Source organism: Vreelandella venusta (assembly GCF_015689495.1).
In the GTDB taxonomy this organism is placed as follows: Bacteria; Pseudomonadota; Gammaproteobacteria; order Pseudomonadales; family Halomonadaceae; genus Vreelandella; species Vreelandella venusta.
In genome coordinates this window covers 2,466,721-2,524,391 of the sequence record NZ_CP065135.1, presented here as the reverse complement: position 1 = coordinate 2,524,391, position 57,671 = coordinate 2,466,721, and the positions used below count along the sequence as shown (strand labels likewise).

Genomic DNA, 57,671 nt, shown 5'->3' with positions numbered 1-57,671 from the left:
ACCTTTACCGATGATATCTTAAACCTAGCGAGTCAATGGACGCTCAATCCTGCCCATGTAGAGATTGAAGTTACCGTTGAGAATCAGGCCGATATCGATCAACGCGTTTATTTAGTATCTGATGACGACAAGCAGCGACTGTTGGTGAACCTGCTGACACAGGAGAGTTTCGAGCGCGTGATGGTGTTTGGTAATCGCCGTGATCTCGTGCGCAAGCTAGATGATTTGCTGAAAAAAGCGGGTGTCAGTGTCGCTATGCTATCAGGAGACGTGCCACAAAATCAGCGCATCAAAACCTTGGAAAGCTTCCGTGAGGGAGATATTCAAGTGCTGGTGGCAACTGATGTCGCAGGACGTGGTATTCATATTGAAGATGTCAGCCATGTGATCAACTACACGCTGCCGGAAGATCCGGAAGATTACGTTCACCGTATTGGACGTACCGGACGTGCGGGGGCCAAAGGCGTCTCGATTAGTTTTGTTGGCGAAGAAGATGCATTCTCGCTACCAGAGATTGAGCGCTACATTAACGGTAAGTTGCCCTGCGAACATCCGCCGGAAGGCATGCTGTAACGCGCATGCTCGATAATGCGCTAAAAAGCGATATTCAAGACGCCTATCGTCGCGTGGTGGAAAAGCTTGAGCTGACACCACGCTATGGCCAGCGTCTGATGATCGCAGAAATCGCCCGTACGCTAGGTGGTATTGAGCAGGATAGCGAAGGCAAGCGCACAAACGATAATCATGTGTGTGTGCTGGAAGCGGGTACCGGAACCGGTAAAACGCTTGCCTACCTGATTGCCGCATTGCCGATTGCTAAGGCGCAGGGAAAGCGACTGATTGTTTCCACCGCAACGGTGGCGCTGCAGGAGCAAGTGCTTAATCAGGACTTGCCTTCACTTGCCAGTCATAGCGGTATTGCCTTTCGTTACGCCTTGGCAAAAGGGCGCGGCAGGTACGTATGTGTTGCGCGCCTTGATCAGGCGTTGGAAGGCTCTGAGCCAAACCCGACGCTGTCGCTGTTTGAGCAGTCACTTCAATCCCACAGCAGTGACTTTTCTCTATTGGCTACGGATCTGGCCGAAGCTTACGGCAAAGGTGAATGGGCTGGTGATCGTGATACATGGTCGTCGTCGATCGACGACGGTCATTGGCGACAGCTCACGGTAGACCATCGCCAGTGTACTGGGCGTCGCTGTGGTCATTTCGGTGCCTGCGCCTTTTTCCGTTCCCGGCGTGAGCTGGAAGATGCCGATATAATCGTGGCTAACCATGACTTAGTTCTTGCTGACCTGGCGCTGGGTGGTGGGGCGATTCTCCCTGATCCGGCTGACTGCATTTTTGTCTTTGATGAAGGCCACCATCTGCCCGATAAGGCGCTTTCCCACTTTGCCCATCGCTTTGCGGTACATGGCTGCCTGCGTTGGTTAAAAACACTGAAAAGCAGTCTAACCGATCTGCATCAAGGGTTAGCAGTTCAGCCGACGATTGCGCGTTTGCTCGCCGGGCTACCTGAGCTGCTGCATAACTTAGAGCCTGCTTTGGGCGATGTGTTTAGCATGGGGCACCAGCTGGCGGGGCGGGAAAACGGCTTGTCGGATGAAGAAGCGAACCATCAGCTGCGTTTTGAAAAAGGCCAGGTGCCAGAAGTGCTTCGCGAACAAGCACAGCAACTGCTAGTTATGTTTGCCACGCTGTCACGCAGCCTGGAGAGCATTAGCGATATTCTGCGCGAAAGTCTCGATCCTGATAAGCAAACAGGCTTGGATCGGGATCAGGCCGACACCTGGTTACCGCTGATTGCACTACTTCATGGGCGTTCGCTTGATGCCCATTCACTATGGCAAGCGTTCAGTGAGCAAGATGCTGCCAATGCGCCGCCTAGTGCGCGTTGGATTACGCTTAGTCGTGTGGCGGGAGAGCCGGAAATTGAGTTTTCGGCAAGCCCCGTATCCGCGGCGCATACCCTTGCGAAACATTTGTGGGGGCGTTGCCATGGCGCGCTAGTAACGTCAGCAACACTTACCGCGCTGGGGCGTTTTGAGCGAATCCAAGAGCGCGCTGGGCTAGCAAACCGCTATCGTTATCAGGCGTTGCCGAGCCCCTTTGATTACGCCAATGCCGTTTTGCGCGTGCCTAAGGAAGCGACCGATCCCAGTGATCGCGATGCCCATGAAAGCGCCATCGTCAATTTCGTGGCCCAATTGGGAGACGACGAAGCTGCGCTGGTGCTGTTTTCTTCCCGGGCGCAATTGCGAGCGGTGGAAAAAGCCTTGCCTGCGAAGGCTAAGGGGCGCGTGTTAGCGCAGGATGCGCTGCCTAAACATGAATTGCTTGAACGTCATCGCGCGGCTGTCGATGATGGCAATGGGAGCATCATTTTTGGTTTGGCCAGCTTTGCTGAAGGTATCGACTTACCTGGCGACTATCTTACCCATGTGGTGATTACCCGGCTGCCATTTGCAGTGCCCGATGATCCGGTGGGAGCCACCCTTGCTGAGTGGATTGAGAGCCAAGGCGGTAATCCGTTTATGCGAATTAGTGTTCCAGATGCGTCAATCAAGCTAGTGCAGGCCTGCGGGCGGTTGATCCGTAAGGAGAGCGACCGTGGCGTTATCACGCTGCTGGACCGCCGGGTGATTACGCGTCGATATGGCCAAGCATTGCTAGATGCTCTGCCGCCATTCAAACGAGAAATCATCGCGTAATAAAAGATAGCCATAAAAACGCCCCGCTAAGGCGAATTACCTTGCGGGGCGCTTAGGGGCTGGCTTTTTACTGTGCGATGCGCTGAGCGAGCACTGGCGCAAGCTTTTCGTTCATGCGGGTAAAGGTTTCAACCGTTGTGTCCCAATCGATGCAAGCATCAGTGATGGAGACACCATAGGTTAGCTGGCTAAGATCGGCAGGGACTTTCTGGTTACCCCAGCCGATGTTCGATTCAACCATCAAGCCGATAATGGACCTGTTGCCTTCGAGGATTTGGTTGGTGACGTTTTCGAGCACCAGCGGCTGTAGGCCAGCATCTTTATTAGAGTTGGCGTGAGAGCAATCGATCATAATGTTGGCTGAAAGATTGGCTTTTTTAAGCTCTTTTTCAGCCAGCGCAACGCTGACGCTATCGTAATTTGGCTTGCCATTACCACCGCGCAGCACGACGTGGCCGTAAGCGTTGCCCCGCGTGCGAATAATGGCAACTTGGCCTGCGTTGTTGATACCCAGGAAGTTATGCGGGCTGGCAACAGACTGCAGAGCATTAATAGCGACGTCGAGGCTGCCGTCGGTGCCGTTTTTGAAGCCGACTGGGCAGGAGAGCCCGGATGCCATTTCACGATGGGTTTGCGATTCTGTGGTGCGTGCGCCGATCGCAGACCAGCTAATGCAGTCTTGCATATACTGGGGGGAAATCGGGTCTAACGCCTCCGTTGCCAGTGGCAGGCCAAGTTCAGCCAGGTCGACAAGTAGCTTGCGCGCGATATGCAGGCCTTCATCAATTTCGAAAGAGTCGTTAAGATGAGGGTCGTTGATCAGCCCTTTCCAACCGACTGTGGTACGGGGCTTTTCGAAGTAGACGCGCATGACAATGTACAGGCTATCGCTCACTTGGTCTGCCAATTGACGCAGGCGGCGGGCATAGTCTAGTGCTGCATCGACATCATGGATGGAGCATGGGCCTACAACGACGAGAAGCCGGTGATCTTTACCATCGAGGATGTTTTGAATGGTATGGCGACCCTCAATAACAGAGCGTTCCGCAGCTTCTGTGAGCGGAATAGCCTCTTTAAGGGCTTCGGGGGTGGTGAGAACATCCTGTGCAAGGACGTTAAGATTACTAACCTGCAGATCTGACATCGTGCTACCTGTGCGTGCGCTATGGACTAAAAAGTGGCTCTACTATGGCGTGTCAGGCAGGTAAAAATCAATTGTTACGGAACTTGATCTAGACGAAAAGTGTCGCGGTCAAGATTTTGTGGGGCTGCGGGTCACGTTGAGAGGAACGAGCGGGGGAGTATGTGTAAGCGCTTGATGCTCCGTTAAGAACGCGTAACACTAAGTGCCACAGAAATACTTTTTTACACTGAATGTGGTAGGCGAATCATTCATTATTATCTGTCATCATTAAGATTAACCAATGCCCAAGGGACACTATGCTGCTTGCTGTGAAGGCCCATATGAAAGGGCAAAGAGAAATAGCGCTCGGCGTGCGTCGCACGAGCGGAAGGGGGGTGTGAATGGGCACTCGTGAAACAGACCAGCAGTTGGTTGAACGTGCCCAAAAAGGTGACACACGCGCTTTCGATCTACTGGTCAAAAAATATCAGCACAAAATTATTGGATTGATCGGACGTTATGTTCACGATCACTCCGAAGTACAGGACGTGGCGCAAGAAGCCTTTATCAAAGCGTATCGAGCGCTAGGGAAATTTCGCTCGGAAAGTGCGTTTTACACATGGATGTATCGTATTGCGATTAACACTGCCAAAAATCATTTAGTGTCTCGTGGGCGCAGACCGCCCGGCAGTGATCTAGATATTGTCGATGCTGAAATAGTGGACCAGAGTGGACGATTGGCTGACGCTGAGTCACCAGAGGCATCGATTGCTCGCGATCAATTAGAGGCAGCCGTTTACGAAGCTATTGAAAATCTGCCAGATGATTTACGCACGGCGATCACGCTGCGTGAACTGGACGGTCTTGCGTATGAGGACATTGCTCAAGTGATGCAATGCCCCGTAGGCACCGTGCGTTCACGTATTTTTCGCGCCCGTGAGGCGGTTGATGAGCATATACGCCCACTAGTAACAACCGCGCGGAACAGTCGTGATGAGTAAGGAGCGGATGGCGGTAGAGTTAGGGCGCTAAATTCACATTTGATTACGTTTTTAGATTTTTTGTGAACTGTCTGGAAAGTGAAGCGTCATAGAACCTGACGATCTTAGTTGGGTCGAGTAAGCGCCAAGTAGACGCTCAATGTTCAGTAGTTAAATAGTTTAATCTGCTGATAATTAAGCGTTTAGAAGTTGGCGATTTGAAACGAGGTCTTGGCCTGTGGAGTTGCTGCGGTGGTAAACACTTGGTAGCAGTGTCATCGCAGCGCTTCTAATAACACAGTGTGAGGGTGTGAAGTATGAGTCATAACACACGGGAGTCGCTTTCAGCATTGATGGATAGCGAGAGTGACGAGCTTGAATTGCGCCGAGTGTTGAAGTCATTGCCTGACGATTCTGATGCGGCGGAGACATGGCGGCGCTACCATTTAGCACGCAGCATGATGCAGCGTGAGAGAAATGTTGATGTGAGCGTTGATCTTTCTGCTGGCATTATGGATCGATTGCGCGATGAACCTGCTCCAGCCCTTGAAAACGACGCGGTAGCTACTCCCGTTCGTTCAGGTGGGCTTTCCTTTGCCCGTGGCGCCGGGGTGGCGGCTGCCGTTTCACTGATGGTTATTACCGGGGTGCAGTTCTTTAACAATAGCAGCACAACCTCTGGTGGCACGCAGAGTGCCGGCGGTAGCATTGCTGCCCAGTCTGGCGGTAGTGTGCAGGTTCAGCCTGTTACCCTCGCGGCTTCTCAGCCCGCTTCTATGACGCCAGCAGAAATGCCGATGTTTGAGCAGACGCCATTTCGTGTGAATGGTCAGTTTGGACAGGGTGGCCTTATGAATGTCAGCGAGGCTGGGTTCTCAACACTCCAGGCGCCCCAAGGAGATATGGCCCAGCAAACACTCGCTATTGATGCAGATCAGATCCGCCTGCTTAAGACCTACCTTGAGCAGCATGCGCAAGGTGCTGCCGGTGGAAGTGGCGATAGCTGGATGCCATTAATGCGCTCTTCTTCAGTAACCGAGCCTCTAGGGCAACGTTAATCTTAGGTGCGTTGGCCGGCTTTTTTAACCAAGTGAGGGCCCGCGTGGCTGGAAATGTGATAGGTAAATATCTTTACGGGAGAGGTAAGTTGGCAGTTGGTCTGTGCCTATTGAGCACTAGTTTGCTGCCTCTCCAGCTGAAAGCTGATAGCTACCCATCGCTTTCTTGCGCAGATGCACCCAGTCAAGCTTCTTTCACTACTGCTCATGAGTGGTTAGTGTCTAGCGTTTATGCTGGACACTGCTTTGAGTTTCAAGCGCGTGCTGTTTCCATTGATGCGATAGGGGTGAGAACGTTGGCGCTTTCCCATCGCGTTCGAAATGGCGTTCGGCAACAAGTTGTGCAACACCTAGATGGTCCGTCCGTTAGCGTTGAACGCCGCTCCATCGCTGGGCATTTAGCTTGGTTTCCACCTGACGAGTCCGACTCAGCGTCCGCAGCAGATGCATGGGCGGAGCATGTTGCCGAGTACTATGACATTACGCTTCAGGATAAAACACGCGTAGCCGAACGTGATGCCGTAGAGCTTCAATTTTCACCTATTGATAGCCAGCGATATCACCACACCTGGTGGATCGATCAAGCGACAGGACTATTGCTTAAGCATGTACTTAGCGATGCTCAAGGCCGTGTTCTTGAAACCTTCCAGATTACCCAGCTTCGCTCTCCTGCCGCCTATAGGGGGGAAGTGCCTGGTCCTACTGACGAGAGAATGCTTGATCAACCTTGGCAAGTAACTTGGCTTCCCGACGGTTTTGTTGAGCAACCGTTGGAGCCGGGGCAGCAGAGTGGTCAGCGCGTGTATAGCGATGGGTTAGCGACTGTAAGCGTGTTTGTGTCGCCCATTCGCCAGTCAGCGTTGAAGGAAGGCCTTCAACGAATCGGTGTATCGAACGCTGCTGTGTCGCTGATTGATGTTGAAGATCAGAGCTGGCAATTAGTCGGCATCGGCGAACTGCCTGCTGAATTGGTGCAGCGGATTGTTCAGTCAGTGGAATTTGAATAACTAGGCACATCGTTGTGAACACTACAGATTGCAATGCTATCGTACGTTCAGGCACTGTCATTGCTCACTCTGGAGCAGGGTTAGTGGTCGATGCGTCAAGCAGTGTCGCCTGCCAGCAGTGTGCTGAAGGACGTGGGTGTGGCGTAGGGTTGTTAGCTCGCCGTCGGCCACGCACTGTCATTGATCCGGGCGTTTTACCCTCGCAATATTCAAACCTTTATCCAATAGGTAGCTTGGTTTCGTTCACCGTCCCTAAAAGTGATGTCAATACTCTGGCGCTGCTCGTTTATGCACTGCCTCTTGTATTGGCCCTCATCATTACGGGTGCGGCGTCAGGAGTGGGTGCGCGTGATTGGGTTTGTGCAGTGTTGTTTTTTAGTACGTTAATTAGCTCTGTCATTATCCTGAAATATCTACTGCGCGGACGAATGGAACGCTTCCGTCCGCGACTGGTCAGTTAATACTCCTGTAACTCGCTGAGAGTTGCACTCCCTTGTGTTTAGTACGTGGTTAGTACTTTTGCTTGATTAGGAGCTGTTGCATGAAGCGCTTGGTTTTTCCTTCCGCATTTTGGCTGTGCTTTATAGTGCTTTTGGTCGTTGGGCAAAATGCCCACGCCCAGAACTTGCCAGACTTTACCAAGTTGGTAGAAGACGCTGCCCCTGGTGTAGTTAATATCTCTACTAGCAGGACGATTCAGCGTAGCTCTGGTCCCTCTATTCAAGGGTTTGGTGGCCAGGATATTCCCGAAATATTCCGTCACTTTTTTGGCGATAGTTTTCCTACGCCTCCCCCTAGCCGAGGGCCAAACCGCAGTGAAGAGCGTCAGTCGCTAGGTTCTGGCTTCGTCATTAGTGCGGATGGTTACGTGCTGACGAACGCCCACGTGGTTCAAGATGCTGATGAAATTCTGGTGCGATTAAACGATCGTCGAGAACTAACCGCAGAGCTAGTGGGTAGCGATACGCAAACAGATGTTGCGCTACTGAAGGTTGATGCTAACAACTTGCCAGTGCTTGATCTGGGCGACTCTGACGAATTAAAAGTCGGTGAGTGGGTGGCTGCCATAGGCTCACCCTTTGGTTTTGACCACTCTGTATCTGCTGGCATTGTGAGTGCTATTAACCGCACGTTGCCCCGTGATGTTTATGTACCCTTTATCCAAACCGATGTTGCCATTAATCCAGGTAATTCCGGTGGCCCGTTATTTAATCTTGAGGGTGAAGTTGTTGGTATTAACTCACAAATACTGACGCGTAGCGGTGGCTTCATGGGCCTCTCGTTTGCTATTCCCATTAATGTCGCCATGGATGTGGCTGACCAGCTACGTGAAGACGGGCATGTGAACCGTGGTTGGCTGGGCGTAATGATTCAGCCTGTGTCTCGTGATCTAGCTGAGTCGTTTGGCATGGAAGAAGCTATTGGTGCGCTAATTGCTGACCTCGACCCGGAGGGGCCCGCGGCGCAAGGTGGCCTTCAAGCGGGGGACGTTATTATTGCAGTGAACGGCGAAGAGGTGGATCGTTCTAGCACTTTGCCGCGTTTGATTGGTCGTGTTGCGCCTGGCAGCGATGTGGATTTAACACTGATGCGCGATGGCGAAGAGGTAACCGAAACGCTTGAGCTGGGCAGCTGGCCCGATTCAGACATTGCTCATAGCGATTCGGGCAGCAATAATCAGGTTCGTCTAGGGGTAGCCGTGGTCGAAATTGACGAGGCAACTCGTGATCGCCTGAATATTGGTGGTGGCGTAGAAGTGCGTCAGGTCGAACCCGACAGTGTTGCCTCTCAGGCGGGGCTGCGTGTGGGTGATGTATTAGTCAGCATTGATCATCGCAGCGTTTCTTCGGCGGATGAGCTGTTGAGAATTGTTGAAGAGTTGCCAAATGATCGTGCAATTCCACTTCGCTTGTATCGAGATGGACGCTCGCTATTTGTGGCGTTACGTCTAGAGTAACCCACTGATTGTCTCTCCAGTCCGGCGGTTCTCGCCGGACTGCTGTTCCTATCCCGCGCATATCGCTACAATAGCGCTTATCTTTTTGACGAACATTGGCAAAGTAGTCGTGCGGCAACCTTTATTGCCAGCGAACATGGGCTCTATAAAGCCAGCTACACCTTGCATACCTATAAGGCAGAACACACTCGATGTCTCAAGATGTTTCCAGCGGAAAGCTCAAGCACATACGCAACTTCTCCATCATCGCGCATATCGATCATGGTAAATCGACGCTATCAGATCGTTTAATTCAGACCTGCGGTGGTTTGACCGAGCGAGAGCTTAAGGAGCAAGTGCTCGACTCCATGGATATTGAGCGCGAGCGTGGTATTACCATCAAGGCGCAGTCCGTTACGCTTGACTATACCGCCGCAGACGGTGAAGTCTATCAGCTCAACTTCATTGACACGCCTGGGCACGTGGACTTCTCTTACGAGGTGTCGCGTTCTCTTTATGCCTGTGAAGGGGCGCTGTTGGTGGTAGACGCCGCACAAGGCGTGGAGGCTCAATCGGTAGCCAACTGCTACACCGCGATTGAACAAGGCTTGGAAGTGCTCCCAGTACTTAACAAGATTGATTTGCCCCAGGCTGACCCCGATCGTGTTGCACAGGAAGTTGAAGAAATTATCGGTTTGGATGCCACCGATGCCTGCCAAGTGTCGGCTAAAAGCGGTATCGGCATCGATGCTTTGTTAGAGCGACTAGTGCGGGATATTCCGCCTCCTAAGGGTGACCCAGAAGCCCCCTTACAAGCACTTATTATCGACTCTTGGTTCGATAACTATCTTGGAGTTGTCTCGCTAGTGCGCTTGTTCGATGGAACTCTGCGTAAAGGCGACAAAATCCGCATCAAGTCCACCGGGCGTGATTGGGGAGCCTCCGAGGTAGGAATCTTTACACCGCTGCGTAAAGAAACCAATATTCTGCGTGCTGGCGAAGTAGGCTTTATTGTCGCTGGCATTAAGGAGATTCATGGAGCGCCGGTGGGCGATACAATCACCCACACCAAGACCCCTGATGTTCCCCGCTTGCCTGGTTTCCAAAAAGTGAAACCGCAGGTATATGCAGGTATGTTCCCGGTTAGTGCCGATGACTATGAAGACTTTCGAGACGCGCTTGAGAAGCTTGCCCTCAATGATGCTTCGCTTGAATATGAACCGGAGAACTCGGATGCATTGGGCTTTGGTTTCCGCGTCGGCTTCCTGGGTACGCTGCACATGGAGATCATTCAAGAACGCTTAGAGCGTGAATATGATCTTGATCTACTGACCACTGCGCCGACAGTGGTATATGAACTCGCCATGAAAAACGGCGATATTCAATACGTATCGAACCCCTCGAAATTGCCGGATATGGCAGACGTTGATGAGATGCGTGAACCCATCGTGCGTGCCAGCATTCTGGTCCCTCAGGAGTATGTTGGTAACGTGATCGCCGAGTGCGAGCAGCGCCGCGGCACACAATTAGATATGCAGTTCCTGGGTAATCAGATCCAGTTAACCTACGAGCTGCCGATGTCAGAAGTGGTCATGGACTTCTTTGATCGTCTGAAGTCTATTTCTCGTGGTTATGCATCACTAGAGTACAACTTCGAACGTTTTGAAGCGGCTAAATTGGTTCGCCTGGACGTACTGATCAACGGCGATAAAGTTGACGCGCTAGCCGTCATTATCCACCGAGACCATGCCCATAACCGGGGTCGCCTGCTAGTGGAAAAAATGAAAGAGCTGATTCCACGGCAAATGTTTGATGTGGCTATTCAAGCAGCGATTGGTGGCCAGGTTGTCGCGCGCTCAACAGTCAAAGCGCTGCGTAAAAACGTGACGGCCAAATGTTACGGCGGCGATGTAAGCCGTAAGAAAAAGCTCTTGGAAAAACAGAAGGCCGGTAAGAAACGGATGAAACAGGTGGGGCGTGTTGAAATTCCCCAGGATGCCTTCCTTGCTGTGCTCAAGGTAAACGACTAGGGATACTTACCCCACATGGATTTTTCATTATTACTGGTGATCGCCGTTGCACTTTCTGGAGCCGTATATTTGCTGGATGTGCTGTGGCTAAGACCTAAGCGACGTGAGCGATTAGCCACTGCTGAAGCAGCTACCACGCAAGGCCTGGATGAAACTACCCGCGAGACATTGCTAAAAGAGCCATGGCCGGTTGACTACTCCCGCTCATTTTTCCCGGTTCTGCTGGTAGTGCTGGTTGTACGTAGTTTTATCATTGAGCCGTTTCAAATTCCATCTGGATCAATGAAGCCAACGCTTGAAGTGGGTGACTTTATCTTGGTGAATAAGTTTGCCTACGGTCTGCGATTACCGGTACTTCACAACCGTTTTTTAGAAGTTGATGACCCCGAGCGCGGGGACGTGATGGTGTTCCGCTTCCCAGAAGAGCCTTCGGTTAACTTTATTAAGCGTGTGGTAGGTTTGCCGGGTGACCGTATTCGCTATGAGGGAAAGCAGCTGTATATTAACGGCGAGCCAGTTGTTAAAGCATTGATTGAAGAAGGCCCCGAGCTTTCGCCACAGCAGCTATTATTGGAAGAGCAATTAGGTAGCGTTAGCCACTATATATATAATAATCCCCGTGATCCTGGGCCCCAGATGCGAGAGGTGGTTGTTCCCGATGGACACTATTTCACGATGGGTGATAACCGTGACCACTCCAACGATAGCCGTTATTGGGGCTTTGTTCCTGAAGAGAATATAGTGGGAAGAGCGTTTGCCGTTTGGATGCATTGGGACGGTGGCTTGCCTAGCTTTACCAGCGTGCGGCGTATTGAATGAAAAATAGTTTAGAAATTGTTAATGCGATCATATTAGTTAACGTCAACGACGTAGGAGCACTGTGAGTAATTCCTTAACCGCTTTTTGCCGACGAATCGGCCATACCTTCGGTGACCCGACGCTGATGGAACTGGCCATGACCCATCGTAGCTACGGTGGTCGTAACAATGAGCGCCTGGAATTTCTGGGTGACTCTATCGTCAATTTTGTAATCGCTGAGGCGCTTTTTCAACGTTTCCCTCAGGCTCGAGAAGGGCAGTTATCGCGCCTTAGGGCGCGTTTGGTAAAAGGCCAAACATTGGCTGAGTTGGCTCGAGAAATGGAGTTCGGCGAATGTTTGCGGCTTGGCTCAGGAGAGATGAAGAGTGGCGGGCATCGCCGCGAATCCATTTTGGCTGACGCGGTAGAAGCAGTGATTGGCGCTATTTATTTAGATGCAGGCATGGATGTCGTTCGTCAACGTGTACTGGCATGGTACGCTGAGCGGCTTGAAAATATTTCGCTACAAGATACCCAGAAAGATCCCAAAACACGTTTGCAAGAATTTTTGCAGTCGCGTCAGGCAGCGTTGCCACGCTATGAAGTAGTCTCTGTAAAGGGGGAAGCGCATGCCCAGACCTTTACCGTGGAGTGCTACATTGATCTGCTAACCGAGCATACCACTGGTAAAGGGCCCAGCCGCCGCCATGCTGAGCAGCAGGCAGCTGAAGAAGCGCTTTTCCACCTTGAAAAAACACCTGGAGACAAGTCATGAGTCAAACCTGCGGCTTCGTGGCCATCGTTGGACGGCCCAACGTAGGCAAATCAACCCTCATGAACCGGATTCTAGGGCAAAAGATCTCGATTACTTCGCGTCGCCCTCAAACCACGCGGCACCAGGTAATGGGCATTAAGACGGTCGACGAGACGCAGTTCATCTATGTTGATACGCCCGGCATGCACATCATGTCAAAAGACCGTAATAAAGCGATCAACCGCTTTATGAATCAAGCGGCAACACAGGCGCTACGAGACGTTGACTGTGTGGTGTTTATTATTGACCGCACCCGTTGGACGGATGAAGACCAAGCTGTGCTAAAGCGGCTTGAGCACGTGAAAGCACCGGTGATTTTAGCAGTCAACAAGGTAGATCGCTTAAACGATAAAGGTGACTTGCTACCCTGGTTAGCTGAAGTGGGTGCACGCCGGGAATTTGCTGCGGTTGTGCCAATTTCTGCCAAGCATGGCACCCAGGTTGATACCCTCGAGCAGGAAGTTGCCAAATACTTGCCCGAGAGCGTTCACTTTTTCCCGGAAGATCAAATCACCGACAAGAGCTTGCGCTTCATGGCGGCTGAGCTGGTGCGTGAAAAAGTCATGCGTCAGCTGGGTGATGAGCTGCCGTATCAAATGACCGTGGAAATCGAAGAGTTCCGTGAAACCGAGCGTGTGACCCATATCAGTGCCCTAATTCTTGTCGAGCGTCAGGGGCAAAAGGTAATCCTGATTGGTGAGAATGGTGAGCGTATTAAAAGCATTGGTCGTGAGGCACGCCTAGATATGGAGCGAGCCTTGGGTAACAAGGTAATGCTCAATCTATGGGTGAAAGTGAAACGCGGCTGGTCGGATGACGAGCGGGCATTAAAGAGCTTGGGTTACGATCTCGATTGAGTACTTCCATGTCGGCAGAGCCAGCGTTTTTACTGCACCGCAGGCCTTACCGTGAAACCAGTGCGCTGGTGGATTTGTTAACCCTTAACCATGGTCGTATCCGCGCCGTTGCCCATGGTGGGCAGCGGCCAGGCTCTAAGTCGCGTCAACGGTTGCAGCCCTTTACCCCCTTGTTTGTGTCGTGGCGCGGCGAACGTGAACTAAAGCGGTTAGTGCTGATGGAGTCGCGTGGCCAGACGGCATTGCTAGCCGGAGAAGGGTTGCTCTGCGGTTTATATGCCAATGAAATAGCCACGCGCCTACTGCCTTTGGAGCTTGCAGCGCCAGAGGTTTTTGCATTTTATAGCGCGCTATTAGACGCCTTGCCAATACCGGCGGATCGCGCCTTGGCACTGCGACGTTTTGAATGGGCGCTGCTGGAAACGCTAGAAGCAACGCCGCGTTTTTGTACCTACGATGGTGCTGCACTCGATCCCCAAGCGCGCTATCGGTTTCATGCGGCAAGTCGTGCTTTTGTGCCTGCCGAGCAAGGCATAGAAGGCCGGACGCTGCGCTATATTGATCAAGGCGATTGGCAACCCGCTGGGTTAGCAAGTGCTTTAAAAGCGCTGATGCGGGCAGCGCTTGCACCTCATTTGGGCGCGACGGCTTTACGCTCGCGAGAACTAATGCTCGATTTGGCCCGCCGCCGACAGCGCTAGGCGGGTATTTTGATACCACTTATTGGAGACACGTGATGCATCCTCCGCGGATTTTGTTAGGCGTCAACATCGATCACATTGCGACGCTGCGTCAAGCGCGTGGTACTCGTTATCCTGATCCAGTTCAAGCGGCGCTGTTAGCCGAAGAGGCGGGCGCTGACGGCATCACGGTTCACTTGCGTGAAGATCGTCGCCATATTCAGCCAAGGGACGTTCGCCTGTTGGCAGAAGTGCTCAATACACGCATGAATTTAGAGATGGCTGTTACTGAAGAGATGCTAGCGCTGGCTGAGGAAGTACGCCCGGCGCACGTGTGTTTAGTGCCAGAAAAGCGTGAAGAGCTAACCACCGAAGGTGGCTTGGACGTTGTGGGTGGTTTTGATCTTATTGCCTCGGCCTGCCAACGTTTACGCGCAGCCGGTTGCGACGTGTCTTTGTTCATAGACCCTGATAGCGCGCAAATTGATGCTGCCCTTCGTGCAGGGGCGCCAACGATTGAGCTGCATACAGGTGCCTATGCAGAAGCAAAACCTGGCAGTGAGGCTGCTATTGCTGAGTATGAGCGTCTAAGTGCAGCGGCCATTCACGCTGTTTCTGCTGGCTTAGTGGTTAATGCTGGGCATGGCTTGCATTACCATAATGTTGAAGCGATTGCTGCGTTGCCGGGCGTTAATGAGCTCAATATTGGTCATGCCATTATTGCTCGTGCACTTTTTGTCGGGCTGAAAGACGCTATTCAAGAAATGAAACGCTTGATTATCGCTGGCCAGGAAGCTGGCTTAATGGCGGCATTAGATGCTCATGAACATGAGCACGAAGATGGACACACGCATAGCGGTTGCTGTAGCCACTAAGATGATTGTTGGGATTGGGTCAGATATTGCTCGTGTCGAGCGCTTTGCGAAGGCCGTAAAACGTCATGGGCCACGCTTTGCCCAGCGCATTTTAGGCCCTGAAGAGCAGGCTGTATGGCAAGCAAAAGGTCAGCCCACTAGTTATTTGGCAAAGCGTTTTGCAGCGAAAGAAGCGTATGTCAAAGCACTCGGGCTTGGCTTGAGAAGCGGTATGCAATGGAGCGATATTCAAATCCTCAATGATTCGCTGGGCAAGCCAAGCCTGCAGCTAAGTGGTGAGGCGCTTCGTCTATTTCAAGCTAGCGGCGCCTCGGCGACTCATATAACGCTCAGTGATGAAGCGGACTACGCAGTAGCATTTGTGGTACTTGAGCGCTAGTGCTTGACGTTAGTACTTGAGCGCTAACGGGCTAGCGCTGATTTAACGTGCTCCGCTGCTCCCTGAGGCGCTTGATAGCGGTGTACAGCTTATCAAGTAAATTTTCAGCCTGTTCCAAGCCCCCAGTGCGTAGACGTGTCTCCAGGGTTTCTACTGTTAACGCGAGCTCAGGTGCTCCGCAATAGCGGCTGGCACCATTGAGCGCATGAACATGGTCGAGCAACACCGTTAGGTTGTTTTCTTCGACAGCGCTGCGAATTTGCTGTTCGCATTCACTCAGGCTATCAATCAGGCGCTTTAGCTGCTGTTTGGCGAACTCGGGATTGCCGCCTGCAAGGCGCGTGCCGAGCTCAAGATCAATGACGGATAACGAGGTGGGGGTATACCCAATAGCCGGGGTATATCCAAGATCAGGGGCTTTTGGGGACGCCTGTAGAAGCGGGCTGGTTGGCAGTGTAATACCCAAGAAGCGTTGAAACTGCTGATGCAGCTGAGTTTCATTGATCGGTTTTACCAAGACGTCATCTAAACCCTCCGCGAGCCACTGCTGACGTTCATCGCTAAGCACATGTGCGGTTACGGCAATAATTGGGCAGCGCGCCCAGCTATTATTAATGCGCCGTAACGCCTGGGTGGTTTGAACACCGTCCATATCAGGCATACGAATATCCATTAGCACCATGTCTGCTTCGTTCTGACGCGCGTAATCCAACGCTTCCTGGCCGCTGGCCGCTAATACAATGTTGATGTGCTCATTTTCGAGCATGGCTTTTAATAGTTCACGGTTGGGCGCATTATCGTCAACGATCAGCACCGTGAATGTTGACGACGGAAGTGCTTTAATCGTTTGTGCGTTGGCGGAAATAGTGGCTGTAACCGGTTCCAATAGTTGTTTGAACGTGGCAACCAATTGAGTTCTAGTAAATGGTTTGCACAGTATCTCCCCCCCATTAGGGAGCTCCCAGTGAGGCAGTTCAAAGCTAGTGGCACTTGCAAGAATGAGCGTTGGGCAGGGCGCTTGAGCAATAACCGACTGCCAATACGTCTTTCGTTCACCGCTGAAGTCATCATTATCTAGGCTCAGCAGGAGCAGTTGTTCATCGCCAGATTCAATGAAAGAGACGGCAGTTGCGCCCCAACGCTCGATTAAATGTTCCAACACATTGCGAGTGGGTAGGTGGGGCTCATGTAAACGAATAATTGAGCCGTCGAGTGAGAGTTCCGGCGGCCGTTCCTTGCTCATGTCGGCAAGTAGCGGCAACGTAAATGAGAAGGTTGCACCTTCTCCCGGCTCGCTATCAATTGTAATCTCGCCCCCCATGCGTTGAACTAATTGTCTGCAAATCGTCAGCCCTAAACCACTACCGCCAAATTGCCTGGAGTGACTAGGATCTGCCTGGGAAAAGGCACTAAATAGCTGCTTTTGTTGTTGTTCGCTCAAGCCAATGCCTGTGTCACTAACGCTAATACGCAACACAACATGCTGACCCTCCTGACTGTCCAGCATGACACGAATGATAACTTCTCCCTTCTGGGTAAACTTCAGAGCATTGCTGGTTAAATTATTGAGGACTTGATGGATGCGTAGCGGGTCGCCACACAGCGCTGACGGTACGTCTTCATAAACCATCGCTACTAAATGCAGTCGTTTGCGTTGAGCTTCAGGCGCATGGAGTCCGACAACTTCATCCATTAGCGACACCAAGTCGATATCGACTTCTTCTAACGTCAGCCGGTCGGCTTCTAGTTTCGAGAAATCCAACACATCATTGACTAGCATCAACAGGTTATCGCAAGCACGGTGGACATGCTCCAGCCATTCTTTCTGCCGAGCGTCGAGAGATGAGCGGCCTAATAAGCGGCAAAAACCGATGATGCCATTTAAAGGGGTGCGGATCTCGTGGCTCATATTGGCGAGAAATTCGGACTTCACTGCATTCGCGCGTAGCGCGCTTCGATGAGCAAGATCAAGTTTGATATTTTGCTCTTCAATCGTCTCCATGGACTCTTGTAATTCGCTGGTCGCTTGCTCGATTTGGCTTTGCATATCATGCTGAGCTTGCCGAAAATGTTCCGCTAACCCATTGATATGTTCTGCCAGTTGGAGAAACTCGCTAGGGCGAGCAGCCGTCATATAAGGCCGGTAGTCCCCCCGGGATAGGCGGTAAAGCGCTTGGTTCGCTTCTTCAATTGGACGCGTAGCGTAGCGGCTGATCGCAAATGCGACCAAAAAAAGCAGCAGCCCCAATAGCATGCCGCCTAAGCTAAGACTGGCAATGAGCTTATAGCGCTCTAATTTGAGCGTGCGTATGTCCATTTCGGCTTCAAGCCAGCCAGTATTAGCAAGACCAAATGGTTGGCTGTAAGACGTGGTTAAAGGTACCTGTAAACGCCAAATAGCTTCATCTTTGGTGAGTGACGTGGCATTGGGAATATTTAGGCGAGGTGGGGGAGGTATCGAATGCCCCAGTACCAATAAGCGGCTCCCTTGCTCGTCAAAAAGCGTCACCGCGCGTAACCCTTTGTGCTCCAGAAGCTGTCTGGCAATGGCTTCCAAACGAGGCAAGTCGCCATCTAACATAGCGTTACCCAGGCTTGGTGCCAGTAATTCACCAGCGCTAACTAAGCGCTCTTCTAGCATGTCACGGCCGGTGGTCTCGCTTTGCACCACCAGCAATATTGCCATGACGGCATAGACAAGAAGCGGAAGCCCGAGTAACGCAAAGAGTAAGCGCGTGTTTAAAGACATGAGAGAAGCTCGTTGATTCAATAAGGTTGCCTGTCAAGCTAACGGCAGCACCGATATAATGCAGCATAATGGTGATGATAAGGAATGTACGATGAATTATCCGACACTCGAAGATGTGGTTGGTAATACGCCACTGGTTCGTTTAAAGCGCATAACGGCGGGGCGTAATAACACGCTTCTAGCCAAGCTAGAAGGCAATAATCCTGCTGGTTCGGTGAAAGATCGCCCGGCACTCTCTATGTTAAGTGAAGCTGAAGCACGGGGCGATATTGTTCCAGGCGATACGCTGGTGGAAGCAACCTCGGGTAATACGGGTATTGCGTTGGCTATGGCCGCGGCTATCAAAGGTTACAAAATGACGCTAATCATGCCTGAAAACGCTTCTGAAGAGCGTAAGCAGGCCATGGCGGCTTACGGTGCCACATTAGTGTCAGCGAGCAAAGAAGGCGGGATGGAAGAGGCGCGAGATATTGCCGATGCGATGATTGCAAGAGGCGAAGGTAAACCGCTAAACCAATTTGCCAATCCAGATAACCCGCTTGCGCACTATCGCACAACGGGGCCTGAAGTGTGGCAGCAAACCGGCGGTGAAGTGACGCATTTTGTCAGCTCGATGGGGACAACAGGCACCATTATGGGAGTGTCTCGTTATCTTAAGGAACAAAACCCAGCGATCCAAATTGTCGGTTTACAACCGGCGGATGGTGCGAGCATACCGGGGATTCGTCGTTGGCCAAAAGAGTACCTGCCGTCGATTTTTGAATCACCGAGGGTCGATACGACCCTGGATATTGGGCAGCAAGAAGCAGAAGCCCATATGCGCCGCCTGGCTCGTGAAGAAGGTATTTTTGCAGGGGTGTCGTCAGGTGGCAGTTTGGCTGGCGCATTGCGTATCGCAGAACAAACTGAGAATGCAGTCATTGTCTTCATCGTTTGTGACCGAGGTGATCGCTACCTTTCCACAGGCTTATTTGCCCCGGAGTTATAGATGGCCATGTTGGGTAAGCGGCGGCCATCTCGCCCCGCCTCGGGACACTCAGGGCTAGTTCGCCAACCAAGCCGTAAAACTGAGTCAAAGGATGCTACCTCGACAACGTTGGTGGTTGAGCGTTTAGCTCATGATGGCCGTGGTGTTGCGCATAATGTCGAGGGAAAAACAGTCTTTATTGACCAAGCGCTTCCCGGTGAGCATGTCGATATAGCGATACACGTCACGCGTAAGCGGTATGACGAAGCACATATAAAAAACCGGCTCAGCTCTTCAGAGCAGCGGGTTGAGCCTCCCTGTGCTTACTTTGGCCAGTGTGGCGGCTGTGATTTACAGCACCTTAATCTGACTGCACAACGCCAGCATAAGCACGACGTTGTCACTGAGCTAATGGCCCGTCAGGGCCTAACGCTAGGCCCTATTGCTGCATTGGATGGTAGCAGCGAGCACTATCGGCGTCGCGCGCGTCTGGGGGTAAGGGTAGACGGTCAGGGTAATGTACTGCTGGGGTTTCGAGCACCCAACAGCCACCGCTTAGTGGATATTGAGCAGTGCCATGTGTTGGTGCCAGCGCTGAACAAATTAATTCGTCCATTACGGCAATTACTGGCAACACTAGCCTCGCCACGCCTCGTTGGCCATGTCGAATTACTGGCGACCGATGAGGCAACAGTCGTGCTAGTGCGTCAGTTAAAAGCCCATGATCAAGATAGGGCCCGCTGGCAGCAGTTCGCGGCGCAGCAGCAGGTCTTGCTCGGCACTTGGTTGGGGCGTGAAACGCCTGTATTGCACTGGAATGGTGCGCAGGGTGGGGCCACATCCGTTCTACAGGAAGTGCTTAATCTCGAGGAGCTCGGAATTCAAAGAGCCAACTCACCAACAAGTGAACAGTGTGTGGCGGGTGATAAAGCATCCAGCCGAGTGACGCTGGGTTTCTCACCAGGCGACTTTTTACAGGTAAATGCTGAGGTAAACCAAAAGATGGTAGCCCAGGTGTTAGCATGGCTAAAGCCAGCGCCAGGGCAACAGCTCATAGATCTCTTTGCTGGGATTGGTAATTTCAGTTTGCCGTTGGCCGCTGCCGGAGCCAAGGTGCTTGCTGTAGAAGGCAACCCTGCGATGGTCGAACGAATTACCGCTAACGCTAATGTTAACCTACTGGATGTGCATGCCCAGCAAGCAGACTTAAGCGACGCCAAAAAGGTGCAAACGCTATTGAGCGAGCATCAGCAAATTGATGCGATTGTGCTAGATCCGCCGCGCAGCGGTGCAGAAGCAGTTTGCCAAGTATTAGGTAGTTACAATGTACCTCGGGTGGCCTATATTTCTTGTGACCCGGCAACGCTTGCTCGCGATGCGGCACACCTTGTGCATGCAGGTTATCGCGTCAAGCAAGTAGCAGTGGCCGATATGTTTTTACACACTGCTCACCTGGAAACGCTGATGCTATTTGAATACCAGGGCTAGCCTGCCCACTGCATCAAGCCTCGGTGACGGAAAATGGCTAGCCGTCACCCTGAAAGGATGAATAATTGTCATGGTGAAAGTGCGTGAAGACCAGCCGCTTACCGAAAGCGGAAAGGTGGACATACAGCAGTGGTTAGCGCGCCTTCAAGAGGATGTGCGCCTACGCGACCCCGAACGACTATTGCAAGCATGCGAGCTTGCTGAACAGTTGGAACGAGAGGCGCCGCAAACCCACCGTGTGTGGCTCTCGCCAGGTTCAAGTTTTCGAATGGGGCTAGAGATGGCCGACATCCTGGCCGAACTCAAGCTTGATCAAGCAACCCTTGAGGCTGCCGTACTCTATCGCGCGGTTCGCGAAGGGCTGCTGAGTATAGACGCCGTTACCAAACGGTTTGGTGAAGAAGTCGCTAAGCTGATTGACGGCGTTTTGCAAATGGCAGCCATTAGCTACCCACTAGCGCCCAACCATGGTATGAGCCAGCATAACCAGCAGGAAAACCTGCGCAAAATGCTGGTTAACATGGTCGGGGATGTACGCGTTGCACTGATCAAAATTGCTGAACGCACCTGCGCCTTGCGCCAAGTAAAAGATGCGCCCCGTGAAAAGTGCTTACAAGTCGCGCGTGAAGTGGCTGATATTTATGCGCCGCTGGCTCATCGACTTGGGATAGGTCAAATCAAGTGGGAACTTGAAGACCTATCGTTTCGCTATCTGCATGAAGATGAGTACAAAGCGATTGCTAAGCTATTAGCTGAAAAGCGCTTAGATCGTGATCGCTATATTCATGACGTGGTGGAAACCATCAAGAGCTTGATGGAAGCCCAGCATATTCACCACTACGACGTCGACGGTCGAGCCAAGCACATCTACTCAATCTGGCGCAAAATGAAGCGTAAGCGGATTGATTTTTCCCAGGTACACGACGTGCGCGCAGTGCGCATCTTGGTCCCTGATGTAGCTGACTGCTATACCGTATTAGGAATTGTTCACTCTCGTTGGCACCATGTGCCCAACGAGTTTGATGACTATATTGCCAACCCGAAGAAGAACGGCTACCAATCGTTGCATACTGCGGTCATGGGGCCAGAAAACAAGGTGCTGGAAATCCAGATTCGCACCTTTGCTATGCACGACGAAGCAGAATTAGGTGTATGTGCACACTGGCGGTATAAAGGGCATGATACCAACGCCAAAAGCCGTAGTTATGAAGAAAAGATTGCCTGGTTGCGTCAAGTACTTGAGTGGCAGGATGAAGTGGGGGGCTTTGGCGACCTGCGCGAAGGTCTTTCCAGCGACGTTGCGCCAGACCGCATCTATGTGTTCACCCCCGATGGCCATGTCATCGACCTGCCGCGTATTGCGACCCCCATCGATTTCGCTTATCGCGTGCATACCGAAATTGGTCACCGCTGCCGTGGTGCCAAGATTAATGGTCGGATAGTACCGCTTACCTATAAGTTAAAAACCGGCCAGCAAGTCGAGATTTTAACGGCCACCAAAGGCGGCCCCAGCCGCGACTGGTTAAACCCCAGCTTGGGCTATGTGCGCACTTCACGCGCGCGGGCGAAAATCCAGGCGTGGTTTAAGTACCAAGCACGAGACCAGAACCTAGACGAAGGGCGGGCGTTGTTCGAGCGAGAGATGCGCCGCTTGGATGTTGAAGGGCTTGACCTTGCTAAGCTGGCTGCTGCTGTTAACTACCAAAACGCCGATGATATGTATGCAGCGCTCGGCGCGGGCGACCTGCGTATCGGGCAAGTGCTTCATCAGGCGCAACAGTTATTTGGTGAAACGGACGACCAAGAGCAGTTAGATCGGTTGCTGGCGAAGCCACGCCGTCAGCCAAGCAAAGCGACTCAAAGCGACATCACCGTGCTGGGGGTTGGCAATTTAAAAACCAGCATGGCGAATTGCTGTCGGCCAGTGCCTGGCGAACCAATTGTTGGCTTTATTACCCAAGGTCGCGGGGTCACCGTCCATCGCCAGGATTGCAGCAATATCCTGCAATTGCGCATGGAAGAGCCCCAGCGCATTATCGAAGTAGAGTGGGGCGAACGTGCCCTCACGCGTTACCCCGTCACTATTGAAATTCAAGCCTGGGATCGCTCCGGCTTACTGCGCGATGTGACCGGCCTACTGGGCAACGAGAAGGTCAATGTGTTAGCAGTGAATACACTGACAGACACCGATGAGGGGATTGCGCGACTGCGCATCACGCTGGAAGTTGATGGTCTTGAATCACTAGGCCGTTTGTTTTCCCGTATCCAGCAATTGCCCAACGTGACGGAAGTGCGTCGTCTGCGCAATGCTGACCCAGAGAAAAACGTCCGTAAAGGAGGCGCCTGATGCGGTATAGCGTAGAGGATCTGCTGACATTGATGTCGGTGCTTCGCAACGCGGAACAGGGCTGTCCTTGGGATATTAAGCAAGATTGGGGCAGCATTGTGCCCCATACACTGGAAGAAGCTTACGAAGTGGCTGATGCTATTGAGCGGCGCGCTTTTGATGAATTGCCCGGCGAGTTGGGTGATCTGCTGTTCCAAGTGGTCTATTACGCCCAGTTTGGTGCTGAAGAGCAGCGCTTCGACTTTCACGATATCGTTGATACATTGACTGCAAAGATGTTGCGCCGTCATCCGCATGTATTTCCTGATGGCACGCTAGCATCACGGCGTCCACCTGGGATGAGTGCCGAGGACGTACAAACCCAGCACGTTAATTCGCGCTGGGAAGCGCTTAAGGCCGATGAGCGTGCTGAGCGTTCGCTGCAAAGCACTCCCTCTGTGCTTGACGATGTGCCACGTACGCTGCCAGCGCTCAGTCGTGCCGCGAAACTCTCGAAACGTGCCGCGAGGGTCGGGTTCGATTGGCCGGATGCCAGCGGTGTGCTGGACAAAATCCGTGAAGAGCTCGCTGAAGTTGAAGAAGCCCTTGCCGAGGGTAATCGCCAGCACGCTCAAGAAGAAGTCGGTGACTTACTGTTTGCAGTGACTAATTTAGCTCGCACACTGGGTGCCGACCCTGAGCAATGCTTGCGTACCACAAACAGTAAATTTGAGCGCCGCTTTCGCTACGTAGAGCGTCAGCTTGCTGCTGATGCGCGTCCGTTAACCGACGCCTCGCTGGATGAAATGGAAAGCCACTGGCAAGCCGCTAAAGCACAAGAAAAAACGCTTACCCCTTAAAAACTGATTTTTAATAACTGACTTTTAACAACTAATGCGACCCCGTAAGGAGGCCATGCCAATGAGTCACGACCTACACGAATCGCTACGAGATAACGTACGTATTCTCGGTGATAGCCTGGGCCGTACGATTGCCGATGATTTAGGCCAGTCGTTTGTTGATAAAATTGAAACAATTCGTGCCCATGCCAAGCGGGGACGTCAGGGCGATTCATTGCAGCAACGTGAGCTTATTGAGTATCTACGCCAGTTGCCCGAACGCGACCTGCTACCCGTGACGCGCGCGTTCAATCAGTTTTTGAACCTTGCCAATATTGCTGAGCAGCACTATCGGGCACGCTTTCGCCGCGTGGAAGACTACAAGCCAGGCACCCAGCCAGTGCTGGGTGAGCTGCTAAGCCGTGCACAGCAGGCAGGTAATTCGCCCCGTAAGTTAGTAGAAACCCTGGCCAGTATGCGTGTTGAACTAGTGCTGACTGCCCACCCCACAGAAGTTATTCGCCGCACGTTGATTCAGAAATATGACGCGATCGACGAGTGCCTAACCGCGATTGAAAGCTCTGAGGACTACCCTGAGCGCGGAGCCCGTGCCCAGGGGCGCTTGGAAGAGTTAATCAGTCAGGCGTGGCATACCGATGAGATTCGTCACGAGCGGCCAACCCCTGTTGATGAGGCCAAATGGGGTTTCGCGGTTATCGAAAACTCCTTATGGCAGGCGGTGCCAGACTTCCATCGCGATTTGGATAATTTACTCCTCGATACTGCCGGGGAACGCTTGCCGTTGGATGCCGCGCCCATTCGCTATGCTTCCTGGATGGGCGGTGACCGAGATGGCAATCCCAATGTCACCGCGCGGGTGACGCGAGAGGTACTGTTATTAGGCCGTTGGATGGCCGCCGATCTCTATTTGCGCGATCTTGAGCAGCTGAAAACCGAGCTTTCAATGTGGAAAGCCAACAGCGCTTTGAAGGCAGAGGTAGGAGAAGTTGCTGAGCCTTACCGTGAGCTGCTCAAGCGTCTGCTGAATAAAATGGAAGCCACACGTGACTGGGCCAAAGCAGAGTTGGATGGCCGTAACTATGATGGCGGGCCCATTATTGAAACCCGCGACCAGCTCTACGCGCCGCTGCTGGCATGCTACCGCTCGCTGTGTGATGTCGGGCTGGACACCATTGCTAATGGTGCGCTGCTTGATACCTTGCGCCGCGTGGCGGTGTTCGGCGTCACACTGACCAAACTTGACCTACGCCAAGAGGCCAGTCGCCATGCCCAGGTAATGGAAGAACTCACCAGTGCACTAGGTTTGGGACACTATCAGGACTGGAACGAAGCTCAGCGCCAAGAGTTTCTGCTCGCAGAGCTTGAATCAAGGCGGCCGCTAATTCCACGCCGTTGGGAGTGTTCGGCAGAATCCCGCGAAGTACTCGATACCTTCAAAGTGATTGCTCAAGAGCATGCAGAAGCGTTGGGTACTTATATTATTTCAATGGCTGCCGAGCCTTCGGACGTATTAACCGTTGCGCTATTGATGAAAGAGGTGGGGGGGCAAGTCACACTGCCCATCGCGCCGCTGTTTGAAACCCTCAACGACCTTGACCATGCAGGCGATGTCATCGATCAATTGCTGGCGCTACCGGGTTACCGCGCTCTGGCGAAAGACCGCCAAGAGGTCATGATTGGCTATTCAGACTCGGCTAAAGATGCCGGTCAGCTTGCTGCTGCCTGGGCACAGTACCGTGCCCAAGAGTCGTTAGTCGATGTATGTGACAAGCATGGCGTAGATTTGACGCTGTTCCATGGCCGGGGTGGCACTGTTGGTCGTGGCGGCGGCCCTGCGCATGCGGCGATTCTCTCCCAGCCGCCTGGCTCGGTGAATGGCAGTCTACGGGTGACCGAGCAAGGTGAGATGATTCGCTTTAAGTTTGGTCAGCCAGATATCGCGCTGCGCTCTATGGAAATTTACGCTTGCGCGGTGATGGAAGCGACGCTATTGCCACCGCCAGCACCTGAGCCTCAGTGGCGTGAAGAGATGGACCAGCTGGCGAAAGTGGCTCATGCCGCTTATGTTGGCGTAGTGCGTGAAGACCCAGATTTTGTTCCGTACTTCCGTGCTGTCACGCCGGAAGGGGCGCTGGGCAGGCTGCCGCTCGGTTCGCGACCAACCAAGCGTCGCCAGGATGGTGGCGTGGAAACCTTACGAGCGATTCCGTGGATTTTTGCCTGGACGCAGATTCGCTTGATGCTACCCGCTTGGTTAGGCAGTGGTGAGGCGTTCTCGCGACGCCTAGAGCAGCCAGGTGGCCGTGAAGTGTTGCAAGAAATGCGCAGCCAGTGGCCATTTTTTGGCACCTATCTCGATATGTTAGAGATGCTGTTGGCCAAAGCGGACGTAGCGATTGCGGCCTACTATGAGCATCGCTTAGTCGATGAGCCTTCGCTGAAAGCGCTGGGCAAGAAGCTACGTGAGCGTTTTGAACGGCTTGAAAACGTCGTGCTGGATATTCTTCAGCAAGAGAAGCTGCTTGAAAACACCCCGCTTATTCGCCAAGCAATTGATGTGCGCAACCCTTACATCGACCCGCTGCATGGCTTGCAAGCGGAGCTTCTGCAGCGTAATCGGGACGCCGATGGTGCCATTAGCGCAGACCTCTCACGTGCGCTCATGGTGACCATGGCAGGTATTGCAGCAGGGTTACGCAATACAGGCTAACAAAGAGTGCGCCGCCACTGCGTATGGCGGCGTCGTCATCACCTTACTAGGAATTGGGGCGCGCGATGATACAGGATGCTCAATCAGTACTGTCGTTTTGGTTCAATGAATTGACGCCAGAGCAGTGGTTTAAAAAAGACACATCGATGGATCAGCAGATTACCCAGCGGTTTGGCTCATTGCTGACCAAAGCGGCCGCCTGTGAGTGTTATGAGTGGCGCAGTACCGCCCAGGGTAGGCTGGCTGAAATTATTGTGTTGGACCAGTTTTCTCGCAATATCTACCGTGACCACCCGCAAGCCTTCGCCAGCGACGCGTTAGCCTTAGCGCTTGCACAGGAAGCGGTTGCCTTAGCGGTGGATAACCAACTGGCTCCCGTCGAGCGTAGTTTTTTATACATGCCGTATATGCACAGTGAGTCTGCCGCTATTCATAAGGTAGCAATGCAGCTGTTCGATCAGCCTGGGTTAGAAAATAATCTGGATTTCGAGATTCGCCACAAAGCGATCATTGACCGCTTTGGTCGTTATCCCCACCGCAACGACGTATTGGGTCGGGTATCTACGCCAGACGAAATAGAGTTTCTTAAACAGCCTGGCTCCGGGTTCTAGTTAGACTTTTAACGTTAGCGTTTGAATTTGCTTAATCACTTCACCACACTTTTGCCTATGGCGTTTTATGTCGTTACGAAAATCTACCCGCATCAATAAATACATCAGCGAAAGCGGTTTGTGTTCTCGCCGAGAGGCTGACCGCTATGTTGAGCAAGGCAACGTTTGGATTAATGGGCGTCGGGCAACGACAGGCGACCAAGTGGTGCCGGGTGATCTGGTTAAGGTCAACGGTCAAGAGATTGAGCCTCAGGAAGAAGAGGATTTGGTGCTGATTGCGCTGAATAAGCCGGTGGGAATAGTCAGTACCACTGAGTCCAGCGAAAAAGACAATATTGTTGAATTCGTGAAGCACGGCACGCGCATCTTTCCCATCGGGCGCCTGGATAAAGACTCCCAGGGACTGATCTTTCTAACCAATAATGGCGACCTGGTTAATAAAATCCTGCGCGCTAATAATAATCATGAAAAAGAGTATGTGGTGACGGTCAATAAGCCGATTACCGATGAATTTGTTGCCGGCATGCAAAAGGGTGTACCGATCCTTGGGCAGGTGACTAAAAAGTGTAAAGTGACCAAAGCGTCGACGTTTGTGTTCACTATTACGCTGGTGCAAGGGTTGAACCGCCAGATTCGCCGTATGTGCGAGTACTTTGGCTACGAGGTCACCCAGCTTGTTCGCACCCGGATAATGAATGTTTCCCTGCAAGGGTTGGCTCTGGGTGATTGGCGGGATCTAACTCCTAAAGAGATTGATACGATTGTTGCGCTGACAGAAAGCTCTGAGGCAGTGCCTGAAAAGCGCCAGACAGCAAGGCCAGATTACAATTCGGGGGCAGGCGCTAACAAACCGAAAAAAACAGCCACCAAGGCGCGACAGAAACAGGAGCGCCAGAAACCGGCTAAGCCGGGTGCTAAAACGGTTGGCAATAAACCGCCGCCCAAGGGTAAAAGAACCGCCAGCGGTAAAGTGAGAACTGGCCCAAAAGCCAGTGCTTCGGGTAAACCACAGCCCAGGGGAAAAACCGCTGGCGCTGGAAAAAACGCTAAGACTGGGGCCAAGCCGGTGGGGAAAGGCCGTGTTGGTCGCCCGAAAGGGAAGCGTTAGCGAGTAGGGCGGGCAGCTCTGAGTGCCCGCCGTTAGTCGCTAAGTTATTTCAACATTAAGTTATTTCAACATTAAGTTATCTCAACGCTAAGCCTGATGGGTCAGGCAAATAAGAAGTTAGCAATGAGTTCTTTGCCACCTTCTGTGGCAAACGATTCGGGGTGAAACTGAATGCCGTGAATGGGGTAATCACGGTGCTTTACGCCCATCAATTCAAACTCACCTACTGCTTGCCAGTGGCTGCGTTGCTCAAACTTGTCAGCACCTAGCGCGCCCACTGTTGCGGTTACTTCCAGGCAGTCAGGTAGGGTGAACGCGTCGGCAATCAATGAGTGATAGCGCATCACCTCAAGCTGATCGGGGACGCCATTAAATACCGAGCGATTGTTGTGGTTGATCGGGCTGATTTTGCCGTGCATCGGCAGAGGCGCTTTCACCACTTTGCCGCCAAAGACGTGAACAATACCCTGCATGCCCAGGCACACACCCAACAGTGGTATGGTTTTGCCGAGTTTCTCGATGACGTCGGCACAGACGCCAAAGTAACGCGGATCATCCGGCGAGCCTGGGCCCGGCGAGATAATAATCCGATCAGGCGCCATGGCTTCTATCGCTTTGAAGTCGATTTGATTGTTGCGCTTAACAATAATCTCGAAATGAGGCAGTTCGCCGCGGTTCTTCTCGGTGGTTAGAATCTCACCAATAAACTGATACAAGTTATAGGTGAAGGAGTCGTAGTTATCGATAATTAGCACCTTCATGCTTGGCTCTCCATGTCCATATCCGCGCTCATAAAAGGAGCAAGGGCTTTGCGGGTGCCTGCAAATTTGCGGCGTATTTCCTCGTACTCATCTTCGGCGTTACTATCAAACACGTTGCCGCCACAAGTTTGCACGTAAGCACTTTCACCGTTTACAAAAACCGTACGAATCGGAATCGCAAAGGTGCAATCGCCGTTAAATGAGAATTGACCAACCGCGCCGCCGTAAGGACCGCGACCGTCAGTTTCCAAGTCATCGATAATTTTCATCGCTTCGATTTTTGGCGCGCCCGTCAGCGTACCCGCAGGGAAGTTACTGGCAAGCGATGTAAACATGTCTTCGCCTTCGGCAATAATGCCAACAATTTCACTGGAGATATGCTGTACGTGGCTAAAGCGTTTGATGTCCATCAGGCTACGTACTTTCACCGTGCCAAATTGCGCCACTCGGCCAATATCGTTGCGGTGTAGGTCCACAATCATATTATGCTCGGCAATCTCTTTGGGATCGTTGAGTAGCGCACGAGCTAGCTGCGTGTCTTCTTGCGGGGTTTTGCCACGTGTAGTGGTGCCTGCCAGTGGGAAGGTCTCCATCTCGCTTTGGCGAAGCCTGAATAGAAGTTCGGGGCTTGCACCAATCAGTTTCTGCTCGCCAAATTTTACATAGTACATCTGTGGCGATGGGTTAATGGTGCGTAGCTGATCGTAGAGCGCCAGCGTATCGCCTTTAATGCTAAAGCGTTTTTTAAAGCCGACTTCGCATTGGAAAACCTTACCGTCGATGATGTCCTGCTTCACCTTGGCCACCGCTTCGGCGTGCTCTTCGCGGCTCATGGTGTCGCCCAGCGCAGTAATATGCAACGCGCCTGGGGGAGTATCATCGGCGTCGATCAAGGTTTGTAGAAATTCGTATCGACTGTTGTCGTAGTAAAAATAGGTCACTTCCCCGGTCATTTTGTCGAGGATCAAACCGTCTTTATAAAGGCCAAATCGAAACGTGTCGAAATCGTCGCTAGCTTTCAACGATAACGAAGGCTCAAAGTATTGCATGGCGTCATAACCAAGGTAACCGCTTAGTCCACCCGCATACTTACGAGAAATAATATTCTGCGGAATCAGACTGCGCAGCAGCTCATAAGGGTTATCGCTTGGATAGTGGTTTGCATTACCGTCACGATCTTCAATAGTTAATAAGCCGCCATTGGCGTAAAGCGTGTACTCGGGGTCAAAGCCAATAATCGAGTGGCGCGCCATATGGCTATCTTCGCCTAGTGATTCCAGCATGTAACAGGTATCAAATTGGCGTTCAATTTTTTGAAACAGAGCAAAAAAGTCACAGTCCGCTGCCAGGGTGACGTAGTGAGGCTTGCGCGACAGCGTAAAAGGCTGTGGGCCTGATGAAGCAGGCGTAGTCGTCGTCATGATTAATCGGTCCGTGAAGTGGGTGACGGTAATGATGAAGGTAACGTTGAAGAAGGTAGCGTGGTTAAAGCGCGCGAACCGCGGGATACCGTGGCAATACCGACGCCCAGGATTTCAGCGATTTTGCGGTGGGGGACTCCTTCGCGCAAAAGCTTAAAAATCTGTAGGCGCTTGCTGATTTCTTGGTACTCTGCAGGCGTTAACAAGCTGGCTAGTGCCTCGTCCATTGCTTCCGGCGAATCAATGGCAAGTAAATAGCGTACTAAATCAGCCTGATGGTCATCATCAAATGACATAAAGTGAGTTCACCGTATTGCCACAAAATTAAGGAAATAAGTTGCTGTACTAGCGTACTAGTACGGTATCCTATTGCGCAATGAAGTCAAGCCATTCGTGTTAATTTGAGGAAGCCCGATGACCGACTATTTTATTCAAGCATTTATCTATCTCATTGCAGCGGTAATCGCCGTTCCCCTTGCCAAGCGGTTTGGACTTGGTTCGGTGCTCGGCTATTTGGTCGCTGGGGTGGTGATAGGGCCCATGCTGGGGCTAGTCGGCCAGGAAACTACAACGATTCAGCACTTCGCCGAGTTTGGTGTGGTGATGATGCTGTTTTTGGTCGGTATGGAGCTTGACCCAAAAGGGTTGTGGGCCATGCGGGTGAGCTTGATAGGGATGGGCGGTTTACAGGTGCTGATCACCGCCGCTGCAGGTACCGCTGTTGCTTTGTGGCTGGGACTTGCTTGGCAAACATCCTTGGCCATCGGTTTAATTTTTGCGCTTTCCTCAACGGCGATTGTGCTGCAAACCTTAAACGAAAAAGGACTCACGAAAACAGAAGGCGGACGTAGCGCGTTTTCGGTGCTGCTATTTCAGGACATCGCGGTGATCCTGATGCTGGCGTTGATCCCACTGTTGGCGCTTCCCGAACTAACGGAAGAAGGTGGTAGTTATGCTGAGCACAGTAGCCTAAGTCTTGTTGAGGATATGCCTGCATGGCTCCACGGGCTGGTGGTAGTTGGGGCTATCGGAGTCGTCATTATTAGTGGGCATTATCTTGGGCCGATGCTGTTTCGCTACGTCGTTTCCTCTGGCTTGAGAGAGGTGTTTACAGCTGCCGCTTTAATGCTGGTCATTGGCATTGCTGCGTTGATGGGGGTTGTCAATTTATCCCCAGCGCTTGGGGCGTTTCTAGCCGGTATCGTACTTGCTAACAGCGAATTCAAGCACGAAATTGAGGCCAACATCGAACCGTTTAAAGGACTTTTGCTCGGACTGTTTTTTATCACGGTTGGAGCTGGCATCGACTTTCAGGTATTCGCGTCGCAGTGGCCAACCGTATTGCTATTAGTGCTTGGCGTTATTGTCGTAAAGGGCACTATCCTGTTCGGGTTAGCTATGCTGTTCCGGGTTCGAAATAGCAATGGCTGGTTGTTTACGTTAAGCCTTGCGCAGGCAGGGGAATTTGGTTTTGTGCTGTTAACTTACAGCGTGCAAAGTAACGTTATTCCTGTTGATGTGTCGCAATTACTTTCGCTGGTTGTTGCGTTTTCCATGTTTGCGACGCCGCTGCTGTTTATTGCCTACGACCGCTTAGTGCTGCCGCGCTACCAAACAGCTAAAAATGCTACGCGGGATGCCGATAAGATCGAAGAGCAAGCACCGGTGATTATCGCTGGTGTCGGTCGTTTTGGACAGATTGTATGTCGCTTGTTGCGCGCTAATAACATTCCCATCGTAGCGTTAGACCTCGAAATTGAGCAAATTGAACTCCTTCGCCATATTCGGATTAAAAGCTACTTTGGCGATGCCAGTCGTTCAGACCTTTTAGAAACAGCGGGCATTGCGAATGCGCGAGTGATGGTGGTTGCGATTGATGATCGCGATCGCGCTGTTGATATGGTGAAGCATGTTAAGCATTACTATCCCAACGTTTGGGTATTAGCGCGTGCCTTTGACCGTGGCCATGGATATCAGCTTCGCGAAGCAGGGGCTGACGATATAACCAGAGAGGTCTATCACTCTGCGCTAGAGCTTGGCGGCCATACGTTGACGGCCATGGGGGTACACCCAATGCGTGCCAAGCAGATGATCGACTCGTTTGAGCAACACGAAAATGCCCATGAAGATGAGCTGTTTGAAGCCTGGAAAGAGATTGAGGAGGGGATTAGCTTTAGTCCGCGTTACGGCGAACTGTTTATGAAACTGGAGGAAGCGCTGAGTCGATCAATGCGGCACGGCTGGGATGAGCCAAATCAAGCTGAAGAGCACGTATGGACGCCGCCGGAACAGGCAGCCGAAGAAAACCGCTAAAACGGCAGGTGCAGGGATGCGCTCAACATATTGAGGTGGCTGAGGGTAGGCGCGTCGATGCGCTCATACTCAACCCGGCTTACCAGGCGATTAATGGTCATGGTGGCGCCAAAGCCTTGTAGGAAAGCGGTGCCGCCGTCGTCGGCCAGTGGCTGATCGGTTTCGCCACGCCACTCGGTAAGGCCAGACTTAGCGTAAATACTAAAGGCACCCATTCGCACGCCTGCGACAATGGCACCGCCTAAGCTGAGGGTGTCCATGATGAGGGGGTCAGCACTGGAAGCGATAGGGACTTCTTCACTTTCGCGGTAGGCAATTTCAGCACCAATATCCAGCTGTGGTAGTTGCAATGGGCTAAAACCTGCCGAGAAGCGGAAGCCTGTTGTGTAGCTATCGAGGCTGCTTAAGTCACTGCCTTCTAAAACGACACCGTTGCGCAGCGACATAAATTCGCTGTTGGGAGACGCATAGGCGAGGTCGGTGTCTCCGCCGCTGGCTAAACAGCCCATCAATGGCAGCATGGAACCAGCAAAACTACACAACAGGGTGCTTGCCAAGCGTTTCATTGGCGTTCCTCGTATCCCTGGCTAAGGAAGTTATCTTAATCAGCCTAGCAACGGGCGCTGATTTCTACCACATTAATTGCGTTATTTGATAAGTTTTCTAGCAGATTTTTACCCATTTTCAAAAAGCGCTCGCCAAATACCCATTGGGGAGAGAGCACAGCGACGGTGTTAGTTTGCTCTTTTTGGCGCTGCCGCTGACGCCACTCAAGCGCGGTGCTGCTCCAATCCTCACTGTGCTGAAGCTGAAAGCCATTGGCTGCCAGCAAGTTTGTCAGTTCTGTCATCGAAAGTAAGTGTGAATGCTCTGGCGATGCGGCCCAAGGAACCGGGTAGCGCAATTCGGCCAGGTTTTTACCACTAACGACTTCATGCATAACAAGCTTGCCACCTGGGCGAAGCACGCGTCGGCTTTCGGCAATAACGCGGGCGGGGTCGGGCATGTTCATCAGGCTGTGCTGAAATAGCACGGCATCAAACGTGTGCTCAGGAAAAGGTAGTACGCAGGCATCTCCGGTAACCCAGCTAAGCGACGGATTTGTCGGAGAAGCCGCTAAGTTAGTCAGTGCCTGATTAAGTACGTTAAAGCGGTGAGTAATATCTAAACCGGTAAGTTGAAAACCAAGCGCTGCGCCTTGACGCATTAATCCGCCTAAGCCTGAGCCTATATCAAGCACCTTTGTATGTTGGGAAGGATCAAGCAGGTTAAGCAATTTTTTAGAGGCGGCAATGCCTCCGATATGCAGCTGGTCTAGCGGGGCAAGTTGGTGAAGCGTTGGGCCATCAGGGTAGTGGGTACGAATTTGGTTAAGGATAGCGTCATCGCGTAACCCTTGGTGGTAGTGCTCGGCTAGCCGCTGCTGTGTGGACATATCGGTGTCTCAATACCTTACAAAAATTAACGCCGACCATGGGCCGGCGTTGATTAAAGGGTTATTTTTGATCCTCAAGCCCAAGCTCTTGGATAGAAATTTCGCGCATTTTAAATTTCTGAATTTTACCGGTTACTGTCATCGGGAACTCATCAACAAATTTAAAGTAGCGGGGAATCTTAAAGTGAGTGATTTTGCCTTTGCAGTACTCGCGAAGGTCTTCTCCAGTGATTTCTCCAGCGCTGCTGTTGACTTTCACCCAAGCAATTAGCTCTTCGCCATACTTCTTATCCGGAACACCGGTGACCTGTACTTCTGAAATCGCAGGGTGGGCGTATAAAAACTCCTCAATCTCTTTCGGGTATACGTTCTCACCGCCGCGAATCACCATATCTTTAATCCGGCCAACGATCTGGATGTAGCCTTCCTCGTCCATCGTGGCAAGGTCGCCTGTGTGCATCCAACCGGCTTCGTCAATGGCTTCAGCCGTGGCTTTGTCATTGTTCCAGTACTTGAGCATCACACTGTAGCCACGGGTGCATAGCTCACCGATTTCACCACGGGGCAGAATGCCGCCGTTGCCAGGATCGACGATCTTGCTTTCTAGGTGGGGTTGGGTACGGCCAACGGTAGAAACGCGCTTATCAATGGTGTCGTTAGCGCCGGTTTGGGTGGAAACCGGGCTGGTTTCTGTCATTCCGTAGGCGATCTGTACGCCTTTCATGTTCATCTTTTCGATGACTTGCTTCATGATTTCTGCAGGACAAATAGAACCCGCCATAATGCCGGTGCGCAGCGTGGAAAAATCAGTCGTGGCAAAGTCGGGGTGCTCTAGTTCAGCGATGAACATAGTGGGTACGCCGTAAAGCGCGGTGGCTTTTTGCTCGTGTACCGCTTTTAGCACTTTACCGGGCTCGAACCCTTCATCCGGATAAATCATCGCCGCGCCATGGGTCATGCAACCCAGATTACCCATCACCATGCCGAAGCAGTGGTAGAGCGGTACGGGGATGACCAAGCGGTCTTCGCTGGTAAAGCCCATGCTTTCGGCAACAAAGAAGCCATTGTTGAGGATGTTATGGTGAGAGAGCGTCGCGCCTTTCGGAAAGCCTGTTGTGCCCGAGGTGTACTGAATATTGATCGGATCATCAAACTGTAGCGTCGCCTGCAAGTCATCAACATCCGTCTGGCTGATCTTGCTGGCTTCGTTAATGAAGTCTGCCCAGCGCCACATGCCACTCTGTTTGTCAGAGCCCAGATTAATGATGCACTCAAGATCAGGTAGCTTGTGCGATTTTAGCTGGCCTTCTGTGCTGCTATTGAGTTCAGGCGCGAGCTCAAACAGCATGGCGGTGTAATCAGAGCTTTTGAATTGATCGGCAGTGACTAAAAAGCGCGCACCGGATTGATTCAGCGCGTAGTCCAGCTCATGGGTGCGATAAGAGGGATTAATGTTGACTAAAATCGCACCGATCTTGGCGGTGGCAAACTGGGTTAGGGTCCATTCGCAGCAGTTGGGTGCCCAGATGGCAACCCGGTCGCCTTTTTTTACCCCAATGGCCAGCAACGCACGGGCGCAGCGGTTAACTTCTTCCTGAAGCTGGCGGTAGCTCCAGTGAATGTTCTGATGAAGGGCGATCAGCGCGTCGTTATCGGGATACTGTGCGGCGATTTGATCAAATTTATCGCCAATGGTCATGCCCAGCAGCGGCTTGTCTGCGGTGCTGCTGGTGTAGCTAGGTAGGGTGTGTGCAGGTGATGCCATGGATGTCTCTCCGAACTATTTTTTTTGTCTCAACGGGAAGAAAGCGGTTGGCTTCTATAGTTATTATTAACTAACCGTGCTTTTGGCCAACGCGACTTTAGAGCTGGGCTTGCGGCCCAACTGCTGAGTGATCCAGATGCCCGTATCAATCACTGCCTGGAGGTCTATGCCGGTGTTAATGCCCAGCCCCTCCAACAGGTAAAGTACGTCTTCTGTGGCTACATTGCCGGATGCACCTTTGGCATAGGGGCAGCCGCCAAGTCCGGCAGTCGCGGCGTCAATCACGCTCACGCCTTCTTCCATTACGGCATATAAATTAGCTAGCGCCATGCCATAGGTGTCATGAAAATGGGCCGCTAAATGCTCGATGGGCACGTGCTGGCGGGCAGCCTCAATCATCCGCTTAGCGGCTAGCGGCGTGCCCACTCCGATGGTGTCACCCAGAGAAATTTCATAGCAGCCCATTTCATAAAGTGCGCTGGCGACTTCGGCAACTTTTTGCGGAGAAATAGCCCCTTCATAGGGGCAGCCCAGCACACAAGACACATAGCCGCGTACCCGTACTCCTGCTTCATTGGCGCGCGCCAGCACTGGCTCAAAGCGCGTCAGCGACTCAGCAATCGAGCAGTTGATGTTTTTCTGAGAAAACGCTTCAGAGGCTGCACCGAATACCGCGACTTCCTCAACGCCGGCTGCGAGTGCGCCTTCTAGGCCTTTCAGGTTAGGCGTTAATGCTGAATAAACCACGCCGGGCTTGCGGGCAATGCCGTGCATTACCTCGCTGGCGTCGCCCATTTGGGGCACCCATTTTGGCGAGACAAAGCTGGCGGCCTCAATATGGGTGAGGCCAGCGTTTGCCAGCCGTTCGATCAGTTCGATTTTGGTGGCGGTGGGCACCAGGGTGCCCGGTTCGTTTTGCAGGCCATCGCGTGGGGCCATTTCAAACAGTTTAATAGATGTCGGCAGTGCCATCGGTTAGCTCCTATTCGCTGGGGGCAAAGTCGAGTAGCACGTCACCTTGACTCACGGTATCGCCCGACTGGAAGTGGAACGTCTCTACGCTACCGTCGGCAGGCGCGGTCATGGTGTGCTCCATCTTCATCGCTTCCATGACCATCAACGGCATGCCTTTCTCTACCGCCGCGCCAGGCTCTACCAGCAGCGCGACAACGGTGCCATTCATGGGGGCGGTGAGGGTAGATTCCGCTTCATGGTGGCCGTGGTCAATGGCATCGATGCGCCGCCAGAAGAGGCGTGTTTCGCCACTGGGTTCAGCCATCACTACGATATGACCATCGCGGCGTGCCTGTAGACGGCGGCGGTGGCCGTTTAGCGTGACGGCTACCGCATCACCTGTCAGTGATTGTAGGCTAGCGGTCAACGTTTGATCGCCGATGGTCAAATTCCACAGCGATTCGCCGCTCTCGCGTTTACCTTCAACAATCACCACTGCTGCATCGCTGTCGGCTGCTTGGGCGCTTGCCGGGTCACACAGCGCAATACGAATGGTATGGGGAGCATTCAAGCGGAAACCGTCGTGGCGATCCCACGGAGAGTCGCTCTCGCACTCTTTGGCCAGTTGGCTTAAACCGATCAGCGCGGCGCTGGCGTAAGCCTCGGTAGAGTAGCTGCGCGGCGCAAACAGGGTGGCTTCATTACGTTCGATAAAACGCGTGTCGAGCTCGACGTTTTTAAAGCCGGGGTGATTTGCCAAGCGCTGCAGGAAAGCGCGGTTAGTCACCACGCCCTGGACATCCAACGCCGCCAACGCGCGGTTGAGAGTGGCCAGCGCCGCATCTCGGTCAGCGCCGTGAACAATCAGTTTGGCCAGCATGGGATCGTAGTGCATGGAAACTACATCGCCACTTTCTACGCCGCTGTCTAAACGCACTTGATCGCTATCTAAGTCGGCACCTTCTAAATCCAAGGCGAAGCGAGTCAATAAACCGGTGGCCGGAAGGAAGTCTTGCTCTGGATCTTCGGCATACAGGCGCGCTTCAAAACTGTGGCCGGTGATGGTTAGCTCGTCTTGTGTGCAGGGGAGTGGTTCACCCATCGCAACGCGCAGCTGCCATTCGACCAAATCCTGGCCGGTAATCATTTCAGTAACGGGATGCTCAACCTGCAGGCGGGTGTTCATTTCCATAAAGTAGAACGAGCCGTCGGCGTCGAGCAGGAACTCCACAGTACCTGCGCCGACATAGCCAATTTCTTTGGCCGCGCGAACGGCAGCGTCGCCCATCGCACTGCGCAGTTCAGGCGTCATGCCTGGGGCTGGCGCTTCTTCTATGACCTTTTGATGGCGGCGCTGAACGCTGCAATCCCGCTCGAATAGGTAGACGCCGTTGCCGTAGCGGTCGCAGAATACCTGTACTTCGACATGACGAGGCTGCACCAGGTATTTCTCAATCAGCATGCGGTCGTCGCCGAAAGCGGCGCTGGATTCGCGCCGACAGCCATCAAGCGCTGCTTTAAATCCTTCGCCGCTTTCAACCACGCGCATGCCTTTACCACCGCCACCGGCGCTGGCTTTCAACATCACCGGATAACCGATTTTATCGGCTTCGCTGCGCAGCAGCGCATCATCTTGATCGTCACCATGATAGCCAGGCACCAGCGGTACACCGGCATTGGCCATGCGTGCTTTCGCGGCAGATTTATCGCCCATCGCGGCAATCGCTGATGCCGGGGGGCCAACAAAGATGATGCCCGCTTGCTCCAGAGCTTTAACAAATCCACCGTTTTCAGAGAGGAAGCCGTAGCCGGGATGAATGGCGCCGGTGCCGGTGCGCTTGGCGGCATCGATAACCGCATCAACATTGAGGTAGCTCTCGCGGGCGGCGGCAGGACCTAAGCGAACCGCTTCATCGGCCTCACGTACATGGCGTGCCGTGGCGTCGGCATCTGAATAAACGGCGACCGTTTTTAGGCCCATGCGACGGGCAGTGCGCATTACCCGGCAGGCAATTTCACCGCGGTTGGCCACTAGCAACGTGTCGAATTTAGTAAGATCAAGCGTCATGAGCGTGGCTCCGCAGCAGTATTGTGTTCTTGAAGGCCTGACGTTTGCGTCCAGGCAGGGCGGCGCTTTTCAAAAAAGCTCGCTAAGCCCTCTTGACCCTCTTGGCTCACCCGCAGTTTGGAGATCACTTGGCAGGTGTGTTCTCGGGTGGCGTCACTGTTGGGTGCTTGAGCCACGCTTGCTAGCAGGGCTTTGGTTGCCCGTTGGGCTTGGGGAGAGCCGCCCAGAAGGGTGTCAAGCATAGCGTCTATGGCGCTATCCAAGGCATCGTGCTCCACCACTTGGTGAACCAAGCCGAGCGCCATCGCCGTTGGCGCATCCATCACTTCAGCAGTGAGTGCGTAACGGCGCATTTGGCGTTCGCCAAGCGCGCGCTGAACATAAGGGCTAATCACCGCGGGCGATAGGCCAATTTTGACTTCCGACAAGCAGAATTTAGCTTTATCCGAAGCAACGACCAGATCGCAACAGGCGGCTAGGCCCACCGCGCCACCAAAGGCCGCTCCCTGGACTCGGCAAACGGTAGGGCAAGGCAGGGTGTCTAACCCGAACATAAGCGCCGACAGTTTGCGTGAGTCCGCTAGGTTGTCTTCCAAGCCGTAATCGACCATGCGCTTCATCCAGTTGAGATCAGCGCCCGCAGAGAAACTTTTACCCTCAGAGCCAAGCACTACCACCCGAACGTCACCGGCGTTGGCCAGTGCATGCAATTCGTCTAGATGGGCGTTTAGTTCAGCGATCAGGCTGTCGTCAAAGGCGTTATGCACCTCTGGGCGGTTTAACGTCAGGCGCGCCACGCCTTCTTCGATCAGTAGCGTTGAGTAAGCCATAGTGTTCGCCCTTACATCCGGAACACGCCGAAGCGTGTCTCTTCGACGTCAGCATTCATTGCAGCGGCTAGCGAAAGCCCTAAGACATCGCGAGTTTGAAGTGGATCAATGACGCCGTCATCCCATAGGCGGGCGCTAGCATAATAGGGGTGACCCTGGTGCTCGTACTGGTCGCGCGTGGGTTGCTTAAAGGCCTCTTCTTCCTCTTTGGTCCACTCCCGGCCCTCGCGTTCATACTGCTCACGTTTAACCTGAGAGAGCACGCCTGCCGCCTGCTCGCCGCCCATTACCGAAATGCGCGCATTGGGCCACATGAACAGCAGGTTAGGGTCATAGGCGCGACCACACATTCCGTAGTTACCTGCGCCAAAACTGCCGCCAATCAAAACGGTGAACTTGGGTACTTTGGCACAGGCGACGGCGGTCACTAACTTCGCACCGTGCTTAGCGATGCCTTCATGCTCGTACTTAGAGCCGACCATGAAGCCGGTAATGTTTTGCAGGAACACCAGCGGAATCTTGCGCTGGGCGCAAAGCTCGATAAAGTGCGCCCCTTTTACCGCGCTCTCCGAAAACAGCACGCCGTTGTTGGCCACAATGCCCACCGGATAGCCGTGGATATGCGCAAAGCCGGTTACCAAAGTGTCGCCGTAGTAGCGCTTGAACTCGTCAAAGTCAGAGCCATCGACAATGCGACCAATCACTTCGCGGACGTCGTAAGGCTTTTTAAGGTCGGTGCCAACAATGCCGTAAAGTTCGCTGGGGTCGAGTTTAGGAGGTTGGGGCGCTTGCATGGCTAATTTGCCGCGCTTTTGCCAATTCAAGCGTGACACACAAGCGCGCGCCAACTGCAGGGCATGGGCGTCATTTTCAGCGTAGTGATCGGCCACGCCACTGATTTTGGCGTGCACATCGGCACCGCCCAAGTCTTCTGCACTAATGTTTTCGCCCGTTGCTGCCTTTACTAGCGGCGGGCCACCCAGGAAAATCGTGCCCTGTTCTTTAACGATGATTGATTCATCCGCCATGGCGGGCACGTAAGCGCCGCCAGCCGTGCAGGAGCCCATGACCACCGCTATTTGTGGGATACCCTCTGCCGACATCGTGGCTTGGTTATAGAAAATGCGCCCGAAGTGATCGCGGTCGGGGAACACTTCATCCTGGCGAGGCAGGAAAGCGCCGCCGGAATCAACTAAATAGATGCACGGTAAACGGTGCTTGCGGGCGATTTCTTGGGCGCGCAGGTGTTTTTTCACCGTTAGCGGGAAATATGTGCCGCCTTTTACCGTGGCATCGTTGGCCACAATCACGCACTCAACGCCAGATACCCGACCAATGCCCGTTACCACGCCTGCCGCAGGTACGTCGCTATCGTAAACGTGATGGGCGGCCAGGGCGGAAAACTCTAAAAATGGCGAGCCTTCGTCAATTAAGTGATCGATACGGTCGCGCACAAATAGCTTGCCGCGGCTTTCGTGGCGTTCACGGGCCTTGGAACCGCCGCCTTGGGCGACGGCAGCGGTCAATTCTCGGAGCTTGGAAACTTCCCCCAGCATGGATGCCGCGTTGCTTTGAAAGACATCGCTACGGGGATTGATCTGTGTAGAGAGTGTGCTCATGGCGCGTCCCTTACTTTGTTTCGGTGAAGAGTTCGCGGCCAATCAGCATCCGGCGAATTTCGCTGGTGCCCGCGCCAATTTCATACAGTTTGGCATCGCGCAGAAGGCGACCGGTGGGGTACTCGTTGATATAACCGTTGCCGCCGAGCAGCTGAATGGCGTCTAGGGCAACTTGGGTGGCTTTCTCTGCGCAGTAAAGAATCACGCCCGCCGCGTCTTTACGCGAGGTCTGGCCGCGGTCGCAGGCTCCTGCAACGGCGTATAAGTAAGCGCGACAAGCGTTCAGCGTGGTGTACATATCCGCCACTTTGCCTTGCACCAACTGAAACTCGCCAATTGACTGGTTGAACTGCTTGCGCTCGTGGATATAGGGCATCACCACATCCATAGCGGCCTGCATAATGCCGATAGGGCCAGCAGCCAGTACGGTACGCTCATAATCCAAACCGCTCATGAGCACGCGGACCCCTCTACCGACTTCGCCCAGTACGTTTTCAACCGGTACCTTGCAGTCTTGGAAAACCAGTTCGCAGGTGTTAGAGCCGCGCATACCCAACTTGTCGAGCTTCTGTGCAGTAGTGAAGCCAGGCATGCCTTTTTCAATAATGAACGCTGTAATACCTTTAGAGCCTGCTTCCGGGTCGGTCTTGGCGTACACCACTAATACGTCGGCGTCAGGGCCGTTGGTGATCCACATTTTGTTGCCGTTAAGGATGTAATGATCACCCTCTAACTTGGCTCGCAGCTGCATTGACACGACGTCAGACCCGGCACCTGGTTCAGACATTGCCAGTGCGCCTACGTGGTCGCCGCTGATCAGCTTGGGCAGGTACTTCTCTTTTTGCGCAGCGCTGGCGTTGATTTTTAGCTGATTGACACACAGGTTCGAGTGCGCGCCATAGGAGAGGGCGACAGAGGCACTGGCCCGGGAAATTTCTTCCATTGCAATACAGTGGGCAAGATAGCCCATACCACTCCCGCCATCCTCTTCAGATACGGTAATCCCCAGCAGACCCATATCGCCAAATTTCTTCCATAGATCATTAGGGAATTCGTTATTGCGGTCGATTTCAGCGGCGCGTGGGGCAATTTCGCTAGCGGCAAAGGCATTGACCTGCTCGCGCAGCATGTTCAGTTCATCGTCGAGGCCGAAATTGAGTTCTGAATAGTGTGAAAACATGGTCAATCACCTTGTCATTGTTAATGGGGGCTTTTCGTCGTTAAAGCAGGTTTTTCATTGAGTTCTTCAAGGGCTTGGCGGCAGCGAATTTCAGCGCTTTCAAGTTCCAGCTGCACCATCGTGATATCTTTCATTTGCTGTTCTAGAGCGGCTTTACGCTCGCTGATTTTGCTTAGCATTAGATGCAACTGCTTTTCGCTGCCGCTACGGGTTTCATCCCATAGCTCAAAAAGTTCGCGAATTTCTGCTAAGGAAAATCCGAGCCGTTTACCGCGTAGCGTTAATTTTAGTCGCACGCGATCTTTGCTGCTGTAGATGCGTGTTTGGCCACGGCGAGCAGGATGGAGTAGCTCCTGATCTTCATAGAACCGAATACTCCGAGTGGTAACGTCGAACTCGCTGGCCAATTCACTGATCGTGTAGGTTTTGCTCATGATCATTGTTCTCGTCGATAGGGGAATGTCCCTATGGAACACTGACCATGAGGCTAAAACAAGTTTACGTTAACGTAAAGCAGTAGTTGCGCTTGTGTAATTTCCTTGGTTTCTTTGTAAGCTGTTGAAAAATAGATTTTTTGATTGTTTGTGTGAAGAAACGTTAAAGAAGCGTAGACCAAAGTTGTAATTGTAATACCCCTCAAGTGATTGCTAGTTTGCACCTACACCTTACGTTCAGGTAAGGGTGTGTTGCCGGCTAACGATTTTTACTTGATGAAGCGGTTGGTGAAACGTCAGCACCCAACACCCGGATACAAGAACACCCGAACACAAGAACAAAAAGAGGCTTACCACTCCATGCGTGAAGACGATGTTCTTAATGGGCCAGTGCTCGAGACACGAGGGCTGACCAAAGAATTCCGCGGTTTTACCGCCGTGGATGACGTTAATCTTCAGGTTCAAGAAGGGCACATTCACGCCCTGATTGGCCCCAACGGTGCTGGAAAGACCACCGTTTTTAACTTGCTAACCAAGTTTTTGCCGCCTACACGTGGAGAAATCCTTTATCGCGGTAAGCCCATTACCAGCAAGAAATCCAATGAGATTGCACAGCTGGGTCTCGTACGTTCATTTCAAATTTCAGCGGTGTTTGCGCACATGACGGCGCTGGAAAACGTCCGAGTAGCGCTACAGCGTCAATTAGGCACATCGTTTCACTTCTGGAAATCAGAAAAGTCGCTAGATCACCTTAATGAGCGTGCGTTAGAGCTGCTTGATGAGGTTGGCCTGCGTGAGTACGCCGATACACTAACGGTAGAAATGCCTTACGGCCGTAAGCGCGCCCTGGAAGTTGCCACCACGCTGGCGCTTGACCCTAAGATGATGCTGTTGGATGAACCGACTCAGGGGATGGGGGCAGAGGACGTTGATCGTATCGTCGAGCTGATTAAGCGTGTCTCAAAAGGACGCACCGTCTTAATGGTGGAGCACAACTTGAGCGTGGTTAGCAGGCTTTGTGATCGTATTACGGTATTAGCCCGCGGCGCGGTGTTGGCCGAAGGTAATTATGACGAGGTTTCCCGCAATCCATTAGTGCGCGAGGCATATATGGGCAGTGAAGCTGCTGAAGAGGAGGCTGCCGTATGAATACCGCTGAGGCCTATGAAACCAATGAACTAGCTGATTCCCAAACGCTAGAAATGCTGAGAGTGCAAGACTTGCACGCTTTCTATGGTGAATCGCACATACTTCATGGCGTGAACTTCGATGTTAAGCGTGGGGAGTTGGTTACCCTGCTGGGCCGCAACGGCGCGGGACGCAGCACTACTCTAAAATCCATTATGAATATGGTTGGGCGTCGCACCGGCTCGATTGTGATTAATGGCAACGAAACGCTGAATATGAAGGCACACCATATTCCAAGGCTTGGTGTCGGCTACTGCCCCGAAGAACGCGGTATTTTTGCCAGTCTGGATGTGCACGAAAATTTATTACTTCCGCCCACGGTTCGCTCTGGCGGGATGAGCCTAGATGAAATCTACGCCATGTTTCCCAACCTTTACGAGCGCCGCAGAAGCCAGGGGACGCGACTTTCCGGCGGTGAGCAGCAGATGCTTGCCATGGCACGCATTCTACGCACCGGCGCGCGACTTTTGCTGCTCGATGAAATTACCGAAGGCTTAGCCCCCGTTATTGTGCAAAAACTTGGCGAAGTGCTTATTCAACTGAAAGAGCGCGGTATGACCATTGTTCTGGTGGAACAGAACTTCCGTTTTGCAGCGCCGCTGGCAGATCGCCATTTTGTAATGGACCACGGTCAAATTGTTGAAGAGATAAGCGCTGAGCAGCTTCCGTCACGTCGAGACCATCTCAACACCATGCTGGGGGTATAACGCCAATCTAGATCATAAACACAGCATCAGCTTCGCAGTAGGTGCACTACAACACTAAACGCTCTAATAAGCATTTCATTCGTACGTCGTAACACAACAACAAAGGCCTCAAGGGCCAGGAGACGAACATGACCTTTATGAAAAAAACGCTGACCGCCAGCATCGCCGTTGCCGCCGCTTCTACTATGGCAGTCTCAACCGCTCACGCCGAAATTAGCGATAATGAGGTGCGCATTGGTTATTTGGCAGATATGTCTGGGACTTATCGTGATTTAGCTGGCCCAGGCGGCGAAACAGCCATGGAAATGGCGATTGCTGATTTTGGTGGCAGTGTTAACGGCTCGCCCATTGTAATTTTTAGTGCTGATGATCGTAACAGTGCTGACGTCGGTGCTAACACAGTGCGTGAGTGGATCGATCAGCGTAACGTCGACATGGTGGGTGGCCTAGTGGCGTCCTCGGTGTCTATTGCGGTAACCAAAGTGTTGGAAGAAAACAATGGTCTGGGCATTGTGTCGGGCTCTGCGGCATCAAGCATTACCAATGAACACTGCACGCCCAACCACATTCACTGGGTTTACGATACTTACCCCCTGGCGAACGGTACTGCAAAAGCAGTTGTCGAGCAGGGCGGCGACAGCTGGTTCTTGTTAACGGCTGATTATGCGTTCGGCCATGCGCTGGAAGCTGATGTAACCAACGTGGTTGAAGCCAATGGCGGCGAGATTGTCGGCGGCGTACGCCACCCGTTCCCGACAAGTGACTTCTCCTCGTACATCCTCCAGGCCCAAGGGTCTGGCGCGAAGATTGTTGGTTTGGCTAACGCCGGTGCCGACACTGTTAACGCGATCACTACTGCCAGCCAATTTGGTCTGACCCAGAGTGGCCAGCAGCTAGCAGGCCTGCTGATCTTCCTCAACGATGTGCACGCGCTAGGTTTGGAATCCACCCAAGGACTGCTGCTAACCACGGGTTGGTATTGGAACATGGATGAAGAGTCGCGTGAGTGGTCAGAGCGCTATTTTGAAGAAGTTGGCCGTATGCCCACCATGGTTCAGGCGGGTATCTACTCAAGCACCATGCACTACCTAAAAGCCGTAGAAGCCGCGGGAACCGACGACCCTGAAGTTGTACGTGCCCAAATGGCTGATATGCCCATTGAAGACTTCTTTGCGCGTAACGGCTCCATTCGTGAAGATGGCCGCATGATTCATGACATGTACCTTGCCCAAGTGAAAACGCCGGAAGAGTCTACCGGTGAGTGGGATCTTTATGAAATCCTCAGCACCATTCCTGCCGATGAAGCCTACCGTCCGCTCTCTGATAGCCAGTGCAAGCTGGTTCAAAACTAAGTCGAATAACAACCGCAAGTGACGTTAGAACTGGTTGGTGGCAACTTGCCACCAACCGCTTGACGGCGAGGAGAGTCATACAATGACGATGATATTCGGCGTGCCATTGGCCGTTTTCATGGGCCAGCTTACGCTTGGGCTTGTGAATGGAGCCTTTTACGCACTGCTCAGTTTGGGCCTGGCGGTCATCTTCGGCCTACTGAAGATCGTCAACTTTGCCCATGGGGCGCAATACATGCTGGGAGCCTTCGCCGCACTGCTAGGCTTTCGCTATTTAGGCATCAACTATTGGCTGGCGCTGTTTTTGGTGCCACTGGTGGTGGGTAGTTTCGGCATGCTAATAGAGCGCTTTTTGCTGCGTCGCATTGCCCATTTAGACCATCTTTATGGATTGTTGCTTACCTTCGGGTTGGCACTCATTTTTGAAGGCACGCTGGTTAACTTCTTTGGTGTTTCGGGTGCGCGGTACGCGACTCCGGAAGCACTGCAAGGCGGCCTGAATTTAGGCTTCATGTTCCTGCCTACCTACCGGGCCTGGGTATTGGTAGCGGCACTGGCCATGTGTCTATTTACCTGGTTTATGATTGAGCGCACCCGCTTGGGGGCCTATCTGCGTGCAGGTACGGAAAACTCACAGCTGATGCAAGCGTTTGGAGTAAACGTACCGCTATTGATCACGCTTACTTACGGTTTCGGCGTAGCGCTAGCCGCTTTTGCGGGGGTGTTGGCAGCGCCGTTATATCCTGTGTCACCGACCATGGGGTCAAGCCTGCTGATTGTGGTGTTCGCGGTGGTCGTTATTGGGGGTATGGGATCTATTCTAGGTGCGATTCTTACTGGCCTGGGAATGGGGATCATCGAAGGCTTAACTAAAGTGTACTACCCCGAAGCCTCCAATACCGTGATCTTCTTGGTGATGATATTAGTGCTCATGTTACGCCCCGCTGGGCTGTTCGGTAAGGAGGCATAACCATGGCAGACTCTCAAGCACTCAATGCGCCATCAGCCGTAAAAGAGCGGCAGAAGCGGGCCAAAATGCGCCGTAACATGTTTTATATAGCGCTCTTGGCCATCGGGGTAGTCGCTCCTTTTTTGGCTTACCCCGTTTTTCTAATGAAAATTCTATGCTTCGCGCTTTTTGCCTGCGCGTTTAATTTGCTACTGGGCTATGCGGGATTGCTCTCGTTTGGGCACGCGGCATTTTTAGCCACCGGTGGTTATGTGACTGGCTACTTGTTGGCAAGCTATCCAGGGTTAACGCCGGAGGTGGGAATTATTGCGGGCACCTTAATGGCAACCCTGTTAGGGCTGTTGTTCGGGGTACTTTCGATCCGGCGTCAGGGCATTTACTTTGCCATGGTGACGTTGGCGCTGGCGCAGCTGATGTTTTTCGTCTTTGTTCAGTCATCGTTCACCGGTGGCGAGGATGGCTTGCATGGCGTGCCACGCGGTGACTTGTTTGGCGTAATCAGTTTGAGCAGCAACCTGGCGATGTATTACTTCGTTTTTGCCATCTTCGTATTTGGCTTTGCGCTAATCCAACGCACCGTGCATTCTCCCTTTGGCCAGGTGCTTAAAGCGATTCGTGAAAATGAGCCGCGCGCTATTTCGCTGGGCTACAACGTTGATGCTTACAAGCTACTGGCGTTTGTACTCTCTGCGGCGCTGGCCGGGTTGGCGGGCTCTACCAAAACAGTTGTGTTTCAGTTGGCGTCGTTGACCGATGCGCATTGGCACATGTCGGGTGAAGTTATCCTAATGACGCTGCTGGGTGGTGTAGGCACACTGCTTGGTCCTCTTATGGGCGCGGGCATTGTGGTTAGCCTGCAGCACATTTTGGCACAGTCGCCGCTGGGTAACTGGGTAAGCGTCATTCTGGGGATTATCTTTGTGGTGTGTGTACTTAGCTTCCGTAGCGGCATCGTGGGCGAGCTCACCAAAATGTATCGCAAAAATTTCAAATAACCGGTTCTGTCCGATGATTGGGTGCCCTAGGGCACCCTTTTTTCTGCCCAAATCACGCTTCTACGCCAAAGGTAGTGAGGTAAGCCGGTTGCACCTGTCAGGTTAAGAATATAAGTTAACGTAAACGTCAACGTTGCCTGTCAAGATAATTGCCAGTAAAGACGATAGCTAGCAAAGACAATTGCCAATAACGCCAACGGCTAATAAAGATAATAGCAAACGCCAAGCTGCCCAACCTGCTCACAGGCTGTTCAGCGACGCATGCTGCGGAGATTCGCCATGAATTTTGAGTTAAGTGAAGACCAGGTCGCCTTTGCCGATATGGCCCGGGCATTCGCCCAGAATGAATTAGAACCTAACGCTGCGCAGTGGGATGCTGAAGCCTTCTTTCCTGTCGATGTTATCCGCAAAGCGGGGGAGTTAGGTTTTTGTTCACTTTACGCGCCAGAACGCGTTGGCGGGCTGGGTCTTTCCCGTCTGGATGCCAGCATTATTTTTGAACAGCTTTCCATGGGCTGTACCTCAACCACCGCCTATCTCACCATTCATAACATGGTGACCTGGATGCTGGCTGACTTCGGCACCTCCGAAGCAGTGGAACAGTGGGGTGAAAAGCTCGCCACCGGCGAGTTACTGGGTTCTTACTGCTTAACTGAACCCAATGCAGGCTCTGATGCAGCCTCGCTTAAAACCACCGCCAAGCGTGATGGCGATGACTACGTGCTCAACGGTAGCAAGATGTTTATCTCTGGCGCTGGCAGCACCGACTTTTTGGTGGTGATGGCGCGTACCGGCGGTGAAGGTCCCAGCGGCGTTTCTGCCTTTGCGGTTGATGCCAAAGCAAGCGGCATTAGTTACGGTCGCAAAGAAGACAAAATGGGTTGGAACAGTCAGCCAACCCGCATGATTACCTTTGAAGATGTGCGTGTTCCCGCCAACCACCTGTTAGGCAACGAAGGCGATGGCTTTAAAATTGCCATGAAGGGCCTGGATGGGGGGCGTATCAACATCGCTACCTGTTCAATCGGCACCGCCCAGCAGGCGATCAACAAAGCCCGTGAATACATGCTGGAGCGTAAGCAGTTTGGTAAGCGTTTGGCAGACTTCCAAGCGCTTCAGTTCCGTATGGCGGATATGGTTACCGAGCTTGTCGCGGCTCGCCAGTTAGTGCGTATGGCAGCCACAAAGCTGGATGCTGGCCACCCCGATGCGACTACCTACTGTGCGATGGCTAAGCGCTTTGCGACTGACGTCGGCTTCAAGGTGTGTGATGAAGCGCTGCAGCTCTATGGTGGCAACGGCTACATTAAAGAGTATCCAATGGAGCGCTATGTACGTGACTCCCGTGTACACCGTATTTTGGAAGGAACCAACGAAATCATGCGGCTGATTATTTCCCGCCGCGTGCTCTCTGATGGTGCCTCTGAGCTGTAGCCAACCACCACAAGGACAATGGAATGAGTAGCGTACTGTTTGCTGAACACGCCACCCAAGATGGCCATATTATCGGCGAGATCACCCTTAACGCCGAGCGTTCGCTGAATGCCCTGACGTTAGAAATGATTGAAGAGATCCTGCCGCGCTTGAAAGCGTGGCAAACCGACGAGCGAGTTGTCGCGGTTCTGCTGGACAGCGCCGGTGAAAAAGCGTTTTGCGCAGGGGGCGATGTCGTCAATCTGTATAAAGCGATTAAAGGTGACGGCGAACCAGACTTTCCTGAGCGCTTCTTTGAACACGAGTACCGCCTGGACTATCTGCTTCACACCTATCCCAAACCGGTTATTTGCTGGGGCAGCGGTATTGTAATGGGTGGCGGAATGGGGCTGCTCAGCGGTAGCAGCCACCGAATTGTGACAGAAACCTCTCGGCTGGCGATGCCAGAAGTGACGATTGGTCTTTACCCGGACGTTGGCGCTAGCTGGTTTTTAAACCGTCTGCCGAATGGCACCGGACGCTTTTTAGCCATGACTGGCAGCCAAATTAACGCCCCGGATGCCGTTCATCTCGGCCTTGCTGATCGCGCGATTGCTAGCCATTACCGCGCAGACCTGGCTCAAAAACTGATGGACGCCACCTGGGGTGAAGGAAAGCAAACTGATGCCCATGGTGTGGTTAACCGTGTGCTGCGCGAATTTGAACAAGCCTCTCAAGAGGTATTTGCCGAGCTGGAGTCGCCGGTTCAAAAATCCGCCGCATTGATTCGTGAGCTAATGGATCACGATACGGTTGAGCAAACCGTGGATGCCGTGCTGGCGGTTCGTAGTGATGACAAATGGTTCAGCAAAGCGCAGAAAACGCTTTCCCACGGCAGCCCCGTATCAGTGAAGCTGATTGATGAGCAGCTAAAGCGTGCCAAGCACATGTCGTTGGCTGAGGTGTTTCAGTTTGAGCTGGCGCTTTCAGTGCAGTGTTGCCGTCACCAGGAATTCCCCGAAGGCGTACGTGCGCTGTTGGTCGATAAAGACGGTAATCCTGCCTGGAAATACCCAGATGTCGCGTCTGTCGAACACACCTTTATTGATGAGTTGCTAGCTTCGCCGTGGCAAACGAGCCCTCTGTCGGATCTTCACTAAGCTATTTCTTAAAACCATTTCCCCAACCCAATTCACCGTCAATTTTCGAATAAGGACAATAAAGATGACCACTGTCGCGTTTATCGGTTTAGGCAATATGGGCGGCCCCATGGCGGCCAACTTGGCGAAAGCGGGCTTTAACGTTCGCGCGTTCGACCTTTCTGAACAAGCCTTGGATACGGCTAAATCCCAAGGCTGTGAAGTAGCAGTCTCTGCAAAAGCAGCGGCCACCGATGCAGACTTTATTATTTCCATGCTCCCCGCAGGCAAGCATGTACGTGGGCTGTATGTGGATGGCGACGAGCCGCTGTTTGATGTCATCAAAAAGAGCGCTCTAGTGATTGACTGCTCGACGATTGATGCGGATACCGCCCGCAGCGTAGCGGCCGCTGGCGCTGAAAAAGGCGTTGGTTTTGTCGACGCGCCGGTATCTGGCGGGGTAGGTGGCGCGCAGGCCGGCACGTTGAGTTTTATTGTGGGCGGTAGCGCGGCACAGTTTGAGCAGGCCAAGCCCGTGCTAGAAGTGATGGGTAAGAATATCTTCCACGCTGGCGATCACGGTGCAGGCCAAGTGGCCAAAGTGTGCAACAACATGCTGCTTTCCATCCTGATGGCGGGCACCTGCGAAGCGATCAACATGGGCGTGAAAAATGGCCTGGACCCAGCGGTGCTTTCCGAAATCATGAAACAAAGCTCTGGGGGAAATTGGGCGCTAAACGTTTACAACCCGTACCCCGGTGTGATGGAAAATGCCCCCGCCTCGAAGGGCTATCAAGGCGGCTTCCAGGTAGACCTGATGATTAAAGATCTGGGCCTCGCCATGGATGTTAGCCAGCAAAGCGCCTCACCGGTGCCCATGGGGTCTGCCGCACGTTCGTTATTCACCCTGCATAAAGCCGGCGGCAACGGCAAACTCGATTTCTCCAGCCTGCTGCAGTTTTATCAAGATAAGGAGTGAGAGTAAGGCGTGAATGGAAAATGGTGAGGAGCAAGGGGGGGCGCGTGGTGGCGAGTTTTGCGCGGAACGAGCAACGCTAGGCACCCGTGAGCGGGCGGCATAGCCGCCCCTTGCCACTTGCTTCAAAGGCGGGCACACTCATTTTCTTCACTATTCTCAGATGTATGCCCAGAAAAAGGACTGCCATGATTACGCTTTGGGGCCGCAATAACTCCACGAACGTCAAAAAAGTGCGCTGGGTGCTCGAAGAGCTCGGCTTGGCGTTTGAACAAATTCCGGCAGGAATGCAGCACGGGGTCAACAATACCTCAGCGTACTTGGCCATGAACCCCAATGGGCTAGTGCCGCTACTTAAAGACGACGCGACCGATAGCGTGTTATGGGAATCTAACACCATTATCCGTTACTTGGCCGCGCAGTATGGCCAAGGTAGCTTATGGGTAGATAACCCCGCCAAGCGCGCCCAGGCAGAGAAATGGATGGATTGGGCGAACAATACGCTTTCGCCCAGGCACCGCGTTATTTTGCAGGGGTTCGTAAGAACACTGCCGGAAGAGCGTGATAACGATGCTATTGATGCCGGAATGCTAGCCTGCGAAAGATCATTTGAGCTATTAGATAATGCGTTGGCAAACCAAAGCCAACCCTGGTTTTCCGGCGATGAGTTTGGCCTCGGCGACATTGCCCTAGCGCCGTTTATCTATAACCTTTGGAACATTGGATTAACCTGGCAGCGGCGTCCCAGTCTGGAGCGCTGGTACCAACAGCTTGCAGAGCGCCCAGCCTTTCAGAACGTAGTGATGATCCCTGTAACCTGATCTAGAAAGCGCTCTCCCTGATGACGGGAGAGCGCTTTAGCGCACTACAATTTGTTAAGTGGTTAAATACATGGGCTTTATCGTGCATTTATACGATGGAGCATACGGGTTTTGTAGTGCGTGGTAAGCGAAGCGCACTCGCAATTTGCTAAACGGCTAAATACACGGGCTTTATCGTGCATTTATGCGATGGAGAATACGGGTTTTGTAGTGCGTGGTAAGCGAAGCGCACCCGCAATGGCAGCCCGGCGCAGCGGTTTTAAGTGGAACAGCACAGCCCTGGCAGCACAGTAAATAAGGACAATTTATATTGAAGGAGGTCGCTTTAGCGCGCGATGACTCAGCCACCAAATGTTCCCTAAAACTTCGCCTCCAATTTAGCCAATTCGCTATTAAGTTCCTTCAGCACCCCACATGGCAAGCCATGGCGCTCGGCGCTATCAATCAACGGTCCTAAAATCGCCCCGCGCTCGGTGGGACGCTTGGCCTCAACGTCCTGCAACATCGAGGCCTTATTGTTAGCGGTGTTCTCTACCACCTGCCACACCAGCGCCAACCACGCGTTTTCACCCTCACCACCATTCGGTGGTGCAATGTTTTCCTGGTTTATAATCGCCGCGACTTCCTTAACCACCGCTTCCACGCGGCCTGCATAAGCGTTACCGCGCAGCTCACCATTGCGCACGCCATTAAGCGCCACCAATGGGTTGATCGCCGCATTCACCGTCAGCTTTTGCCACAAACGCTGGCGTATATCACCGACCGCCGTTGCGGCAAAACCTGTCTCACTCAATAGTGCCGCTAACGCCTCCGCCAATCTCGCGTGCTGATTGTCTAAATCACCGATAAACGTAGGCCCGCGCCCCGCGTGAACTACACCATCATCCCCGGTGAGATAAGCACCTTGAGTCGTGGTCGCGCACAGCACCGGCCCCGGCCACGTTTGTGTAATACGTGGCTGTGCCAAAAAACCGTTCTGCCACAGCACGAGTGGGGTCGTGGGCGTAACTCTATCGGCAATGCTTGCAAGTGCCGCCTCGGCGGCCATGGCTTTGGTGGTGATATGTACAAACCCAGGCGCGGGCAGTGGATGAGAGGTCAGCTCCGCAACCGTAACGCTCGCCAGCCGCTTAGTTTGCTCTTCACCTTCAGGGGAGGTTAGGCGCTGTTGTTCAGGTAGCCCACGTCGGCCAATTAAAGTGGTGTCAGTTAAGGGGGAAAGCGAATGCGCCAATAGGCGACCAATGGCCCCGGGGCCAAGTATCCAATGGGAAGTCATCGTTGATTTTTAGCCATTAGCATCAGTGTTGCCGCCAAGCTTACCGTGTTCAGCACTAGGAAATGAAGGTGAAGTGTAATGCCGCAAGCGACACGGTTAATTTTTAATGTTGATACGCATGATTAGCTGCCTTTTCCCATCTTACTAGGCGCTTGTTAGGTGTGCTTGGGTGGTGGTTTGCACTGCTTGTCTAGTTCACTATATTTAATATTTGAAGTGCTTTGCGAGGTAAGAGAGTTAACGTAAGTGCTGGGGTGAATGGCTAATTGCTCGAATCTGATTTGGGCTATCGGCCTTTAATTAGACGCTTGATTTAAGCGTCTTTTGGTAAGGGCGTTGCGGTTGATTTACACGCCCTAGGGGAGGGTTCATGCGTAGGTATTACAAAGGAAGCGTTGCTATCGTGATTGGTGCGATGGTAATGGCAAATGCAGCGTGGGCGTGCTCAAGATACTTATGGAATGATAATGAGCAAGGCATTTATGTTGCCCGCACAATGGATTGGCCCGAATCGACAGAGCCGGTGATTACTATTTTTCCCCGTGGCATGGAGCGTGATGGGGGCATGCTGGGCACGCAAGTCGTTGTGGAGGAGAACGCCGCAACATGGACATCCAAGTACGGCAGCATGGTCACCACGGTTTATGGCATCGGCGCCGCCGATGGGTTTAACGAAAAAGGGCTGGCGTTTCACATGCTCTATCTCACGGCCACCGATTTTGGCCCGCGTGATCCGGCTAAACCAGGATTGCAGGCCGGCTTGTGGGGGCAGTATGTGGTCGACAACGCAGCCACTGTCGAAGAAGCCCTCGACATACTCGAAGATGTACAAATTGTTATGACGGAGGCGCGGGGTAGCAAGGCAACCGTACACTTGGCAATTGAAGATGCTAGCGGGGATTCAGCGATCATTGAGTATATCGATGGTGAGCCCATGATTCACCACGGTAGAGAATTTAGAATCATGACCAATGATCCGCCTTACGATCAACAGTTGGCACTGCTGGAAGAGTTAGATTTTTCAAACCCAAGCAGCGACACACCGCTACCAGGGAACGTCAAGCCGACCGACCGTTTCCAGCGAATCGCCTACTTTTCGTCAATGCTGCCGGAGCCACAAAACGAGCGCGAAGCCGTGGCAAGCGCACTGGCAATTGCCCGAAATGTATCGGTTCCGTTCGGTGCGCCGTATAAGGGATTCGGCATTTATAACACCGAGTACCGCACCGTCATGAACCTCTCGGAGTTGAGGTACTACTTCGAGCTGACGACCAGCCCCAACGTAATATGGGCTGATCTCTCTGAGCAAGACCTAGAAGAAGGCTCGCCGGTGCAAGTGCTCGATCCGAATAATATCGAACTTTCTGGTGACGTAAGCAGCGACTTCACCGTCGCGGAAAGCCCCCCGTATTAAACTAACCCGTAACGCGCCGATGCAGTTGGCCGAGCTAACCTGGTTCACTGCATCGGCTTTTTTCGTATAAGTGATAGCAGCGGAAAGGTGTGTTATCAGCCAATAGACTCTAAACGTGGTAGAAAACCGCAATGTGTGGCTAATGACGAGGCTAAGGATTATCTGGATGTCTGTTTTTACGGCTTTGAGAGGCTCATCGAGTCAAGGTGGCATGTTGGTTCAGCGGTGTTATGCAGCCGACACGATAATCTATGTTATACAGCCTATTTATACTTAATTTATTTTTATTTCAATGAGCTAGGTAGTAAATGAAAGGCGGTATAACCTGAATGAGCGCGCCGCCGGGTTCATTGAGGTTATGTAGCGGGGTGTATAATCACTGTTAGCAGAATAAGGATAATTTAATGAGTCTAGTTAAAGTTTTTTATCAGCATAGAGAAGGTGGTACTGAACTTGTTGATCATGAAAAAGAATTAAAATTTCACCGTGAAGCTTGTGAAACTATCGATAATTACCCTTGGCGAAAAGAGCTAGAGTTGTTTGAAGAACTTGGTGAAGGAGGTGGGTTCTTTTTCTTGTTAGGCGACATGGATGGTAAATTTGCTTCATATCAATTTATCCCCGTCGAAAGTGACAGAGGTTTGTTGGATTTGGAAGTGGTTTCTAAGCTAGGCTTTATTGGTATTTTTGGTCGCAAATCTGTTTCAGTAGATTTTAAGCTTGTGTCGATCCCAGAGGCCAAACATCAAATTAAAGAACTGTTCGAATACCCTATTGATTCGTTGTACCAAAAATATCGAAAGTAAAATTCAGCTAACAAGGCGTTTAAGAGGGGTTCACAACGCTTGGCAGTTTTGGTTTGATCAGCTTTAATGTTTAAAGCACAATAATTTAGGTTGGGTGGTGGCGTTGTTCACCCCTTTATGCGGCATTAAGCATCAGTAGGGAGGGTAGCGATAATTGAGTAACGAACAACGGCTTAAAGTGTGGCGAGCTTTATCTGACCTATTTCTTGACACAGAAATAGATGATATAACGTTCAGGTATATTGCCCGTACAATTTCAGAGAGCGAATTTTCCTTGTCTGAAGTTGAAAGCATCCTTTGGTACGAGGTCTACCCAGTATTGGAAAGTAACCTACGAAGCGTTGCCGGTGTTTGGGGCGGCTGGCCAGATTCTTGGCTTCTTCAAAACTTGCCTGCTTCAGTTCGCCCCAACGCCATACATGGAGATGCTTCCATCATCAAGGAAATAAAGCGTTGCTGGCAGAAAGTGGTGGAGTTCTATGCAAGCGAAAATGCATAACCAGATCAATCACAGCGACAGCTTCTCCGTTGTGGCTTCACCTACACTACAAAGCTGCGTGTGTTGGCGGCGTTATGCAACCAAGGAAAATTATGAGACAACAGTATCATTTTCGAAGCTCAGATGAAGGGCTGCTATCGTGGGACGTTTTTCGGCTAATTGAACTGGCTAAAGATTTGCCAGTTACCGAAATATCTCTAGCTGACATCAGTGAGTTGGACGAAGAATTTTGGTTTGAGCTAGGTGGTGCAAAACCAACGTGTAGAAATATTATAGAGCATACGAAACTCATCCAAGAAACTGATTTATCATACCCAATTATTCTGTGCCATAAAGGTAGGGTAATGGACGGTATGCACAGAGTGTGTAAAGCAGTTTTACTTGGTCACGAGACAGTCCGAGCAGTCAGGTTTCCTCAATATTTAGCTCCCGATCATGTTGGTATTGAGGCTGATGAGTTACCGTATTAGAAAGCTGCATAATAAGGTGGTTAAGGCGGATTCAAAACGATTGACGGTTTGAATTCAAAATCAGGTTTAGTGGTTAGGATGCAATGGCTTAGATTTGGTGATAGGCGTTGTTCACCACTTGGCGCGGTGTTATGTGACACACGACTATTCAGCTAAGAGGATATATGGGTACAGCTACGAAATTTTTAATATTATATTTAATTCCGGTGATTTCCTTTGCTGGCACTGTTGGTACCTATATATTTGTTTATGGAGAGAGTGTTGACCATCCTCTAATAGATGTTGCCTTGGCGTTAGTTGTATTAGGTTTTCTGTTTTCATCGATTATCAGCGTTAAGCTAATCTCTCAGTTTTTAAGTAATAATATAAATTACTTGGGTGTTTTTTTTACTGTGGTGGGTTGGCTGTTAGAGCTTGTTCCAGTAAGTGTGTATATGTTATTGCTTGTGCAGTGAGTGCAACCAATAATACACATATAGCAAGGCGTTTAGGCACATTTCCAACGCATGGCATTTTTAGTTTGAATCGGGTTTAGTATTTACGGCGCAATGGGTTAATTTTAGCGGTGGCGTTGTTCGCTATTTAACGCGACGTTAGCAATGCTGAGGATCAGGTATGGCTGTAGGCATTAAGGTTGGGAGCATTACAGATGAAATTGGCACCCCGGACTTTTTTCATGCCTTTTTCAGCACTGTAAGCTTTAACCTCGAAAAGGGATGGGGAAGTCGTTTCCCTCATCTTCTCACTAACCTCTATCAAGGTGGACTTGAAGCGGCGTTCGCTGAAAATGCTCTAGCC

General features: G+C 52.3%; 52 protein-coding genes (2 of these 52 only partly in view). 37 read left to right on the top strand and 15 right to left on the bottom strand.

Features of this window, described 5'->3' with window-relative positions; all coding sequences use genetic code 11:
* On the top strand, positions 1–573 hold the end of the coding sequence (rhlB, locus tag IR195_RS12180) for an ATP-dependent RNA helicase RhlB (RefSeq protein ID WP_146944862.1). The gene continues 702 nt to the left of window position 1, outside the view; only the last 573 of its 1,275 coding nucleotides appear in the window; the start codon falls outside the window, past its left edge; its stop codon occupies positions 571–573.
* A gap of 5 nt (positions 574–578) precedes the next feature.
* The gene (dinG, locus tag IR195_RS12175; protein ID WP_206047680.1) at positions 579–2,708 is read left to right on the top strand and encodes an ATP-dependent DNA helicase DinG; all 2,130 of its coding nucleotides are present in this window, start codon (positions 579–581) and stop codon (positions 2,706–2,708) included.
* Positions 2,709–2,775: 67 nt separating this feature from the next.
* Here dinG and IR195_RS12170 read toward each other — a convergent pair whose 3' ends face one another.
* A complete protein-coding gene (locus tag IR195_RS12170; protein WP_125748911.1) occupies positions 2,776–3,852 on the bottom strand; it encodes a 3-deoxy-7-phosphoheptulonate synthase in 1,077 nt (358 codons plus the stop codon).
* 380 nt (positions 3,853–4,232) lie between these two features.
* Here IR195_RS12170 and rpoE point away from each other — a divergent pair, with 380 nt between their 5' ends.
* From rpoE to acpS, 12 genes are all read left to right on the top strand, one after another.
* Positions 4,233–4,832 (top strand): RNA polymerase sigma factor RpoE, encoded by a 600-nt coding sequence (gene rpoE / locus IR195_RS12165; protein ID WP_125748908.1) that lies wholly within the window; start codon positions 4,233–4,235, stop codon positions 4,830–4,832.
* A gap of 296 nt (positions 4,833–5,128) precedes the next feature.
* Positions 5,129–5,869, top strand: coding sequence for a sigma-E factor negative regulatory protein (locus IR195_RS12160; protein ID WP_206047679.1), 741 nt, complete (start codon positions 5,129–5,131; stop codon positions 5,867–5,869).
* 218 nt (positions 5,870–6,087) lie between these two features.
* Positions 6,088–6,876, top strand: a complete 789-nt coding sequence (locus IR195_RS12155; protein WP_241006716.1) for a MucB/RseB C-terminal domain-containing protein — start codon at positions 6,088–6,090, stop codon at positions 6,874–6,876.
* 14 nt (positions 6,877–6,890) lie between these two features.
* Positions 6,891–7,337 carry a SoxR reducing system RseC family protein gene (locus tag IR195_RS12150; RefSeq protein ID WP_125748899.1) on the top strand — a complete coding sequence of 149 codons (447 nt, stop codon included), beginning with the start codon at positions 6,891–6,893 and terminating at the stop codon, positions 7,335–7,337.
* Between the two features lie 80 nt (positions 7,338–7,417).
* Complete coding sequence (locus IR195_RS12145) at positions 7,418–8,833, top strand: DegQ family serine endoprotease (protein WP_125748896.1); 1,416 nt, start codon at positions 7,418–7,420, stop codon at positions 8,831–8,833.
* Positions 8,834–9,024: 191 nt separating this feature from the next.
* Positions 9,025–10,842, top strand: coding sequence for a translation elongation factor 4 (gene lepA / locus IR195_RS12140; protein WP_125748893.1), 1,818 nt, complete (start codon positions 9,025–9,027; stop codon positions 10,840–10,842).
* 15 nt (positions 10,843–10,857) lie between these two features.
* The gene (gene lepB / locus IR195_RS12135; RefSeq protein ID WP_125748890.1) at positions 10,858–11,661 is read left to right on the top strand and encodes a signal peptidase I; all 804 of its coding nucleotides are present in this window, start codon (positions 10,858–10,860) and stop codon (positions 11,659–11,661) included.
* 61 nt (positions 11,662–11,722) lie between these two features.
* Positions 11,723–12,415 carry a ribonuclease III gene (gene rnc, locus IR195_RS12130; protein WP_009722084.1) on the top strand — a complete coding sequence of 231 codons (693 nt, stop codon included), beginning with the start codon at positions 11,723–11,725 and terminating at the stop codon, positions 12,413–12,415.
* Complete coding sequence (gene era, locus IR195_RS12125) at positions 12,412–13,311, top strand: GTPase Era (protein ID WP_125748887.1); 900 nt, start codon at positions 12,412–12,414, stop codon at positions 13,309–13,311. Before rnc ends, era begins: the two co-directional genes overlap by 4 nt.
* An 8-nt stretch (positions 13,312–13,319) precedes the next feature.
* On the top strand, positions 13,320–14,012 hold the full coding sequence (recO, locus tag IR195_RS12120; protein WP_206047677.1) for a DNA repair protein RecO: 693 nt from the start codon (positions 13,320–13,322) through the stop codon (positions 14,010–14,012).
* Positions 14,013–14,047: 35 nt separating this feature from the next.
* Complete coding sequence (gene pdxJ, locus IR195_RS12115; RefSeq protein WP_206047676.1) at positions 14,048–14,866, top strand: pyridoxine 5'-phosphate synthase; 819 nt, start codon at positions 14,048–14,050, stop codon at positions 14,864–14,866.
* A 1-nt stretch (position 14,867) separates the two neighbouring features.
* Positions 14,868–15,245, top strand: a complete 378-nt coding sequence (acpS, locus tag IR195_RS12110; RefSeq protein ID WP_206049788.1) for a holo-ACP synthase — start codon at positions 14,868–14,870, stop codon at positions 15,243–15,245.
* 31 nt (positions 15,246–15,276) lie between these two features.
* Here acpS and IR195_RS12105 read toward each other — a convergent pair whose 3' ends face one another.
* Positions 15,277–17,994, bottom strand: coding sequence for an ATP-binding protein (locus IR195_RS12105; RefSeq protein WP_206047675.1), 2,718 nt, complete (start codon positions 17,992–17,994; stop codon positions 15,277–15,279).
* Positions 17,995–18,085: 91 nt separating this feature from the next.
* Between IR195_RS12105 and cysM the strand changes: the two genes are divergently transcribed.
* The 7 genes from cysM (at position 18,086) to rluF (ending at position 28,064) form a co-directional block, all read left to right on the top strand.
* Positions 18,086–18,982 carry a cysteine synthase CysM gene (cysM, locus tag IR195_RS12100; protein ID WP_125748874.1) on the top strand — a complete coding sequence of 299 codons (897 nt, stop codon included), beginning with the start codon at positions 18,086–18,088 and terminating at the stop codon, positions 18,980–18,982.
* Positions 18,983–20,449 carry a 23S rRNA (uracil(1939)-C(5))-methyltransferase RlmD gene (gene rlmD, locus IR195_RS12095; protein WP_206047674.1) on the top strand — a complete coding sequence of 489 codons (1,467 nt, stop codon included), beginning with the start codon at positions 18,983–18,985 and terminating at the stop codon, positions 20,447–20,449.
* Positions 20,450–20,519: 70 nt separating this feature from the next.
* Positions 20,520–22,796, top strand: coding sequence for a GTP diphosphokinase (gene relA, locus IR195_RS12090; RefSeq protein WP_125748868.1), 2,277 nt, complete (start codon positions 20,520–20,522; stop codon positions 22,794–22,796).
* Positions 22,796–23,635 carry a nucleoside triphosphate pyrophosphohydrolase gene (gene mazG, locus IR195_RS12085; RefSeq protein ID WP_146944865.1) on the top strand — a complete coding sequence of 280 codons (840 nt, stop codon included), beginning with the start codon at positions 22,796–22,798 and terminating at the stop codon, positions 23,633–23,635. The genes relA and mazG overlap by 1 nt, the downstream gene beginning before the upstream one ends.
* Before the next feature lie 61 nt (positions 23,636–23,696).
* Complete coding sequence (ppc, locus tag IR195_RS12080; RefSeq protein ID WP_206047673.1) at positions 23,697–26,345, top strand: phosphoenolpyruvate carboxylase; 2,649 nt, start codon at positions 23,697–23,699, stop codon at positions 26,343–26,345.
* 65 nt (positions 26,346–26,410) lie between these two features.
* Positions 26,411–26,956: a DUF924 family protein gene (locus IR195_RS12075; RefSeq protein WP_206047672.1), complete on the top strand. Its 546-nt coding sequence runs from the start codon at positions 26,411–26,413 to the stop codon at positions 26,954–26,956.
* 67 nt (positions 26,957–27,023) lie between these two features.
* Complete coding sequence (gene rluF / locus IR195_RS12070) at positions 27,024–28,064, top strand: 23S rRNA pseudouridine(2604) synthase RluF (protein WP_206047671.1); 1,041 nt, start codon at positions 27,024–27,026, stop codon at positions 28,062–28,064.
* A 101-nt stretch (positions 28,065–28,165) separates the two neighbouring features.
* Here the strand turns inward: rluF and IR195_RS12065 are convergent, their stop codons facing one another.
* The 3 genes from IR195_RS12065 to IR195_RS12055 are packed head-to-tail and all read right to left on the bottom strand — an operon-like array spanning position 28,166 to position 30,542.
* Positions 28,166–28,825, bottom strand: a complete 660-nt coding sequence (locus IR195_RS12065; RefSeq protein ID WP_206047670.1) for an anthranilate synthase component II — start codon at positions 28,823–28,825, stop codon at positions 28,166–28,168.
* A complete protein-coding gene (locus tag IR195_RS12060) occupies positions 28,822–30,246 on the bottom strand; it encodes an anthranilate synthase component I family protein (protein ID WP_206047669.1) in 1,425 nt (474 codons plus the stop codon). The genes IR195_RS12065 and IR195_RS12060 overlap by 4 nt, the downstream gene beginning before the upstream one ends.
* Before the next feature lie 2 nt (positions 30,247–30,248).
* Positions 30,249–30,542 (bottom strand): Trp family transcriptional regulator, encoded by a 294-nt coding sequence (locus IR195_RS12055; protein ID WP_125748844.1) that lies wholly within the window; start codon positions 30,540–30,542, stop codon positions 30,249–30,251.
* Between the two features lie 118 nt (positions 30,543–30,660).
* On the opposite strand from IR195_RS12055, the gene IR195_RS12050 reads away from it, so the two are divergent.
* Entirely contained in the window at positions 30,661–32,559 is a 1,899-nt protein-coding gene (locus IR195_RS12050; protein ID WP_206047668.1) for a monovalent cation:proton antiporter-2 (CPA2) family protein, read from the top strand.
* On the opposite strand, the gene IR195_RS12045 is transcribed toward IR195_RS12050, so the two are convergent.
* The 9 genes from IR195_RS12045 to IR195_RS12005 all read right to left on the bottom strand — a co-directional run bounded on the left by IR195_RS12045 (position 32,556) and on the right by IR195_RS12005 (position 42,844).
* Positions 32,556–33,125: a hypothetical protein gene (locus IR195_RS12045; RefSeq protein ID WP_206047667.1), complete on the bottom strand. Its 570-nt coding sequence runs from the start codon at positions 33,123–33,125 to the stop codon at positions 32,556–32,558. The two genes, IR195_RS12050 and IR195_RS12045, sit on opposite strands and share 4 nt — an antisense overlap.
* A 44-nt stretch (positions 33,126–33,169) precedes the next feature.
* The gene (locus IR195_RS12040) at positions 33,170–33,994 is read right to left on the bottom strand and encodes a class I SAM-dependent methyltransferase (protein ID WP_125748835.1); all 825 of its coding nucleotides are present in this window, start codon (positions 33,992–33,994) and stop codon (positions 33,170–33,172) included.
* Positions 33,995–34,055: 61 nt separating this feature from the next.
* Positions 34,056–35,759: an AMP-binding protein gene (locus IR195_RS12035; protein WP_206047666.1), complete on the bottom strand. Its 1,704-nt coding sequence runs from the start codon at positions 35,757–35,759 to the stop codon at positions 34,056–34,058.
* 66 nt (positions 35,760–35,825) lie between these two features.
* Positions 35,826–36,731: a hydroxymethylglutaryl-CoA lyase gene (locus IR195_RS12030; RefSeq protein ID WP_206047665.1), complete on the bottom strand. Its 906-nt coding sequence runs from the start codon at positions 36,729–36,731 to the stop codon at positions 35,826–35,828.
* Between the two features lie 10 nt (positions 36,732–36,741).
* Positions 36,742–38,781, bottom strand: coding sequence for an acetyl/propionyl/methylcrotonyl-CoA carboxylase subunit alpha (locus IR195_RS12025; protein WP_206047664.1), 2,040 nt, complete (start codon positions 38,779–38,781; stop codon positions 36,742–36,744).
* Positions 38,778–39,611, bottom strand: a complete 834-nt coding sequence (locus tag IR195_RS12020) for an enoyl-CoA hydratase/isomerase family protein (protein ID WP_206047663.1) — start codon at positions 39,609–39,611, stop codon at positions 38,778–38,780. Before IR195_RS12020 ends, IR195_RS12025 begins: the two co-directional genes overlap by 4 nt.
* Before the next feature lie 11 nt (positions 39,612–39,622).
* Entirely contained in the window at positions 39,623–41,230 is a 1,608-nt protein-coding gene (locus IR195_RS12015; RefSeq protein WP_206047662.1) for a carboxyl transferase domain-containing protein, read from the bottom strand.
* Positions 41,231–41,240: 10 nt separating this feature from the next.
* On the bottom strand, positions 41,241–42,410 hold the full coding sequence (locus tag IR195_RS12010; RefSeq protein ID WP_146944875.1) for an isovaleryl-CoA dehydrogenase: 1,170 nt from the start codon (positions 42,408–42,410) through the stop codon (positions 41,241–41,243).
* Between the two features lie 20 nt (positions 42,411–42,430).
* Positions 42,431–42,844: a MerR family transcriptional regulator gene (locus IR195_RS12005; RefSeq protein ID WP_120387359.1), complete on the bottom strand. Its 414-nt coding sequence runs from the start codon at positions 42,842–42,844 to the stop codon at positions 42,431–42,433.
* A 360-nt stretch (positions 42,845–43,204) separates the two neighbouring features.
* On the opposite strand from IR195_RS12005, the gene IR195_RS12000 reads away from it, so the two are divergent.
* The 9 genes from IR195_RS12000 (at position 43,205) to IR195_RS11960 (ending at position 52,405) form a co-directional block, all read left to right on the top strand.
* Positions 43,205–43,993 carry an ABC transporter ATP-binding protein gene (locus tag IR195_RS12000; protein WP_146944876.1) on the top strand — a complete coding sequence of 263 codons (789 nt, stop codon included), beginning with the start codon at positions 43,205–43,207 and terminating at the stop codon, positions 43,991–43,993.
* The gene (locus IR195_RS11995) at positions 43,990–44,739 is read left to right on the top strand and encodes an ABC transporter ATP-binding protein (protein WP_125748817.1); all 750 of its coding nucleotides are present in this window, start codon (positions 43,990–43,992) and stop codon (positions 44,737–44,739) included. Before IR195_RS12000 ends, IR195_RS11995 begins: the two co-directional genes overlap by 4 nt.
* A 128-nt stretch (positions 44,740–44,867) precedes the next feature.
* Entirely contained in the window at positions 44,868–46,091 is a 1,224-nt protein-coding gene (locus IR195_RS11990; protein ID WP_206047661.1) for an ABC transporter substrate-binding protein, read from the top strand.
* Positions 46,092–46,173: 82 nt separating this feature from the next.
* A complete protein-coding gene (locus IR195_RS11985) occupies positions 46,174–47,061 on the top strand; it encodes a branched-chain amino acid ABC transporter permease (protein WP_125748811.1) in 888 nt (295 codons plus the stop codon).
* A gap of 2 nt (positions 47,062–47,063) precedes the next feature.
* Positions 47,064–48,056, top strand: coding sequence for a branched-chain amino acid ABC transporter permease (locus IR195_RS11980; protein WP_125748808.1), 993 nt, complete (start codon positions 47,064–47,066; stop codon positions 48,054–48,056).
* 279 nt (positions 48,057–48,335) lie between these two features.
* Entirely contained in the window at positions 48,336–49,490 is a 1,155-nt protein-coding gene (locus IR195_RS11975) for an acyl-CoA dehydrogenase family protein (protein ID WP_089037880.1), read from the top strand.
* Between the two features lie 23 nt (positions 49,491–49,513).
* Positions 49,514–50,629 carry an enoyl-CoA hydratase/isomerase family protein gene (locus IR195_RS11970; protein ID WP_206047660.1) on the top strand — a complete coding sequence of 372 codons (1,116 nt, stop codon included), beginning with the start codon at positions 49,514–49,516 and terminating at the stop codon, positions 50,627–50,629.
* Between the two features lie 64 nt (positions 50,630–50,693).
* Positions 50,694–51,587 carry a 3-hydroxyisobutyrate dehydrogenase gene (gene mmsB / locus IR195_RS11965; RefSeq protein ID WP_120386813.1) on the top strand — a complete coding sequence of 298 codons (894 nt, stop codon included), beginning with the start codon at positions 50,694–50,696 and terminating at the stop codon, positions 51,585–51,587.
* Positions 51,588–51,772: 185 nt separating this feature from the next.
* Positions 51,773–52,405, top strand: a complete 633-nt coding sequence (locus IR195_RS11960) for a glutathione S-transferase family protein (protein WP_206047659.1) — start codon at positions 51,773–51,775, stop codon at positions 52,403–52,405.
* 358 nt (positions 52,406–52,763) lie between these two features.
* Here IR195_RS11960 and IR195_RS11955 read toward each other — a convergent pair whose 3' ends face one another.
* Positions 52,764–53,684 (bottom strand): ketopantoate reductase family protein, encoded by a 921-nt coding sequence (locus IR195_RS11955; protein WP_206047658.1) that lies wholly within the window; start codon positions 53,682–53,684, stop codon positions 52,764–52,766.
* A gap of 370 nt (positions 53,685–54,054) precedes the next feature.
* Between IR195_RS11955 and IR195_RS11950 the strand changes: the two genes are divergently transcribed.
* The 6 genes from IR195_RS11950 to IR195_RS11925 all read left to right on the top strand — a co-directional run.
* A complete protein-coding gene (locus IR195_RS11950; RefSeq protein ID WP_206047657.1) occupies positions 54,055–55,098 on the top strand; it encodes a linear amide C-N hydrolase in 1,044 nt (347 codons plus the stop codon).
* 404 nt (positions 55,099–55,502) lie between these two features.
* Complete coding sequence (locus tag IR195_RS11945) at positions 55,503–55,904, top strand: hypothetical protein (RefSeq protein WP_206047656.1); 402 nt, start codon at positions 55,503–55,505, stop codon at positions 55,902–55,904.
* Between the two features lie 154 nt (positions 55,905–56,058).
* On the top strand, positions 56,059–56,403 hold the full coding sequence (locus IR195_RS11940) for a DUF7079 family protein (protein ID WP_206047655.1): 345 nt from the start codon (positions 56,059–56,061) through the stop codon (positions 56,401–56,403).
* Positions 56,404–56,495: 92 nt separating this feature from the next.
* On the top strand, positions 56,496–56,873 hold the full coding sequence (locus IR195_RS11935; RefSeq protein WP_206047654.1) for a hypothetical protein: 378 nt from the start codon (positions 56,496–56,498) through the stop codon (positions 56,871–56,873).
* A 164-nt stretch (positions 56,874–57,037) separates the two neighbouring features.
* Complete coding sequence (locus IR195_RS11930) at positions 57,038–57,328, top strand: hypothetical protein (protein WP_206047653.1); 291 nt, start codon at positions 57,038–57,040, stop codon at positions 57,326–57,328.
* A 160-nt stretch (positions 57,329–57,488) separates the two neighbouring features.
* Positions 57,489–57,671: the beginning of an immunity 70 family protein gene (locus IR195_RS11925; RefSeq protein WP_206047652.1), read on the top strand. Its footprint extends 231 nt past the window's final position; only the first 183 of its 414 coding nucleotides appear in the window; its start codon is at positions 57,489–57,491; the stop codon falls past the right edge of the window.

What these genes read in the sequence shown, in the direction of transcription:
- recO (WP_206047677.1), top strand. Translation starts at nt 13,320, where the DNA reads ATGTCGGCAGAGCCAGCGTTTTTACTGCACCGCAGGCCTTACCGTGAA.
- IR195_RS11935 (WP_206047654.1), top strand. Translation starts at nt 56,496, where the DNA reads ATGAGACAACAGTATCATTTTCGAAGCTCAGATGAAGGGCTGCTATCG.
- IR195_RS12030 (WP_206047665.1), bottom strand. Translation starts at nt 36,731, where the DNA reads ATGGCACTGCCGACATCTATTAAACTGTTTGAAATGGCCCCACGCGAT.
- IR195_RS12010 (WP_146944875.1), bottom strand. Translation starts at nt 42,410, where the DNA reads ATGTTTTCACACTATTCAGAACTCAATTTCGGCCTCGACGATGAACTG.
- IR195_RS11995 (WP_125748817.1), top strand. Translation starts at nt 43,990, where the DNA reads ATGAATACCGCTGAGGCCTATGAAACCAATGAACTAGCTGATTCCCAA.
- lepB (WP_125748890.1), top strand. Translation starts at nt 10,858, where the DNA reads ATGGATTTTTCATTATTACTGGTGATCGCCGTTGCACTTTCTGGAGCC.
- IR195_RS11990 (WP_206047661.1), top strand. Translation starts at nt 44,868, where the DNA reads ATGACCTTTATGAAAAAAACGCTGACCGCCAGCATCGCCGTTGCCGCC.
- IR195_RS12040 (WP_125748835.1), bottom strand. Translation starts at nt 33,994, where the DNA reads ATGTCCACACAGCAGCGGCTAGCCGAGCACTACCACCAAGGGTTACGC.
- acpS (WP_206049788.1), top strand. Translation starts at nt 14,868, where the DNA reads ATGATTGTTGGGATTGGGTCAGATATTGCTCGTGTCGAGCGCTTTGCG.
- IR195_RS12025 (WP_206047664.1), bottom strand. Translation starts at nt 38,781, where the DNA reads ATGACGCTTGATCTTACTAAATTCGACACGTTGCTAGTGGCCAACCGC.
- IR195_RS12050 (WP_206047668.1), top strand. Translation starts at nt 30,661, where the DNA reads ATGACCGACTATTTTATTCAAGCATTTATCTATCTCATTGCAGCGGTA.
- IR195_RS12170 (WP_125748911.1), bottom strand. Translation starts at nt 3,852, where the DNA reads ATGTCAGATCTGCAGGTTAGTAATCTTAACGTCCTTGCACAGGATGTT.
- IR195_RS12060 (WP_206047669.1), bottom strand. Translation starts at nt 30,246, where the DNA reads ATGACGACGACTACGCCTGCTTCATCAGGCCCACAGCCTTTTACGCTG.
- IR195_RS12000 (WP_146944876.1), top strand. Translation starts at nt 43,205, where the DNA reads ATGCGTGAAGACGATGTTCTTAATGGGCCAGTGCTCGAGACACGAGGG.
- lepA (WP_125748893.1), top strand. Translation starts at nt 9,025, where the DNA reads ATGTCTCAAGATGTTTCCAGCGGAAAGCTCAAGCACATACGCAACTTC.
- IR195_RS12145 (WP_125748896.1), top strand. Translation starts at nt 7,418, where the DNA reads ATGAAGCGCTTGGTTTTTCCTTCCGCATTTTGGCTGTGCTTTATAGTG.
- IR195_RS12015 (WP_206047662.1), bottom strand. Translation starts at nt 41,230, where the DNA reads ATGAGCACACTCTCTACACAGATCAATCCCCGTAGCGATGTCTTTCAA.
- rluF (WP_206047671.1), top strand. Translation starts at nt 27,024, where the DNA reads ATGTCGTTACGAAAATCTACCCGCATCAATAAATACATCAGCGAAAGC.
- IR195_RS11930 (WP_206047653.1), top strand. Translation starts at nt 57,038, where the DNA reads ATGGGTACAGCTACGAAATTTTTAATATTATATTTAATTCCGGTGATT.
- IR195_RS12075 (WP_206047672.1), top strand. Translation starts at nt 26,411, where the DNA reads ATGATACAGGATGCTCAATCAGTACTGTCGTTTTGGTTCAATGAATTG.
- IR195_RS12045 (WP_206047667.1), bottom strand. Translation starts at nt 33,125, where the DNA reads ATGAAACGCTTGGCAAGCACCCTGTTGTGTAGTTTTGCTGGTTCCATG.
- IR195_RS12035 (WP_206047666.1), bottom strand. Translation starts at nt 35,759, where the DNA reads ATGGCATCACCTGCACACACCCTACCTAGCTACACCAGCAGCACCGCA.
- IR195_RS12020 (WP_206047663.1), bottom strand. Translation starts at nt 39,611, where the DNA reads ATGGCTTACTCAACGCTACTGATCGAAGAAGGCGTGGCGCGCCTGACG.
- IR195_RS11970 (WP_206047660.1), top strand. Translation starts at nt 49,514, where the DNA reads ATGAGTAGCGTACTGTTTGCTGAACACGCCACCCAAGATGGCCATATT.
- relA (WP_125748868.1), top strand. Translation starts at nt 20,520, where the DNA reads ATGGTGAAAGTGCGTGAAGACCAGCCGCTTACCGAAAGCGGAAAGGTG.
- IR195_RS11960 (WP_206047659.1), top strand. Translation starts at nt 51,773, where the DNA reads ATGATTACGCTTTGGGGCCGCAATAACTCCACGAACGTCAAAAAAGTG.
- rlmD (WP_206047674.1), top strand. Translation starts at nt 18,983, where the DNA reads ATGGCCATGTTGGGTAAGCGGCGGCCATCTCGCCCCGCCTCGGGACAC.
- cysM (WP_125748874.1), top strand. Translation starts at nt 18,086, where the DNA reads ATGAATTATCCGACACTCGAAGATGTGGTTGGTAATACGCCACTGGTT.
- IR195_RS12105 (WP_206047675.1), bottom strand. Translation starts at nt 17,994, where the DNA reads ATGTCTTTAAACACGCGCTTACTCTTTGCGTTACTCGGGCTTCCGCTT.
- ppc (WP_206047673.1), top strand. Translation starts at nt 23,697, where the DNA reads ATGAGTCACGACCTACACGAATCGCTACGAGATAACGTACGTATTCTC.
- dinG (WP_206047680.1), top strand. Translation starts at nt 579, where the DNA reads ATGCTCGATAATGCGCTAAAAAGCGATATTCAAGACGCCTATCGTCGC.
- IR195_RS12160 (WP_206047679.1), top strand. Translation starts at nt 5,129, where the DNA reads ATGAGTCATAACACACGGGAGTCGCTTTCAGCATTGATGGATAGCGAG.
- IR195_RS12055 (WP_125748844.1), bottom strand. Translation starts at nt 30,542, where the DNA reads ATGTCATTTGATGATGACCATCAGGCTGATTTAGTACGCTATTTACTT.
- pdxJ (WP_206047676.1), top strand. Translation starts at nt 14,048, where the DNA reads ATGCATCCTCCGCGGATTTTGTTAGGCGTCAACATCGATCACATTGCG.
- IR195_RS11980 (WP_125748808.1), top strand. Translation starts at nt 47,064, where the DNA reads ATGGCAGACTCTCAAGCACTCAATGCGCCATCAGCCGTAAAAGAGCGG.
- IR195_RS11985 (WP_125748811.1), top strand. Translation starts at nt 46,174, where the DNA reads ATGACGATGATATTCGGCGTGCCATTGGCCGTTTTCATGGGCCAGCTT.
- IR195_RS11975 (WP_089037880.1), top strand. Translation starts at nt 48,336, where the DNA reads ATGAATTTTGAGTTAAGTGAAGACCAGGTCGCCTTTGCCGATATGGCC.
- IR195_RS11945 (WP_206047656.1), top strand. Translation starts at nt 55,503, where the DNA reads ATGAGTCTAGTTAAAGTTTTTTATCAGCATAGAGAAGGTGGTACTGAA.
- IR195_RS12005 (WP_120387359.1), bottom strand. Translation starts at nt 42,844, where the DNA reads ATGAGCAAAACCTACACGATCAGTGAATTGGCCAGCGAGTTCGACGTT.
- IR195_RS11950 (WP_206047657.1), top strand. Translation starts at nt 54,055, where the DNA reads ATGCGTAGGTATTACAAAGGAAGCGTTGCTATCGTGATTGGTGCGATG.
- mazG (WP_146944865.1), top strand. Translation starts at nt 22,796, where the DNA reads ATGCGGTATAGCGTAGAGGATCTGCTGACATTGATGTCGGTGCTTCGC.
- IR195_RS11955 (WP_206047658.1), bottom strand. Translation starts at nt 53,684, where the DNA reads ATGACTTCCCATTGGATACTTGGCCCCGGGGCCATTGGTCGCCTATTG.
- rpoE (WP_125748908.1), top strand. Translation starts at nt 4,233, where the DNA reads ATGGGCACTCGTGAAACAGACCAGCAGTTGGTTGAACGTGCCCAAAAA.
- era (WP_125748887.1), top strand. Translation starts at nt 12,412, where the DNA reads ATGAGTCAAACCTGCGGCTTCGTGGCCATCGTTGGACGGCCCAACGTA.
- mmsB (WP_120386813.1), top strand. Translation starts at nt 50,694, where the DNA reads ATGACCACTGTCGCGTTTATCGGTTTAGGCAATATGGGCGGCCCCATG.
- IR195_RS12065 (WP_206047670.1), bottom strand. Translation starts at nt 28,825, where the DNA reads ATGAAGGTGCTAATTATCGATAACTACGACTCCTTCACCTATAACTTG.